At 67.3% G+C, this 54,610-nt stretch carries 57 protein-coding genes (1 of these 57 cut by a window edge); 21 read left to right on the top strand and 36 right to left on the bottom strand.

The window, feature by feature from the left end; all coding sequences use genetic code 11:
- Nucleotides 1–1,202 carry the start of a methyl-accepting chemotaxis protein gene (locus G5A07_RS13225; RefSeq protein ID WP_191863420.1) on the bottom strand. The gene continues 1,339 nt to the left of window position 1, outside the view, so 1,202 of the gene's 2,541 nt are visible here — the first part of the coding sequence; it begins with the start codon at nt 1,200–1,202; its stop codon lies beyond the left edge, outside the window.
- A gap of 203 nt (nt 1,203–1,405) precedes the next feature.
- Between G5A07_RS13225 and G5A07_RS13220 the strand changes: the two genes are divergently transcribed.
- Entirely contained in the window at nt 1,406–2,245 is an 840-nt protein-coding gene (locus G5A07_RS13220; protein WP_191863419.1) for an arylamine N-acetyltransferase, read from the top strand.
- A gap of 64 nt (nt 2,246–2,309) precedes the next feature.
- On the opposite strand, the gene G5A07_RS13215 is transcribed toward G5A07_RS13220, so the two are convergent.
- Genes G5A07_RS13215 through G5A07_RS13205 form a run of 3 tightly spaced genes read right to left on the bottom strand, consistent with a single transcriptional unit; the run spans nt 2,310 to nt 4,439 of the window.
- The gene (locus G5A07_RS13215; RefSeq protein ID WP_019338950.1) at nt 2,310–2,681 is read right to left on the bottom strand and encodes a VOC family protein; all 372 of its coding nucleotides are present in this window, start codon (nt 2,679–2,681) and stop codon (nt 2,310–2,312) included.
- A gap of 22 nt (nt 2,682–2,703) precedes the next feature.
- Complete coding sequence (locus G5A07_RS13210) at nt 2,704–3,342, bottom strand: response regulator transcription factor (RefSeq protein ID WP_029550907.1); 639 nt, start codon at nt 3,340–3,342, stop codon at nt 2,704–2,706.
- On the bottom strand, nt 3,339–4,439 hold the full coding sequence (locus G5A07_RS13205; RefSeq protein ID WP_010481109.1) for a histidine kinase: 1,101 nt from the start codon (nt 4,437–4,439) through the stop codon (nt 3,339–3,341). Before G5A07_RS13205 ends, G5A07_RS13210 begins: the two co-directional genes overlap by 4 nt.
- Before the next feature lie 156 nt (nt 4,440–4,595).
- Here G5A07_RS13205 and G5A07_RS13200 point away from each other — a divergent pair, with 156 nt between their 5' ends.
- The 3 genes from G5A07_RS13200 (at nt 4,596) to G5A07_RS13190 (ending at nt 7,346) form a co-directional block, all read left to right on the top strand.
- Nucleotides 4,596–5,018 carry a DUF2141 domain-containing protein gene (locus G5A07_RS13200; protein ID WP_019338953.1) on the top strand — a complete coding sequence of 141 codons (423 nt, stop codon included), beginning with the start codon at nt 4,596–4,598 and terminating at the stop codon, nt 5,016–5,018.
- A 25-nt stretch (nt 5,019–5,043) separates the two neighbouring features.
- Nucleotides 5,044–6,567, top strand: a complete 1,524-nt coding sequence (locus tag G5A07_RS13195) for a carotenoid oxygenase family protein (protein WP_191863418.1) — start codon at nt 5,044–5,046, stop codon at nt 6,565–6,567.
- A 62-nt stretch (nt 6,568–6,629) separates the two neighbouring features.
- Nucleotides 6,630–7,346, top strand: a complete 717-nt coding sequence (locus tag G5A07_RS13190; protein ID WP_019338955.1) for an ABC transporter substrate-binding protein — start codon at nt 6,630–6,632, stop codon at nt 7,344–7,346.
- A gap of 91 nt (nt 7,347–7,437) precedes the next feature.
- On the opposite strand, the gene G5A07_RS13185 is transcribed toward G5A07_RS13190, so the two are convergent.
- A complete protein-coding gene (locus G5A07_RS13185) occupies nt 7,438–8,337 on the bottom strand; it encodes a LysR substrate-binding domain-containing protein (protein WP_049480695.1) in 900 nt (299 codons plus the stop codon).
- A 98-nt stretch (nt 8,338–8,435) separates the two neighbouring features.
- Here G5A07_RS13185 and G5A07_RS13180 point away from each other — a divergent pair, with 98 nt between their 5' ends.
- Nucleotides 8,436–8,579: a hypothetical protein gene (locus G5A07_RS13180; protein WP_167345302.1), complete on the top strand. Its 144-nt coding sequence runs from the start codon at nt 8,436–8,438 to the stop codon at nt 8,577–8,579.
- 7 nt (nt 8,580–8,586) lie between these two features.
- Here G5A07_RS13180 and G5A07_RS13175 read toward each other — a convergent pair whose 3' ends face one another.
- Together G5A07_RS13175 and G5A07_RS13170 are read right to left on the bottom strand one after the other, a co-directional pair.
- Nucleotides 8,587–9,153: a GIY-YIG nuclease family protein gene (locus G5A07_RS13175; protein ID WP_191863417.1), complete on the bottom strand. Its 567-nt coding sequence runs from the start codon at nt 9,151–9,153 to the stop codon at nt 8,587–8,589.
- 42 nt (nt 9,154–9,195) lie between these two features.
- Nucleotides 9,196–10,749, bottom strand: coding sequence for an alkaline phosphatase (locus G5A07_RS13170; RefSeq protein ID WP_191863416.1), 1,554 nt, complete (start codon nt 10,747–10,749; stop codon nt 9,196–9,198).
- Nucleotides 10,750–10,870: 121 nt separating this feature from the next.
- Here G5A07_RS13170 and G5A07_RS13165 point away from each other — a divergent pair, with 121 nt between their 5' ends.
- The gene (locus G5A07_RS13165; RefSeq protein ID WP_019338958.1) at nt 10,871–11,665 is read left to right on the top strand and encodes a D-alanyl-D-alanine carboxypeptidase family protein; all 795 of its coding nucleotides are present in this window, start codon (nt 10,871–10,873) and stop codon (nt 11,663–11,665) included.
- A gap of 13 nt (nt 11,666–11,678) precedes the next feature.
- Here the strand turns inward: G5A07_RS13165 and G5A07_RS13160 are convergent, their stop codons facing one another.
- Both G5A07_RS13160 and G5A07_RS13155 read right to left on the bottom strand, forming a co-directional pair.
- A complete protein-coding gene (locus tag G5A07_RS13160) occupies nt 11,679–12,272 on the bottom strand; it encodes a TetR/AcrR family transcriptional regulator (protein ID WP_029379726.1) in 594 nt (197 codons plus the stop codon).
- 16 nt (nt 12,273–12,288) lie between these two features.
- Entirely contained in the window at nt 12,289–12,885 is a 597-nt protein-coding gene (locus tag G5A07_RS13155) for an NAD(P)H-dependent oxidoreductase (protein WP_057502407.1), read from the bottom strand.
- A gap of 127 nt (nt 12,886–13,012) precedes the next feature.
- On the opposite strand from G5A07_RS13155, the gene G5A07_RS13150 reads away from it, so the two are divergent.
- Nucleotides 13,013–13,546 carry a hypothetical protein gene (locus G5A07_RS13150; RefSeq protein ID WP_049480688.1) on the top strand — a complete coding sequence of 178 codons (534 nt, stop codon included), beginning with the start codon at nt 13,013–13,015 and terminating at the stop codon, nt 13,544–13,546.
- Nucleotides 13,547–13,615: 69 nt separating this feature from the next.
- Here the strand turns inward: G5A07_RS13150 and G5A07_RS13145 are convergent, their stop codons facing one another.
- Nucleotides 13,616–14,443 carry an isocitrate lyase/phosphoenolpyruvate mutase family protein gene (locus G5A07_RS13145; RefSeq protein ID WP_191863415.1) on the bottom strand — a complete coding sequence of 276 codons (828 nt, stop codon included), beginning with the start codon at nt 14,441–14,443 and terminating at the stop codon, nt 13,616–13,618.
- Between the two features lie 168 nt (nt 14,444–14,611).
- Here G5A07_RS13145 and G5A07_RS13140 point away from each other — a divergent pair, with 168 nt between their 5' ends.
- The 5 genes from G5A07_RS13140 (at nt 14,612) to accC (ending at nt 18,482) form a co-directional block, all read left to right on the top strand.
- Complete coding sequence (locus G5A07_RS13140; protein ID WP_191863414.1) at nt 14,612–15,340, top strand: DOPA 4,5-dioxygenase family protein; 729 nt, start codon at nt 14,612–14,614, stop codon at nt 15,338–15,340.
- A 359-nt stretch (nt 15,341–15,699) separates the two neighbouring features.
- Nucleotides 15,700–16,149: a type II 3-dehydroquinate dehydratase gene (gene aroQ / locus G5A07_RS13135; RefSeq protein ID WP_010481082.1), complete on the top strand. Its 450-nt coding sequence runs from the start codon at nt 15,700–15,702 to the stop codon at nt 16,147–16,149.
- Entirely contained in the window at nt 16,146–16,571 is a 426-nt protein-coding gene (locus tag G5A07_RS13130) for a lysozyme inhibitor LprI family protein (RefSeq protein WP_049452977.1), read from the top strand. The genes aroQ and G5A07_RS13130 overlap by 4 nt, the downstream gene beginning before the upstream one ends.
- Nucleotides 16,572–16,624: 53 nt before the next feature.
- Entirely contained in the window at nt 16,625–17,104 is a 480-nt protein-coding gene (gene accB / locus G5A07_RS13125) for an acetyl-CoA carboxylase biotin carboxyl carrier protein (RefSeq protein ID WP_010481080.1), read from the top strand.
- A gap of 10 nt (nt 17,105–17,114) precedes the next feature.
- Nucleotides 17,115–18,482, top strand: a complete 1,368-nt coding sequence (gene accC, locus G5A07_RS13120; RefSeq protein WP_010481079.1) for an acetyl-CoA carboxylase biotin carboxylase subunit — start codon at nt 17,115–17,117, stop codon at nt 18,480–18,482.
- A 140-nt stretch (nt 18,483–18,622) separates the two neighbouring features.
- Here the strand turns inward: accC and G5A07_RS13115 are convergent, their stop codons facing one another.
- Both G5A07_RS13115 and G5A07_RS13110 read right to left on the bottom strand, forming a co-directional pair.
- The gene (locus G5A07_RS13115; protein WP_010481078.1) at nt 18,623–18,997 is read right to left on the bottom strand and encodes a hypothetical protein; all 375 of its coding nucleotides are present in this window, start codon (nt 18,995–18,997) and stop codon (nt 18,623–18,625) included.
- Nucleotides 18,994–19,959 carry a hypothetical protein gene (locus G5A07_RS13110; protein ID WP_191863413.1) on the bottom strand — a complete coding sequence of 322 codons (966 nt, stop codon included), beginning with the start codon at nt 19,957–19,959 and terminating at the stop codon, nt 18,994–18,996. The genes G5A07_RS13115 and G5A07_RS13110 overlap by 4 nt, the downstream gene beginning before the upstream one ends.
- 163 nt (nt 19,960–20,122) lie before the next feature.
- Here G5A07_RS13110 and prmA point away from each other — a divergent pair, with 163 nt between their 5' ends.
- The 3 genes from prmA (at nt 20,123) to fis (ending at nt 22,246) form a co-directional block, all read left to right on the top strand.
- Nucleotides 20,123–21,043, top strand: coding sequence for a 50S ribosomal protein L11 methyltransferase (prmA, locus tag G5A07_RS13105; protein ID WP_191863422.1), 921 nt, complete (start codon nt 20,123–20,125; stop codon nt 21,041–21,043).
- A 42-nt stretch (nt 21,044–21,085) separates the two neighbouring features.
- Nucleotides 21,086–21,856, top strand: a complete 771-nt coding sequence (locus G5A07_RS13100) for a DUF3426 domain-containing protein (protein ID WP_191863412.1) — start codon at nt 21,086–21,088, stop codon at nt 21,854–21,856.
- A gap of 114 nt (nt 21,857–21,970) precedes the next feature.
- The gene (gene fis / locus G5A07_RS13095; RefSeq protein ID WP_005419706.1) at nt 21,971–22,246 is read left to right on the top strand and encodes a DNA-binding transcriptional regulator Fis; all 276 of its coding nucleotides are present in this window, start codon (nt 21,971–21,973) and stop codon (nt 22,244–22,246) included.
- 93 nt (nt 22,247–22,339) lie between these two features.
- Here the strand turns inward: fis and G5A07_RS13090 are convergent, their stop codons facing one another.
- From G5A07_RS13090 to G5A07_RS13065, 6 genes are read right to left on the bottom strand one after another with little or no spacing between them, the layout of a single operon-like run.
- Entirely contained in the window at nt 22,340–23,335 is a 996-nt protein-coding gene (locus G5A07_RS13090; RefSeq protein WP_010481069.1) for a phosphatidate cytidylyltransferase, read from the bottom strand.
- Entirely contained in the window at nt 23,332–23,961 is a 630-nt protein-coding gene (locus G5A07_RS13085; RefSeq protein WP_010481067.1) for a lysophospholipid acyltransferase family protein, read from the bottom strand. Before G5A07_RS13085 ends, G5A07_RS13090 begins: the two co-directional genes overlap by 4 nt.
- Before the next feature lie 13 nt (nt 23,962–23,974).
- Entirely contained in the window at nt 23,975–24,412 is a 438-nt protein-coding gene (locus G5A07_RS13080; protein ID WP_010481064.1) for a hypothetical protein, read from the bottom strand.
- Nucleotides 24,409–25,737 (bottom strand): phosphatase PAP2/dual specificity phosphatase family protein, encoded by a 1,329-nt coding sequence (locus tag G5A07_RS13075; protein WP_053443594.1) that lies wholly within the window; start codon nt 25,735–25,737, stop codon nt 24,409–24,411. Before G5A07_RS13075 ends, G5A07_RS13080 begins: the two co-directional genes overlap by 4 nt.
- A complete protein-coding gene (locus G5A07_RS13070) occupies nt 25,737–27,488 on the bottom strand; it encodes a bifunctional alpha/beta hydrolase/class I SAM-dependent methyltransferase (protein WP_191863411.1) in 1,752 nt (583 codons plus the stop codon). Before G5A07_RS13070 ends, G5A07_RS13075 begins: the two co-directional genes overlap by 1 nt.
- Before the next feature lie 34 nt (nt 27,489–27,522).
- On the bottom strand, nt 27,523–28,140 hold the full coding sequence (locus tag G5A07_RS13065) for a CDP-alcohol phosphatidyltransferase family protein (RefSeq protein WP_191863410.1): 618 nt from the start codon (nt 28,138–28,140) through the stop codon (nt 27,523–27,525).
- Nucleotides 28,141–28,363: 223 nt separating this feature from the next.
- Between G5A07_RS13065 and purH the strand changes: the two genes are divergently transcribed.
- Genes purH through purD form a run of 3 tightly spaced genes read left to right on the top strand, consistent with a single transcriptional unit; the run spans nt 28,364 to nt 32,184 of the window.
- Nucleotides 28,364–29,947 (top strand): bifunctional phosphoribosylaminoimidazolecarboxamide formyltransferase/IMP cyclohydrolase, encoded by a 1,584-nt coding sequence (purH, locus tag G5A07_RS13060; RefSeq protein ID WP_191863409.1) that lies wholly within the window; start codon nt 28,364–28,366, stop codon nt 29,945–29,947.
- 16 nt (nt 29,948–29,963) lie between these two features.
- Nucleotides 29,964–30,842 carry a hypothetical protein gene (locus G5A07_RS13055; RefSeq protein ID WP_191863408.1) on the top strand — a complete coding sequence of 293 codons (879 nt, stop codon included), beginning with the start codon at nt 29,964–29,966 and terminating at the stop codon, nt 30,840–30,842.
- A 58-nt stretch (nt 30,843–30,900) separates the two neighbouring features.
- Nucleotides 30,901–32,184 (top strand): phosphoribosylamine--glycine ligase, encoded by a 1,284-nt coding sequence (purD, locus tag G5A07_RS13050; protein ID WP_010481051.1) that lies wholly within the window; start codon nt 30,901–30,903, stop codon nt 32,182–32,184.
- A gap of 76 nt (nt 32,185–32,260) precedes the next feature.
- Here the strand turns inward: purD and G5A07_RS13045 are convergent, their stop codons facing one another.
- The 8 genes from G5A07_RS13045 to rhlB form a co-directional block, all read right to left on the bottom strand.
- Nucleotides 32,261–32,593, bottom strand: a complete 333-nt coding sequence (locus G5A07_RS13045; protein WP_019338970.1) for a DNA-binding transcriptional regulator — start codon at nt 32,591–32,593, stop codon at nt 32,261–32,263.
- Nucleotides 32,577–32,966 (bottom strand): type II toxin-antitoxin system RelE/ParE family toxin, encoded by a 390-nt coding sequence (locus tag G5A07_RS13040; RefSeq protein ID WP_100064745.1) that lies wholly within the window; start codon nt 32,964–32,966, stop codon nt 32,577–32,579. The genes G5A07_RS13045 and G5A07_RS13040 overlap by 17 nt, the downstream gene beginning before the upstream one ends.
- 169 nt (nt 32,967–33,135) lie before the next feature.
- Nucleotides 33,136–34,011, bottom strand: coding sequence for an RNA polymerase sigma factor RpoH (rpoH, locus tag G5A07_RS13035; RefSeq protein ID WP_006473441.1), 876 nt, complete (start codon nt 34,009–34,011; stop codon nt 33,136–33,138).
- A gap of 279 nt (nt 34,012–34,290) precedes the next feature.
- The gene (gene ung / locus G5A07_RS13030) at nt 34,291–35,004 is read right to left on the bottom strand and encodes a uracil-DNA glycosylase (RefSeq protein ID WP_019338973.1); all 714 of its coding nucleotides are present in this window, start codon (nt 35,002–35,004) and stop codon (nt 34,291–34,293) included.
- Nucleotides 35,001–35,843, bottom strand: coding sequence for a response regulator (locus tag G5A07_RS13025; protein ID WP_019338974.1), 843 nt, complete (start codon nt 35,841–35,843; stop codon nt 35,001–35,003). Before G5A07_RS13025 ends, ung begins: the two co-directional genes overlap by 4 nt.
- A 7-nt stretch (nt 35,844–35,850) precedes the next feature.
- Nucleotides 35,851–36,798, bottom strand: a complete 948-nt coding sequence (gene ftsX / locus G5A07_RS13020) for a permease-like cell division protein FtsX (protein ID WP_191863407.1) — start codon at nt 36,796–36,798, stop codon at nt 35,851–35,853.
- A 3-nt stretch (nt 36,799–36,801) separates the two neighbouring features.
- Nucleotides 36,802–37,488, bottom strand: a complete 687-nt coding sequence (ftsE, locus tag G5A07_RS13015; RefSeq protein ID WP_191863406.1) for a cell division ATP-binding protein FtsE — start codon at nt 37,486–37,488, stop codon at nt 36,802–36,804.
- A gap of 169 nt (nt 37,489–37,657) precedes the next feature.
- Nucleotides 37,658–39,379, bottom strand: coding sequence for an ATP-dependent RNA helicase RhlB (rhlB, locus tag G5A07_RS13010; RefSeq protein ID WP_010481045.1), 1,722 nt, complete (start codon nt 39,377–39,379; stop codon nt 37,658–37,660).
- A 510-nt stretch (nt 39,380–39,889) separates the two neighbouring features.
- Between rhlB and trxA the strand changes: the two genes are divergently transcribed.
- The 3 genes from trxA (at nt 39,890) to G5A07_RS12995 (ending at nt 43,973) form a co-directional block, all read left to right on the top strand.
- A complete protein-coding gene (trxA, locus tag G5A07_RS13005) occupies nt 39,890–40,219 on the top strand; it encodes a thioredoxin (protein ID WP_005411275.1) in 330 nt (109 codons plus the stop codon).
- A gap of 229 nt (nt 40,220–40,448) precedes the next feature.
- Nucleotides 40,449–42,191: a transcription termination factor Rho gene (gene rho / locus G5A07_RS13000; RefSeq protein ID WP_029379723.1), complete on the top strand. Its 1,743-nt coding sequence runs from the start codon at nt 40,449–40,451 to the stop codon at nt 42,189–42,191.
- Between the two features lie 207 nt (nt 42,192–42,398).
- Nucleotides 42,399–43,973 carry a sensor domain-containing diguanylate cyclase gene (locus G5A07_RS12995; protein ID WP_032130287.1) on the top strand — a complete coding sequence of 525 codons (1,575 nt, stop codon included), beginning with the start codon at nt 42,399–42,401 and terminating at the stop codon, nt 43,971–43,973.
- Nucleotides 43,974–44,007: 34 nt separating this feature from the next.
- Here the strand turns inward: G5A07_RS12995 and G5A07_RS12990 are convergent, their stop codons facing one another.
- From G5A07_RS12990 to queF, 10 genes are all read right to left on the bottom strand, one after another.
- Entirely contained in the window at nt 44,008–44,898 is an 891-nt protein-coding gene (locus G5A07_RS12990) for an energy transducer TonB (RefSeq protein ID WP_049436948.1), read from the bottom strand.
- Nucleotides 44,899–44,959: 61 nt separating this feature from the next.
- Nucleotides 44,960–46,690, bottom strand: a complete 1,731-nt coding sequence (gene aceK / locus G5A07_RS12985) for a bifunctional isocitrate dehydrogenase kinase/phosphatase (RefSeq protein ID WP_191863405.1) — start codon at nt 46,688–46,690, stop codon at nt 44,960–44,962.
- Nucleotides 46,691–46,854: 164 nt separating this feature from the next.
- Nucleotides 46,855–47,214, bottom strand: coding sequence for a hypothetical protein (locus G5A07_RS12980; protein WP_043397376.1), 360 nt, complete (start codon nt 47,212–47,214; stop codon nt 46,855–46,857).
- A gap of 53 nt (nt 47,215–47,267) precedes the next feature.
- On the bottom strand, nt 47,268–47,684 hold the full coding sequence (locus tag G5A07_RS12975) for a roadblock/LC7 domain-containing protein (RefSeq protein WP_019336717.1): 417 nt from the start codon (nt 47,682–47,684) through the stop codon (nt 47,268–47,270).
- Nucleotides 47,677–48,225 (bottom strand): ATP/GTP-binding protein, encoded by a 549-nt coding sequence (locus G5A07_RS12970; RefSeq protein ID WP_191863404.1) that lies wholly within the window; start codon nt 48,223–48,225, stop codon nt 47,677–47,679. Before G5A07_RS12970 ends, G5A07_RS12975 begins: the two co-directional genes overlap by 8 nt.
- Entirely contained in the window at nt 48,218–49,183 is a 966-nt protein-coding gene (locus tag G5A07_RS12965; protein ID WP_191863403.1) for a hypothetical protein, read from the bottom strand. The genes G5A07_RS12970 and G5A07_RS12965 overlap by 8 nt, the downstream gene beginning before the upstream one ends.
- Nucleotides 49,184–49,461: 278 nt before the next feature.
- Nucleotides 49,462–51,684 carry an NADP-dependent isocitrate dehydrogenase gene (locus tag G5A07_RS12960; RefSeq protein ID WP_191863402.1) on the bottom strand — a complete coding sequence of 741 codons (2,223 nt, stop codon included), beginning with the start codon at nt 51,682–51,684 and terminating at the stop codon, nt 49,462–49,464.
- Nucleotides 51,685–52,578: 894 nt separating this feature from the next.
- Nucleotides 52,579–53,091, bottom strand: a complete 513-nt coding sequence (locus G5A07_RS12955) for a hypothetical protein (protein ID WP_049436828.1) — start codon at nt 53,089–53,091, stop codon at nt 52,579–52,581.
- A gap of 45 nt (nt 53,092–53,136) precedes the next feature.
- Nucleotides 53,137–53,430, bottom strand: a complete 294-nt coding sequence (locus G5A07_RS12950) for a LysM peptidoglycan-binding domain-containing protein (RefSeq protein ID WP_005419771.1) — start codon at nt 53,428–53,430, stop codon at nt 53,137–53,139.
- A gap of 212 nt (nt 53,431–53,642) precedes the next feature.
- A complete protein-coding gene (gene queF / locus G5A07_RS12945) occupies nt 53,643–54,461 on the bottom strand; it encodes an NADPH-dependent 7-cyano-7-deazaguanine reductase QueF (protein ID WP_054172636.1) in 819 nt (272 codons plus the stop codon).
- Nucleotides 54,462–54,610: the final 149 nt, after the last annotated feature.

Genomic DNA, 54,610 nt, shown 5'->3' with positions numbered 1-54,610 from the left:
TGCGCGCTGTCCAAGGCCTGGCGCACCCGGGTATTGCCGCGCGCCACGGCACGCTCGGTCTCGATGCGCGCACGCAGGCGCTGCTGCATGTCGACCAGGCGCTGGGCCAGCTGGCCGATCTCATCATTGGCGTTGTAGACGCGCAGGGTGGTGTCGAGGCGGTCGTCAGCGATATCGCTGGCGAAACGCAGGGTGTCCTGGATCGGCTGGCGCACCGCACGCAGCACCAGCATCAGGCTGGTGATCAGCACGCCGGCCACCAGCAGCAGGGTCAGTGCGAACAGCACGCTCATCGTGCGTGCGCCGGCCTGCTGGCGCGCCTGCGCCGTGGCCAGCGCCGCCACCTGCGCCTGCTGGAAGGCGGCCAGCGCCGGTGCTACGCCCGCGGCGGTATCCAGCAGCGACTGCGCTTCCACATCCAGGCCGACGCGGGCAGCGGTATACCCCAGCAATGCGGCCTGATACGCCTCCATCCCGGTGCGCAGGGTGTCCTGCGCATCTGCGGGAAGGCCCGCCAGCGCGAGGTCGAACGGCAGCTTTTCCTCGCTGGCGCGGTCGGCGTGAGTGGAGTCACCGTCGAGCAGCAGCAGTGCCTCCTGCCTTCGCATCTTCTGCAGTGACAACGCCAACGACGGCCGCTGCAGCGCATCCACCTGTACCTGCAGGGTATCGGCGGCCTGCTGCAGCTGCGCGGCGAGGCCGGCATCACCACGACCCATCTCGTCGACACGTTCGAACAGGGCGGCCACACCCTGCGAGAACGCGTCGGCGGCTTCGGTCAGCGCCTGCAGGGCCTTGCGCCGGCCAGCATCCATCGGCGTCGCGCGCAGCGCCTGCAGATCGGCCTGCAATGCCTTCTGCGTGGCCAACAGCTGCGCGCGGTCGGCATCATCGAAACTGCGTGCATACTGGGTCTGCAGGCGACGCGCTTCGGCCACCCGCGTGGACAGGCTGGCGGCCAGATCGCTGCCGCGCTGGTAACTGGCCTGGCTGCGCGCAGCCAGTGCGTTGGCATGGCCAGTCCAGGCGTAGACAGCGGCGATCGCGACCAGGCCCAGGCCACAGACCCACAGGGTCGCCTTGAGCTTGTTGGCCACGCTGAGCCGATGCGGCTGCAGCCAGCGCAGCAGGCCGGGGGACGCCGAGTGCAACGCGGCAAGGCGCGTGCGCAGGGACCGGAGGTGGGGGACAACGGCCGACATGACAGACTCCAGGCGGAAGGACGCACCTGTATCGACCGGATTCAGGGCAACTTTAGCGCTTTCTTCGTCCGGGTCCCCCCGTCGCGGGTGGACGCGGCCTTTGTACCGGGTGCAAGCGACGGGGGCATGACACGGGCGCCGCGCTTGACCTCAACCCCGGTTGGGGGAGCACAGTGGACGTCCCTCCCCCGCCCGGTGCCTCCATGACGACGCTCGATGTCCCCCGCTACCTGCAACGCCTGCAGCTGGATGCGCCGCCACCGCGGACCCTGGCCGGCCTGACCCTGCTGCAGCAGCGCCACAACGCACTGCTGCCCTTCGAGACCCTCAGCTGCCTGCTGCGCGACGCGGTGCCGATCGACCTGGAAAGCGTGCAACGCAAGCTGCTTGACGACCGCCGCGGCGGCTATTGCTTCGAACTCAATGGCGGGTTGCTGGCGCTGCTGCAGGCATTGGGCTTTGATGCGCAGCCGCTGAGTGCGCGCGTGCTGCTGGCAGCGCATGACGGCGAACTGACCGCGCGTACCCATCTGCTGCTGCGCGTGCATGTGGATGGGGACGACTGGCTGGTGGATGCCGGATTCGGCAGCCTGACCCCGACCGTACCGCTGCGCCTGCACGATGCGCAGCCGCAGGCCACGCCGCATGAGCGCTATCTGCTGCAGCGTCTGCCTGACGAGGGCGACTTCGTGCTGTCAGCCGAATCCAGCGACGGCTGGCGGGCGATGTACCGCTTCGATCTGCAGGCGCCTGCACCGATCGACAACGTGGTGGGCAACTGGTACGTATGCACCCACCCCGATTCCAGCTTCCCGGGCCAGCTACGCGTGTCGCTGACCGGACCGGACTGGCGCCGCACCATCGGCAGCGGCAACTACACCGAGTACCGCCCCGGGCAGGCGCCGGACAAGCGCCCGCTGCATGATGTGGGTGATGTGCGTGACGTGCTGCAGCAGCGCTTCGGCATGCAGCTGCCGGACGACCCGCGACTGGACCCGGCCATCAATGACTGGCTGCAGCGCTCGCGCGCCGCGACCTTGTAGGGCCGAGCCCATGCTCGGCTGAGCTGGAGCGGCTGGGCCAACAGCAGCCGAGCGTGGGCGGGCTCTACAGAGCTGCGCGTGCCTGCAGCGCAATGCGGTTGCCTTCGCTGTCGCGGATCTCGGCCACACGCCAGTCACCCGCGTCGGCCGGGCCGAAGCGCAGCTCAGCTCCCGATTGCAGTGCACGGTCGAGGCTCGCATCCAGGTCATCGACGCCGATGTAGATGCGGGCGCCCTGCTCGGAGGGCCGGTAGTCCGCGCCGTGCACCAGCGCAATGCTGGCACCGGCGGCGTCATCGGAGAACGGCAGGTAAGCCATCCGGCAGTCGTGCAGCACGATAGGTTCGTCCACCGCGACCTGCAGCCACCGCTGGTAGAACGTGATGGCCCGGTCCAGGTCACTGGCCGGGATTTCCACATGCAGGATCGGGTTCACTGGCACGCCTTGCTCGGTCCACTCAGATGATGCGCAGGGTAATCGCCTTCAGCACTGCACGGGTGCGATCGCGGGTGCCCAGCTTGTCGAGTATGGCCGACACGTAGTTCTTCACCGTGCCTTCGGCCAGGAACAGGCTGCGCGCGATTTCCTTGTTGCTGTATCCACCAGCCAGCAGGCGCAGGATCGCCACTTCGCGTTCCCCGAAGGTATCGGTGGGCGGTGCTTCGTCGTGGAAGCGGTAACGGGCGCGCACCGGCTCGGTGCTGACCGGCAACAGCAGGGTTTCACCCGCGGCGACGCGCTCGATCGCTTCACGCAGGTCTGCGGGCACGGCGTCCTTGAGCAGGAAGCCCTGTGCGCCGGCCTCGCTGGCACGCAGCAGCAGATCACTTTCATCGAAGGTGGTCAGCAGCAGGCACGGCGTGGCATCACCGCGCGCGCGCAGCTGGCGCAGTGCCTCGATGCCGTCCATCCCGGGCATGCGGATGTCACTGAGCACCACATCCACGCGCTGGGCAGCCAACGCGTCCAGCAGCGCCTGGCCCTCTTCGGCCTCCAGCACCACGTCTACCCCCAGGCCCTGCAGCAGCGCGCGCAGACCCGCACGCACCAGCGCCTGGTCATCGGCCAGGGCAACGCGGATCGCGGCGCCACTCATGCCGGCAACCATGCGGTCAGGTGCATGCCGCCCTGTGCGGTTCGCGCCAGCTCCAAACGCCCCTGTACAGCCGCCAGGCGCTCGCGCATGCCGGCGATGCCATTGCCCTCGCGGATGCGTTCGGCGCGCTGGCCGTCATCGCGGATATCGATACGCAACCGGGAATCCTCTTCACTGATCGTCAGCCAGACGGTGTCTGCATTGCCGTGGCGGGCGGCGTTGGTCAGGGCTTCCTGCACCAGCCGCAGCACGGTCTCGGCCATCAACGGGTCAGCCACGCGCACCCCGTCGCCGATCTGCAGCTGCAGCTTTGGTCGTGGGAAGGGTGCGGCCAGCGCATGCAGTGCGGTGGCCAGATCGAGGCCGCGATCATCGCGCATCGATTGCACCACCTGGCGGATGTCGGCCAGCAACTCGCCGGACAACCGTTCCACCAGCACCAGTCCCTCGCGGCCGGCCAGTGCTGGGTCAGCGGCCAGGGCGCGCAGGTTGAGCCGCATCGCGGTGAGCTTGTGCCCAGCCACATCGTGCAGCTCACGCGCCAGGCGCAGGCGCTCGGCATCGCGTGCGCTGTCGGCCAGCAGCGCGCGGGTAGCCAGCAGGTCGGCGTTGACCCGGGCCAGGTCATCGCGGGCCAGCGCCGTGCTGCGGGCATAGTGGGCGGTCAGTGCGGCGAAGGCCTGGAAGCCGCCATAGAGCAGCACGACCAGCAGCGGCTGGCTGAAGCCGCTGTGGCGCAGCGCGGCATACACCGCCAGGTTGGCCAGCAGCGCAACGCCCAGCACGAAGCGCGGCGGCCAGTGCTCGGCCAGCTGTGCGACCAGCACCACCAGCAGCACCGGAGCAGTTCCGGTACGCGGCTGCAGCGCAACCAGCGCAACCGCCAGCAGCGCCTGCAACACCGCAGCGACGGCGCGCACGCGGGATGGCATCGACGCCCAGCCGTGCACCACGAACAGCAACAGGAACACGGCAAGCAGCAGCAGGCTCAGCCCGGCACCGTTGCGCTGTACAGCGAACGACAGGCCCACCGCCAGCACGGTAACCAGGCCGGCAAGGCTGAGAGGACGCAAGAGATGGCGGAACAGGCTGGGCATGGCCAGATGCTGACCGCCGCACACGCCGGCGGCAATGGGTCCAGCGCAGAAAGTGACTTCTGGCACGTCGAATCGATGACCACTGGCCCTGAACCCCGTGCACCGCGCCCCCCAGACTGGCGCCACACCGCCACACACACTTCCGGAGCCACTGCCATGATCCGCACCGCCCTGCTCAGCACCGCCCTGACTGCACTGGCCCTGGCCGCCAGTGCCCACGCCGCCGACCTGGCCGTGACCGTGCACGACGTCCACGCGCAGAGCGGCACCCTGCGCGTTGCGCTGGTCGACAGCGCTGCCGCCTGGGACGGCAAGACCAAGCCCGTGCAGGCCCAGCAGGCGGCGCCCAGCGGCGACAGCGCTCACTTCACGTTCAAGGGTATACCGGCCGGCAGCTATGCCGTGCTGCTCACCCACGACGAGAACGACAACGGCAAGCTCGACACCAACCTGGTCGGCATGCCGGTGGAAGGCTACGGCTTCAGCAACAACCCGCAGGTGATGCGCAAGCCGACCTTCGACGAAGCACGCGTCAACGTGCCAGCCGCTGGCGCCGCCATCGACATCACCCTGCGCTGATTCCGCATCCAGACCCGAGGCCACCATGGACCGTCGCCGCTTCCTTCGTACCTTGCTCAGCAGCAGTGCCTGCCTGGCCCTGGGCGCCACCGCGCTGCGCAGCGCTCCCGCCTTCGCCGGCGACCCGGCGCGGTTCGCGCAGGGTATGCAGGAACACCCCTGGCTGCTCGGCTGGCGCAGCGTCGGCAGCGAAAGCCTCGGCCCGGCCACCGTGCCGCTGCAGGGAAAGCTGCCGTCAGGCCTGGCCGGTACGCTGTACCGCAACGGCCCGGCGTGGACCGAGCGCGATGGCTTCCGCTACGACCACTGGTTCGACGGCGACGGCATGGTGCATGGCTGGCGTTTCAATGGTGATGGCAGCCTGACCCATCACGGGCGCATGGTCGCCACGCCGAAATTCACCCGTGAACAGAAGGCCGGCCGCTTCCAGTATCCGGCTGCCGGCACCAGCGTTCCCGGTGCGCTGGCGGTACGCAACAACGATGATGCCAACGTGGCCAACACCTCGGTGACGATGATCAATGGCCGCCTGTTCGCGCTGTGCGAATCCGGTTCTGCGTTCGAAGTGGCCCCCGATTCGCTGCAGACGCTCGGCCCGGTCACCTGGCGCCCGGACCTGGCCGCGCTGCCGTTCTCGGCGCACCCGCTGACCGATCGCGACGGCAGCCTCTGGAACTTCGGCTCGATCAGCCTGATGGGGGGCCATGGCCTGCTGGTCTGGCACATCGGTGCGGACGGCCAGCTGCGCAGCGCCAATGTGATCGAAACACCCGAGCATGGCTACCTGCATGCCTTCGCGATGACCGACCAGCACCTGGTGTTCGTGATGATGCCGTTCGATTTCACCGGCGCAGGTGGCAGCTTCTTCGAGCGCATGCAGTTCGCACCGCAGCGTCCTGTGCGTATCGCGGTGGTCGCCAAGGATGCGCCGGACAAGGCGCAATGGTTCGAGGCCCCGTTCGCGGCGATCTATCACTTCGGCGACGCGTTCACCCGCGATGGCGGCATCGTGCTGCGCGCAGTACGCCATGACGACATCAACGAGGCGCGCTCGCCGATGAAGGAAGCGATGGCCGGTGACGGTGCACATGCGGCCAACAGTGGCGCCAGCCTGGTCGAGCTGCATCTGGACCTGCGTCGTGGACAGGCCCGCTGGGAGACGTTGGGCATCAGCGCGGTGGAGTTCCCGTTGTTCGACCCGCGCTCGACGAACACACGTGGCGCACGGCTGTATGCGCCGACCATCGACGGCCCGGCCACCGCACCGTACTTCAACGCCGTGGCTGCGTTCGACATCGATCGCGGGCGCCGCCAGCGGTGGAACTACGGGCCGGACATCATGGCCGAAGAGCATGTGTTCGTACCGCGCCCGGGCAGCCGCGAAGCTGACGATGGCTGGCTGATCGGCACCCTGCTTGACCCGGTCAACAAGCGCAGTGGCCTGGCGGTGCTGGATGCGCGCCATGTGGATGACGGCCCGCTGGCACAGGCCTGGCTGCCGTATGCGGTGCCACTGGGCTTCCACGGCACTTTCGCCGCGCACGGCTGAGTCCACGCTACGCGGACACCGTTGTTGGCATGCTGGGTCTCCCCTGCCCCGTGGAGTCCTGCATGTCCTTGGCCGACCATCGAAGTACGCTGGCACCGCACGGTTTCCTGCGCGTGGCGATCAACCTGGGCAACCCGGTGCTGGCACAGGGCGATGCGCGCTCACCGCGCGGCCCCTCGCTGGAACTGGCTACCGCATTGGCGCAACGGATGGGGGTGCAGGCACGCTTCACCTGCCACGATGCCGCAGCCTCGGTGGTTGCCGCAGCGGGCGAAGACGGCTGGGACCTGGCTTTCCTGGCCATCGATCCGGCACGCACCGACCGCATCGCCTTCAGTGCCCCGTACGTGGAGATCGAAGGCACCTATCTGGTTCGCGAGGACAGCCCTGCGCAGCAGGTGGCCGACCTCGACCGCGAAGGGCTGCGCATCGCGGTGGGGCGTGGCGCGGCCTATGACCTGTTCCTGAGCCGTGAACTGCGCAACGCCACGATCGAGCGGGCGGAGACCTCGGCGGCGGCCATCACCCTGTTCGATCAGCAGCGTCTGGATGCCGCCGCCGGCGTGCGCCAGCCGCTGGTGGCCTGGGCACAGGCGCATCCCGGCCATCGCGTGCTGGCCGACCGTTTCACCGCGATCCAGCAGGCCGTGGCGGCGCCAGCGTCGCGCCCGGCCGAGGCACTGCAGACGCTGTTCGACGAGGTGGAAGCGATCAAGACCGGTCCCTTGCTGGGCGAAGCGTTCGCCCGTGCCGGGCAGGCAGTCACGCTGGTGCGGTGACTGTAGAGTCGGGCCATGCTCGACTGCTTCTTCGAAAGACCAGTCGAGCATGGTTCGACTCTACAGATGCAAGATCGAGCACCGCGCCACGCTACAGATGCGCGTCTGCCATGTGCCGCACGTGCTCGGCGGCCTGCGCATGCAGCCAGTCGCGGAACGCGAGGAAGCCACGATGGCTGGCCGAGCGCTGCGGGTACACCAGCCAATGTGGCCAGTCGGTCTTCAGGCGCTGGCTGGACAGCGCGACCAACTGGCCCGAATCCAGCAGCAGCCGCGCCCGCGTCACCCGCCCGAGGGCCACGCCCACGCCATCCAGAGCGGCGCGATGGTGCGCCTCCGAATCATCCAGCACCGCCACGAAGCGCGACGGCGGGCTCTGCCCGCTCAACGCGAACCAGGCGCCCCATGCCCCGTCCGGATCACCCAGCAGCGGCCACTGGGTCAACGGCACACGGTCGACGCCTCCCATGCGTTCGATCAGCGCCGGGCTCGCCATTGGCAGCAGCCATTCGTCGAACAGCGGCTCCACCACCAGACCTGACCATTGCCCGCTGCCCAGCCGCAGCGCGGCGTCGAACTGGCGCTGCCGCTCGAAATCAATCAGGCGTTCACTCGACTGCAGGTTGATCTCGATCTGTGGGTGCTCTGCCACGAAGTGACCCAGGCGCGGCACCAGCCAGGCCGACGCCATCGACGGTACTGCGCTGATCGTCAGCACGTGCTCGGCACGTGCGGCATAGGGCTGGAAGGCTTCGTTGATCGCATCCAGATGCGGACCCACCTGGTCGAGCAGGCGCTGGCCCTCCAGGGTGAGGGTGACACCACGCGGCTGGCGGATCAGCAGCGGCTGCCCGAGCCGTTCTTCCAGCTGCCGCATCTGATGGCTGAGCGCGCTGACGGTCAGGTTCATCGACGCCGCCGCGCGCGACAGGTTGCCGAGCCGGGCGGCGGCCACGAAACCCTGCAGGGCATGGAGCGGTGGGCGGGACATCAGGCTTGAATTCCTCTCAAGGCACGCTTGCGGAAATGTCGCTTTTTCCCCGTCCATGCTGCCCGTATCGTGCAATCCACTCAAGTGGAGGCACGCTCATGAACATCTTCGGCGGCTTGTTGTTCCTGCAGGGCCACGTGGCCAGCACCGAGCTGGCACGCCAGCTGGCCAGCCCTACCACACCTGCCCCGCAGTGCGCGCAGCAACCGGCTGCGCCTGTTCAGCCGCCGAGAACCCGTTGAACGCTCCTCACCCTGCGTACCAGCGTTGGACGTGTTCAGGCAGCCACGGGATCGGATCGATATCCAATGCCCGACAACCGTCGAGGGTGTCACGCAGCGCGCGCTCGCCGGGGCCACTGGGCAGCCGCAGGCCTTCCTCCTCCGGAAGTTGCGCCGCAGCCCAGTCGTGCAGCTGGTCCATGCGCAGGCACAGGGCGGCCCGCAGCCACGCCTTCAGTGGATAGCAGCGATAGCCTTGTTCGCCCAACGCGATAATTGCACGCGACAAGGCCTGGTTGGCACCACGTACCCATTCGGTGCGACCTCCAGCCTTGTCCTGGACCGTCATCGGCGCCGGCGCGCGGTGCGCCTTGAACGGCGAACGCAGCTGCAGCTCCAGATCTCGCGCATCGCGCTCGCTTTCCGCTTCCACCAGTGCACCGGCGTCGAGGTCGAAGAACTCGAACCAACGCCGGTGCAATGCGCTGATGCGTCCGAGCGGATCACGTGAGAAACCGATCTTCGCGTAGTCTTCCCACGCACAGGGGAAGACGTAGGTGAAGACACGACCGTCGATGCGGATATCCGACTGCATGTGCGCAGGCTGCCTCGACAACAGCCCGGGTGCAACCGGGCGTTACCGTGGACGCTGCAGCGCCTCCTGCACCGCCGCAGCCACGTCGGTGTTGTCGATGTAACTGCCGTCGTTCCAGCGCACGTGCTGACGGTAGCCGGCATCAACGCCGCGCACGCGCTTGCCCAGCAGTTCCGACCCCGCGCCCTTGGCCCACAATGGCACCAGTGCATTGGAATGGTTGCCGGTGGGACGGAAACTGATCCCGGGCATGCGGCCGCGGCCGTTGTTGCGTACCGGAGAGAAGGCAACGTTTTGTGCATCCGGGCCCATCGGCATGCTGTTGTCGTGGTCGGTGGTAACGATCAGCAGGTTGCGCTCCCAGCCACCGTTACGCTCGATCCAGTCGACCACCGCCGTCACCGCGTTATTGAACTCCATGGTCTCTTCGATCAACCGGCCATACTGCGGCTGATCGCTGCACTGGCCGTAATGCCATTCGGTGCCGCAGGCACTGGTGTGTGCGGCCCAGTCGGTGGCGCCACCTTCCACCATCAGGTACAGCCCCTTGGACGAGCGCTGCTGCAGGAACTGCAGCGCGCCGCGGGTCATGGTCGCCAGATCGGGGACGCTGTCGATCTTCCTCACTCCCGAAGGCGTGGCTGCATCCTTGCCCAGCACCTGCAGGCGGCGCGCCTGCTGCAGGGTGTTGGCCACGCGCGGTACACCGATCAGCGGCCTGTCGGCCGGCAACCGTCCCTGCGCCAGCGCGGCGAACGCTTCCTTGCTGCGGATCAGGCGCCACGGTCCCGCCGGATTGCCGGCGATGGTGCTGCCCGCTTCCAGCTGCTGCCAATCCTGCTGCGACACCCACTCCCATGGATTCGCGCAGCCCTCTGCGTTTGCGGCGTCCGTGCCTTCGTTGCAGGCGCGGCCGTCGACGCTGTAGCCCGGGCCTCCGGTGCCCATCACCAGGTCCATGTGGCCCTGCGCCAGCATCTGGTGCGCAATGGCGTGATAGCTGCTACGCGATTCGTTCTGCGCTGCGAATGCGGCCGGTGTGGCGTGCGCGAACGGTACCGAAGTCACTACACCGGTCGCCATGCCCAGGCGCTTGGCGCGCAGCGTATTGAACTCGACCGGCTGGCCATCGTTGTTGTAGTTGATGGCGTTGTTGTAGGTCTTGATGCCCGAGGACAACGCGGTGCCCGCCGCCGCACTGTCGGTAGCCACCGCGGCCAGGTACTGGTAGCCGGCAAACGGCAGGTCCTGCGCAGGAACCGGCGTGTCATCCCAGGCCTTGCCCGGGTCGTAGCCAAGCGTCTGTGCGTTGTCGCGGGTCGGCTGGCTGCTGGCATTCAACGGGAAGGTGGTTACCGCCAGGCGCAGCGGGAAATCCGCATAGGGTGCGTCTTCGCGGCGGCCATACTGCCAGTAGGCCGCCGCGTCCCAGGTACCCCAGCCGGCACCGTCGTTGATCATCACGATCACATTGAGCGGACCGGCTTCGGCGGAGGAAACAGCCTCGGTGCGCAGGTTGGGCTGGCAGCCGCCAAGTGCGGCCAGCGCGAGCAGCAACGAAGAATGAAGCCAGTGGCGTGGAATGCGTGCAGTCATCGGATGTCCCGTCGGGCCATCGGCGGCCCGCATTGATGCTACGTTATATCGTTGCAATATTTCAGCTTCGTGCAGCCGCCGCACACTATCCTCCAGGGCCCCCACTGTCATCGTCGTTTCCATGCCGCCTCCTGCTCCTGCGCGTGCACCGCTGTCGTCCATCACCCTCGATGCGGCAACCTTCGCAGTGATTCACCAGCACAACGCGGACATCGCCAGGCAACCGGCCTCGCTGACCAAGCTGATGACCGCCTACGCGGCTTACGAGTGTGTCGAGGAGCGCGGGCGCTCGTGGGAGGACGAAGTCACCATCGCCGCCGACGACGTGCATGCGGTCGCCGACGATGAAACGCGCATGGGCCTGGTGCCCGGCGAAACGGTCACCCTCGCGCGCCTGCTGGAAGGCTTGATGATCGTCTCCGGCAATGACGCGGCGCTGGCGGTCGCGCGCCACCTGGACGGATCGCAGCCTGCGTTCCTGGAGCGCATGAACCGGCACGCGCGCCAGCTCGGCCTGCGCAGCACCTGGTTCGCCAGCGTCTCCGGCATCACCACGCCGCACCATGCGTCCAGCGCGCGCGACATGGCGGTGCTGGCCGCGTGCCTGTTGAACGATCATCCGCAGATCCTGGCGGTCACCGCGCAGCGCGCGTTCGCGCACGGCAGCTTCAGCCGCAACAACCAGAACGCCCTGCTTGGCGATGACGGCGTGGATGGCTTGAAGACCGGCTACACCCAGGCCGCAGGCTTCTGCCTGGCCGCCACCGCATGCCGGGTGGTACACGGGCGGGACGAGCCTATACGCCTGATCACCGTGGTATTGGGTTCTGAGAGCCGCGACGCGCGCGACGCATGGGTGCGCGATCAGCTGGCGGCAGGATTCGCCACGCTGGCCGGCAGTACCGCCGGGGCCTGACCTTCGAAGCGGCTCAGCGACGCTTGACCGTCGCCACGATCAGCCGCTGCAGCTCGGCTTCGGCGTCGGTCTTGTCCAGCGCGCCCGCGGCCACACCCTCGGACAGGGTTTCAGCCGCACCCAGGATCGCCCAGCGTCCCGCCAGCGGCACCGAGCCGTCGCTGGCGAACGGGCCCAGCCAGGCGTCGCAGTTGTCGATGAAGTCCTGCTGGTAACGCCGCCGCACCTCGTGCAGTTCCGGCGCACCCACCAATGCGGCGAGGATGCCCTGCACTTCACTGCCCTGGCTGAGGATGCAGTCGATGTAGCCGGAGGCGATGGCTGCCGCACGGTCGGCCAGCTGCGCCCGGGCGCGGCCGATACGCTCGTGGAAGACCACCGTCTGCCGCCCGTCATAGTCATCGTAGAGCGCGGCCAGCAGGCCGTTGCGGGTCACGAAGTGATCGTAGGCCACCGGCTTGGTCACGCCCGCCGCCTCGGCCAGCCGTCCCAGCGTCAACGCGTCGGTGCCTTCTTCGCCAACCAGCGCCCAGGCCACGTCCAGCAACTGGCGGGCGCGTTGCTCGCGGGTCAATCGGCGGCGCGTGGGAGCGGCGTTGGCAGGCATCGGCGGAACACGGTGATCAACTCATCGGAGTACCGATTTTACGGCCGATTTCCATGGCGGTCTGCAGATGCGCCTGCGCGGCGCCGCTGTCGGCGTCGAGCAGCAGTTCGGACGACAGCACGCGCGCGCCACAGTAGTCGAAGATGCCCATGTCGATCTGGGTCTTCATCGCCGTGCCATAGCCGCGCCGTTCGATCATTTCCGCGCCCGCACCGCCAACGCCGACCAGATGCACGCGCAGGCGCTGCAGCTTCTTCTGCACCTTGCCATCGGCACCGTCCTGGTACGCCCAGCCCTGGGTGAACACGCGATCGATCCATCCCTTCAGCAAGGCAGGGAACGACCACCAGTACAGCGGGTAGACCAGCACCAGCGTATCGATGGCGTCCAGCCGCGCATGCTCGGCCGCCACATCGGGCGGAACCGGGCCGGTCCCGCGGAACAGAGCCTGGTCATCGCGGTTGAAGCGCGGATCGAAGCCTTCGGCGACCAGGTCGGCGTGGGTTACGGTGTTGCCGGCGCCGATGGCCCGGATGGCGTCGCCTATGCGCTGGGCGATGGCATGGGTGAGCGATCCGGTTTCCGGGTGGGTGGTGACGATGAGACTGTGCATGGGTGAATCTCCAGGAATCATTACCTACTAATGGTAAGTAATGATTCCTGGATCACCAGCGCCACCGATGGGACGCTGTTTTTGCGTTCACCGTATAGTGCGCCGCATCCCGTGGAGGTCCCCGACGATGCACCGACGCCTGCTTGCTCCCCTGCTGTTCCTGCTGCTGGCCACGATGGCGCCGACGGCCGTAGCCGGCGAGCTCACCCCATCCGAATCGGCTGCCCTGCGCCAGGACGTGCAGGGGATGCTGGCCGCGTTCGCCCGCGGCGATGCCGAGCTGATCATCGCCCGCACGCATCCCAGCCTGAAACGCCTGGCCGGCGGTGATGAGGTATACGCCCGATCAACCCGCGACACGGTCAAGGCGCTGCACGAGGCCGGCGTCACCATCATCAGCGACGAAGCTGGGGTACCGACCCGTACCTATGCCGCCGGCGACGAGGAGGTCTGCTTCGTCCCGCGCTACTCGTTGCTGCGCGTACGTGAATCCCCGATCCGCAGCACCTCGTTCATGGTCGCCGTGCGCCGCGTCGGCGCCGCGCAATGGAGCTATCTGGATGGCGCCGGGTTGCTCGACAACCCTGAGCTGCTCTGGCAACTGCTGCCAGCGCTGGAGCCTGGCGTGACGCTGCCCAAGGGTGGAGTGGAAACGCTGTAGCGCGATTGCTGGGCGTCGGTACGCTCCGGCGCATCCATCTACGCATGGCATGGATCTACCGGCTGTCCGTTAGCGGAACAACGCGTTCAACGCGGCCCCGGAAGCCGCCTGCTGCAGCCCATCGAAACGCCCCTCCTGCACGATCGGCTGTGTGGCCTGTATCAGCCCACCCCATGCCGCACGCGCAAGCGCACCGCCCAGGCTGACCCGGCGAACACCAAGTGCTGCGATGTCCTGCAGGTTCAGCGGTGTCGGTCCACCAACCAGCAGGTTCACCGGTTTTGACCCTGCAGTGGCAACCACCGCGCTGATCTGCTCGCGCGTGCTGATGCCAGGCGCATACAGCACATCGGCACCGGCCTCGGCATAGGCCCGCAGGCGCTGCAGGGTGTCCTGCAGATCCGGCACGCCGACGAAGAAATTCTCCGCACGCCCGACCAGCAGCACGTCACCGCCTGCGCGGTCGATGGCTGCACGGGCAGCGCGCAGGCGCTCGACCGCCTGGTCGATCGAACGCAGCGGTGCATCGGCGACGCCGCTGGCATCCTCGATCGACAACGCCGCGATGCCGGTGTCGATCGCTGCAGCCACCGCCTCCTCCACCGCCTGCGGCGTCGCGCCGAAGCCATCACCGAAGTCGGCATTCAACGGCAACGGGGTCGCCGCCGCCATCAGGCGCAGATGCGCCAGCGTGGCCGGCAACGAAACCGCGCCATCCGGCCGCCCTTCGCTCCAGGCGCAGCCGGCACTGGTGGTGGCCAACGCCAGGAAGCCTTGCCGCTGCAGGTAGCGCGCACTGCCCACGTCCCACGGGTTGGGCAGCACGAAGCACCCCTGCGCGTGCAGTTGGCGGAAAGACGCGCGCTTAAGCTGTGTGTCGGCATCGGGCGAGGTCATGGCAGGGCTCCGGGGCGGCAGACCTGCACCCTAGCCCGCCGTGCGGTCGCGCTCAATGGCATCGAAGCCGGCCATGCATGAAGTGATGCCCCCTGCTTATTGGACGCCACCGGCAGCCCTGCCCGAGCGTAGGTGGTTGTCCACACCAGTGCCGCCACGGAGCCCTTCATGCCGCCTGACCCGCAGCCCCTCATCGACGTCGGCGATGATGACGCCCACTGGGCCGACCTGCTCTCGCCGGCACGGCGCCGCCTGATCGCTTCGGCGGGTCTGGCCGCCGGTGGCCTGGCCAGTGCGTCGACCGGCACCGCAGCACCGCGCGGCAACGACGCGGTGAATACCACCGAGCCTGGCCGCCCCGGCTTCCGTGCCATCGTGCCGCCAGCGCCGGAAGGGCGCAGCCCCTGGGGCCAGGCCACAGCCAGCGAACCGACCCTGCGCCCGGCCAGCGTGCGTCCCGGCGAAGCCACCCTGCCCGCGACCCCACGCGCCTACACCGACATCAAGAGCTATCACGCGCATATCTACTTCGACGAGGACAGCTTCGAGAAGGCTGCGCTGCTGCGGCGCTGGGCGGCCGAGCGCTTCCCGGTGGAGCTGGGCAACTGGAACCTGGAACCACGCGGACCACACGTCACCCCGTCGTTCTATTTCGGCTTCACCAACGACCTGCTGCCGGTGCTGGTGCCCTGGCTGCAGCTCAACAGCCTGGGCCTGACCATCCTGATCCACCCCAATACCGGTGATGGCCGTGCCGACCACCTGTATTACGCCTTGTGGGTGAACCGCGCGCAGCCGGTGAACGCCTACAACTGGCCGGCACCGAAGCCGGGGGAACGGGAGCCGCTGGAGGAGGTGTTCCCGAACGTGGTGCCGACGGTGCCGCTGGAGACCTGACCCGCCTTTCCGGTGGGTGCGTAGCTTGCTGCGCATCTTGGGACGCCCTTCGGTGGGTGCGTAGCTTGCTGCGCACCTTGAGCCCCCCTCCGGTGGGTGCGTAGCTTGCTGCGCACCGAGCTTCCTTCTTCCACGCGTGGCGCGGCTCCCCCGGCAAGGCTCTTGCCGCCATCGTCGCCCTACGTGCACGCATCCCCCGCCCGCACGGCGTTCAGCGCGCCTTGATCCGCCGCCCCGCGTAGGGCCGCAAGCGCTTCGGCCGGTTTCAAACAAACGATTGAAACGCAGCAAACTTCGCCGAACTGGACAGCATCCGCCGGTTCCGCCAGACTGCCGCCCTTTCCCGTCTTCCGGATCCCATGGCGAAGCTGCTGGTCCTGCACGGCCCCAACCTCAACCTGCTCGGCACCCGCGAGCCGGAGGTCTACGGCCACACCACGCTGGCCGACATCGACCAGGCGCTGGCGGCCCAGGCCTCGGCCGCCGGGCACGCGATGGAGAGCCTGCAGTCCAATGCCGAGCACGTACTGGTGGACCGCGTGCAGGCCGCGCGCGACGACGGAACCGCTTTCATCCTGATCAACCCCGCCGCCTTCACCCATACCTCGGTGGCCCTGCGCGATGCGCTGGCGGCGGTGGCGGTGCCGTTCATCGAGATCCACCTGTCCAATCCGCATACCCGCGAACCGTTCCGCCAGCACAGCTACTTCAGTGACAAGGCCGTGGGCGTGGTCTGCGGCTTCGGCGCCGACAGCTACCGCTACGCGATGGACGCGGCGCTGCTGCGCGTGCAGGCGGCCCGCGCGTGAACGTGCTGCCGCGCGTGCTTGCCGGCGTTCTGGCGTGGGCCGGTCTCTGCGGTGCGGCCACGGCGTTCGACCGCAAGGACGAAGGCATCGACTGCGCACGTCCGACCACCACGATGGAGAGCGACCTGTGCGCCTCGGACGTGGCCGCAGCCGCTGATGTCGAACTCAATGCGGTGTATGCACAAGCCCGGCGCCAGCTGCGCACACCCGCCAACGGTGGCGGCTGCAGCTATTGCGGCGATGCCGAGCAGCAGCTGGTCCTGGCCCAGCGTGCCTGGATGCAGCTGCGCGACCACGACTGCAACGCCGTCTATGCCCTCAATTCCGATGGCACGGCGCGCAACGGCGCACAGATGCGCTGCCTGATCACCCTCGCGCGCGACCGCACACGGCAGCTGCGCGAGTTCTACGAACTGCTTTGACCCGAGCGCGATGCGCTTCCCACCACACTGACATCAAGAGCAAAGAGGCCACCATGGATCTCCGCAAAATCAAGAAGCTGATCGACCTGCTGGAAGAGTCGAACCTGGCTGAAATCGAAATCAAGGAAGGCGAAGAGTCGGTGCGCCTGTCGCGCGCCCCGGTGGCCGGCTATGCCGCCCCGGTCGCCGCCCCGGTGTATGCCGCTCCGGCTGCTCCGGCGCCGCAGGCGATGCCGATGCAGTCGCCGACCGAAGCTTCCACCGGCGGCACCGCCAAGCCGGGCCCGGCACTGCCGGAAGGCCACGTGCTGCGCTCGCCGATGGTCGGCACCTTCTACGCCTCGTCCGCTCCGGACAAGCCGGCCTTCGTCACCGTGGGCCAGCAGGTCAAGGAAGGCGAGACCCTGGCCATCATCGAAGCGATGAAGATGTTCAACCCGATCGAAGCCGACAAGTCCGGCACCATCGTCGCCATCCTCGGCGAGAACGGCCAGCCGGTGGAATTCGACCAGCCGCTGTTCGTGATCGGCTGAGGGGCACGCCATGCTCGACAAAGTCGTCATCGCCAACCGAGGGGAAATCGCGCTGCGCATCCTGCGCGCGTGCCACACCCTCGGCATCCGCACGGTGGCCGTGCACTCCACGGTCGACCGCAACCTCAAGCACGTGGCCATGGCCGACGAGTCGGTCTGCATCGGCCCGGCGCCGTCGCCGCAGAGCTACCTCAACATCCCGGCACTGATCGCCGCAGCGGAAGTCACCGACGCCCAGGCCATCCACCCGGGCTACGGCTTCCTGTCGGAGAACGCCGACTTCGCCGAGCGGGTGGAAGAGTCCGGCTTCATCTTCATCGGCCCCAAGGCCGACACCATCCGCATGATGGGTGACAAGGTCGAAGCCATCCGCGCGATGAAGTCCGCCGGCGTGCCGTGCGTGCCCGGCTCGGGCGGTCCGCTGGGCGAGGACATCGTCGCCAACACCAAGATCGCCCGTGAGATCGGCTACCCGGTCATCATCAAGGCAGCCGGTGGCGGCGGTGGCCGCGGCATGCGCGTGGTGCACGCCGAAGCCTCGCTGAAGACCTCGATCGAAACCACCAAGAGCGAGGCCAAGGCCGCGTTCGGCAATGGCGAGGTCTACATGGAGAAGTTCCTGGAGAATCCGCGCCACGTGGAGATCCAGGTGCTGGCCGACGGCCAGGGCAACGCCATCCACCTGGGTGAGCGCGACTGCTCGATGCAGCGCCGCCACCAGAAGGTGGTGGAAGAAGCGCCGGCGCCGGGCATCACCGCCGAGCAGCGCGAGCAGATCGGCAAGGTGTGCGTGGAAGCCTGCATCCGCATTGGTTATCGCGGCGCCGGCACCTTCGAGTTCCTGTACGAGGACGGCCGCTTCTACTTCATCGAAATGAACACCCGCATCCAGGTGGAACATCCGGTCACCGAAATGGTCACCGGCATCGACCTGGTGGCCGAGCAGCTGAAGATCGCCGCCGGCCAGAAGCTGTCGATCAAGCAGAGTGACGTGGTGCTGACCGGCCATGCCATCGAATGCCGCATCAACGCCGAAGATGCAGAAACGTTCGTGCCGAGCCCGGGCACCATCACCGGCTTCCATCCGCCGGGAGGCCCCGGCGTGCGCGTGGACACCCACATCTACAGTGGCTACCGCGTGCCGTCGAACTACGACTCGATGATCGGCAAGCTGATCGTGCACGGCCCGGACCGCGAAACCGCCATTGCCCGCATGCGCGTGGCACTGAGCGAAATGGTGGTCGATGGCATCAAGACCAACGTCGCCCTGCAGCAGCGGATCATGCGCGACAAGGGCTTCCAGGCCGGTGGCCAGAACATCCACTACCTGGAAAAGCGTTTGGCCGAACGCAAGAACAAGCCGATCGCGCTGACCTGATCGGTGCCCGGTGCTGGACATGAAAAGGGCGGGGATATTCCGGCCTTTTCGCGTTCTTGCGGTAGCGCCGGGCCATGCCCGGCGGCTTTCCATTGCGACCGTCCACCCGCCGGGCATGGCCCGGCGCTACCGGTGTGGCATCAGCGCTTGTCGGCCGCTTCGGCCGGAATCTGCGAGTTCGCCAGCGGACGCACGCCATTGGGCGAGGTCGGGTCGACGATCACCATGGTCTCGGTCGAACCATCCGGCCACACCACCTGGAAGGTGCTGCCCGCCGGCAGCGACGCGAACGGCATGCCGCTCTGCGCGCGATAGACCGCGGCCACCTGGCTGGCACCGGCACGGCGCACGTCTTCCTGCGCCTTCACCGTGGTCAGTTCCACCTTCGACAGATGCCGGTAGCGATCTTCATAGGTATCGATCATCAACAGGCCAACCGCGCCAGCCGAGTAGGCCACGAACAGGGCCACCCAGAACCAGAACTTGGCCCCGTGCAGGAATCGGCGGTAGTTCATTGCTCGTTCCTCTTTCCAACCAATCGCTTGATCCATTCCTTCATCTTCCCAGCGCCCTGCCGCGATACCGCAGCGTCATACACGAAATCCCGGAAATCCTGCGTACCATCCTGCGAACAGATCCCTCCGTTCGCACAAAAACTGTTGACCAGCACACTGTCTGCCCCACACGGTAGACCGAGTTCGCAGGCCGCAAGCCGCCAAGCGAGTTCACTGAGCTGCTCGCCCGCCACCAGGCCGTTGAGCGCACGGTCACCCGAGGCGCGCACGCCCATGCCCGGTGCGATCGCCATGAAGGCCTCCGGGTCGCGCGAGGTGCGCACCCGTTCAACCAGGTCACGGCGGTACTCGGGGCTGTCCTGCAGCGGCTCTCCCTCGGCGAACAACGCAGCCTCTGCAGCCAGATTGCCTTGCGCGGCCGCCTTGCGACGTTCGGACAGCACCAGGGCCGTGCCCAGCTTGTCGCCCGGCACGAAACCACCACAACGCTGCGCGACGCGTTCGCGCGCCTGCACCATCGCCGGCGCGGCGGTCAGGCCCAGCCCAGCCAGCACGTTGTTGTCCAGGCGGTAGCCACCCGGATCGATCGCGTACTGCGCGCAATAGTCATAGACACGGCTGAGCATCCAACGCGCCTCGTGGTTGCCTTCGTCCGCCTGCACACGCAACCGCTGTGCATAGGCATACAGGTCGGTGGCGTCTTCGATATCGGCGCGGAGATCCAGGGGCAGCCCGGACGGCAATGCATTGCCACGCTCGAAGGGTGCCAGGCGGCGCGCGAGCGCCTCCGGCATCACCGGCAGCGGCGCCGCACTGTCAGTGGCTGCCAACCCACCTGCCAGATCCGCCGACGCCAGCGAAGAGGTCGCGGCATGGCCGCTGGCCCGATAACCGGCCACGCCCAGCACGGCCACGGCCGGCAGTACGAGCAACCAGGTTTTCAGGGTCGGAGCGAAGGCCATCGGCGGCGGTGAGCGATGCGGCAGACAGGAAAGCACGAAGTTTAGCAAGGCCCGACGGGCCTGTCTGAACGGGCTTCGTTCATCTCGGAGCGGCATCTCAGGCGATACGGAGACGCCCCGATGGTCTAGCATGGCCCCCTTTCCTGCGATTGCCCCCACCGCCATGCCGTTTCTGGAACTGACCCTGCGTTGCACCGAAGCTACCCAGCCCCGCTATGAGAATGCGCTGGAGGACGTCGGCGCACTGGCCGTCACGCTGCTTGATGCCGAGGCCGATACCAGCAACGAACAGGCCATCCTCGAGCCGGGCGTGGGCGAGACCCCGCTGTGGGACACGCTGGTGCTGAGCGCGCTGTTCCCCGCCGACAGCAACGCGCTGTTGCTGCTGGCCGCACTGGAATCCTTCGATCCGGAACTGGACTGGAGCAGCGGCAGCTTCCGCGCGGTCGAGGATGAAGACTGGGAACGCGCCTGGATCGACCAGTTCCAGCCGATGGACTTCGGCAGCCGTACCTGGATCGTGCCGTGGAACCATGAACTGCCCGATGCCGCACAGGCCGCCGATGCCGCCGTGGTGCGGCTGGACCCGGGCCTGGCGTTCGGTTCGGGCACCCACCCGACCACCGCACTGTGCCTGCGCTGGCTGGACCAGTTGGCAGTCGATGGCCTGCTGCAGGGCCAGCGCGTGCTCGACTTCGGTTGCGGCTCGGGCATTCTCGCACTGGCCGCGCTGAAGCTGGGCGCCGCTGAAGCCATCGGCGTGGACAACGATCCGCAGGCCCTGGTCGCCACCGCCGACAATGCCGAACGCAACGGCGAACAGGCCCGCATGCACGTGTACCTGCCGCAGGACGAACCGGCCGCGACCTATCCGATCGTGGTCGCCAACATCCTCGCCTCGGCGCTGGATGCGCTGGCCGAACTGCTGGCCGCGCGCGTCGCTGCCGGTGGCCGCATCGCCCTGTCCGGCATCCTGCATGGCCAGGAAGGTGAACTGCTGCAGCGCTATGCGGCCTGGTTCGACGATCTGCAGGCCACCCAGGATGGCGACTGGATGCGCATCACCGGCGTGCGCCGCGCCTGATCGTGGTTGAATGACCGCTGGATCCGAGCCCGCGCCCTGAGCATGTCCGAGCCGAACCCACCGCGCCGTCCCCTGGCCACCTTCCTGCGCACCGCGCCGGAAGGTGAGCCCGCGCCTGCGACCGATGCGCGCATGCAGGATGAAGCCGGGCACACAGCGCCTGTGGAGCAGATTCCCGTCGAGCCCATCGACCTGGCAGGCCCACCGGCGACAGAAAGGCGACACGACGATGACGTTGTCATCGTTGATGAAGCAGCGGCCATCGAACCGGCGCCGCTCGCGGTGCAAGCAGCAGCGGCCGCCAGTGATGCCCCCAGCTTCCTGGGCAGCACGCGCGCACGCACGCTGCCAGCACCCCGCTGGCACTGGCTGCTGGTCGCCGGGCTGGCATTGCTGCTGGTACTGCAGAGCGTGCTGGCCGACCGCGCGCGGTTGGCCGCCGACGCCGGCAACCGCGCGTGGCTGGGCACGCTGTGCGGCGTCCTGCACTGCAGCCTGCCGGCCTGGCACGAACCCACGGCGTTCACCATGACCAGCCGCGAGATCCGGCCGCTGCCCGGGCAGGCCGGTGTGCTGCAGGTGCAGGCCAGCATCCGCAACGACGCACGTTGGGCACAGGCGTGGCCAGACCTGCGCCTCTCACTGTCCGATGCCGATGGCCGGGTGATCGGCAGCGGCGTGTTCACGCCCGCGCAGTACCTGGGTGAGAACCCCGGCACAGCCCTGCTGGAACCGGGCCAGAGCGCGCGCGTCGCGTTCCGGGTACAGGAGCCTGCTGCATCCACCGTCGCATTCACCTTCGACTTCCTCTGACCGGGGTGAGGCGACCAGCCGTGGCAGGCCGGGCACGCTCGCGCTAGACTGGCCGCCACCACCTCGTCCGGCCGCGCGCTCCGCGCGCACGGGCCAACCGAATCGGGAACCCCCTTGAACGCTGTCCTTTCTCGTCCTGACAACAGTCGTGGCGCTCCCCGGCCACCGCTGCGTGAACACGTCGCCCAGTCCGTGCGCCGCTACCTGCGTGACCTTGATGGCTGCGATGCGGACGATGTCTACGAGATCGTGCTGCGCGAGATGGAGATCCCGCTGTTCGTGGAAGTGCTCAACCACTGCGAAGGCAACCAGAGCCGCGCCGCGGCGATGCTGGGCATCCACCGTGCCACCCTGCGCAAGAAGCTGAAGGAATACGGCATCAGCGCGTAAGCGCAGCCCGCCGGGCATGGCCCGGCGCTACCGATGCCCGAACCACCCGGCTCCAGTAGATCCACGCCATGCGTGGATGGAGACCCGGCGGGATCAGCCGCCCCCGCCCGCCTTCCAGTAGTACCGCACCACATGGAAGAACACCGGCGCGGCGAAGCACACCGAATCCAGCCGGTCGAGCATGCCGCCATGGCCCTCGATCATGTGGCCCCAGTCCTTGATGCCACGATCACGCTTGATCGCCGACATCACCAGGCCGCCCCAGAACCCCATCAGGTTGATCAGCAGCGACAGGCCGAACGCCTGCAGCGGCGTGAACGGGGTGATCCACCACAGCGCCGCACCCAGCGCGCTGGCACTCAGCACGCCGCCCACGAAGCCCTCCACCGTCTTCGACGGCGACAGCTTCGGCGCGATCAGGTGCTTGCCCAGCAGCTTGCCCCAGATGTACTGCAGCACGTCCGAGGACTGCACCACGATCACCAGGAAGGCGAACAGCAACACGTTGCGCGACGGATCATGGCCGGGCACGTGCAGGTTCAGCAGCAGCGGCACATGCGAGATGCAGAACACGCAGATCATCAGCCCCCACTGGACCTTCGCGGTCCTCTCCAGGTAATGCGTGGTATCACCACCGATGGTCGACAGGATCGGCAGGAACAGGAACGCATAGACCGGAATCAGCAGCGTGTACATGCCGTACCAGTCGATCCACACCAGGTAGTACTGCCACGGCAGGACGATGTAGAACGCGGCCAGCAGCGCGTAGTAGTCGCCCGAGCGGGTCGGCGCCAGGGTGATGAACTCGCGCAACGCGAACAGGGAGATGATCGCGAACAGCACGATCACCCCGGCACGTCCGAAGAACAGCGCCAGCCCGACCACGATCGCCATCACCCACCAGGCGCGGATGCGTGACACCAGGTTGGCGATGACTGCACTGGGCTGGCCGCGCTGGCGCCAGCGCAGGGTCTCGGCCACCAGCGTGGCCAGCACCAGCACCGCGCCGACACCAGCAAACAGCAGGCCGGTCTGCTGGCCGACACTCTGCGTTGCCAGATCGCCAGATACATCCAACACGAAACTCATGCACGACCTCCATTCGGCGCCAGGTCCAGCAGCGCCTGCCGGCTGCGGGCCAGGAAGGCGGCCTTGTCCTCGTCGGCCTGCAGTCGCAGCGGCGTACCGAAGGTAGCCGTGCACAACAAGGGCAGCGGCAGGAAGCGGCCCTTGGGCATCACCCGCTTCAGGTTGTCGATCCACACCGGCACGAACTCCAGTTCCGGCCGCTGCCGCGCCAGATGGTAGATGCCGCTCTTGAACGGCAGCAGCGGCTCGTCGCCGACATTGCGCGTGCCTTCCGGGAACAGGATCAGCGAACAGCCTTCATCGACCGCTTCGCGCAGCACCTGCAACGGGTCCTGCTGGCGATGCCCGGCCTCGCGCTCGACCAGCACGCCGTTGAACACCGCGTCGATCAGGTAGCGGCGCAGGCCGTCGCGCTGCCAGTACTCCGCCGCCGCCACCGGACGCACCTGGCGGCGCAGGGCCAGTGGCATCGACGACCAGATCAGCACGAAGTCACCGTGGCTGGCGTGGTTGCCGTAGTAGACGCGGTGCTCGCTGGACGGCGCGCAGCCGATCCACAGCGCGCGCGCGCCGGTCACCACATGGATCGCGCCACTGCAGGCGCGGGCAATCAGTTCGGCGAACATCCATCCCTCCCGTTCACGTCTGCGGCCACAGCACGGCCAGCAGCACCAGCACCAGCTGCACCGCCGTCAGCAGGTACTGACGCAGCAGCAGGCGGCGCATGCCGGCCCATCGCAGATCCCATCCCCGCGACGGTTCCGCGCCCGGTGTGCGGCGCAGGCCACTGTCATGCAGCAGCCGGTCGATGCGTTGCGCCGCGGCCTCATCATTCAAGCCTTCATCGCGCAGCAGCTGCAGCAGGCTGGCATCGAGTGCCACCCGCCACGCGTGATAGGCCTGGGCGACGCCTGCCACCACGCTGAGCAGCATCAGTCCGGCGGCAAGCATCGCCAGCCCGGGCTCGATGCCGAGCAGCAGCAACGCCACCAGCAGCAGCCCCAGCGACAGGCCTGCCGGCCAACGCCCCTGCCGCAGCAGCAGCTGCATGGTCGAAATATCAGGCGTGGTGCTCATGCAGGGTCTCCGGCGGCAACGGTGATCGCACGCAGGTGCGCCTTGCCCAGCACGATGCCCGGACGCGCGGCACGCACGATCGCCACCGCCGCATCGGCACCCGCCGCACGACCGCTGCGCAGCAGCCAGGTCGCCACGCTGGCCGCACTGCGCGAATAACCCAGCGCGCAGCACACCAGCACCGGCCCGTGCGTGCGAAGGCGCTCGATGGCCTCGGCTGCCTCGCGCAGCTGCTCCGGTTCTGGCACCACCAGGTCCAGCATCGGCACACCGGCGTACGCCGCACCCGGCGCGCAGCAGGACAGCTCGGCACAGGCATCGACCACGCCCACCAAAGGTGTCGGCAATGCCGTGCAGGGAATCCGGCCCAGCCACACGCCGTCCAGCACCGGCAACGGCTGCGGCACGCGTCGCGTCCACAACCGCGAATTGATCCAGGCCGCGCCCAGGTACGGCGCCAGCAGCCAGCGTGCCGCCATGGTCAGGCGACCATCGGCACGCTTCTGGAACACCGCCGTACCCAGCCCGGCATAGGCCAGCGCCACCAGCAGCAACGACACCCCCGGCCACAGCAGCCACAACGCCGCGCCACGCAGAAGCACCACCGGCACCAGCAATACGGCGGCCGCCAGCAGGTACAGCGCGGCCAATCGCCAACGTTTGGCATCACGCGCAGTACGCCAGGCGCGCAGCGGCGGCGTGCCCTGCTCCGGCCACAGCCATACGCACAGCCAGCCGGCCAGCAGCCCGGTCGGGATGTCGATGAAATGGTGCTGGAACGTGGTCAGCACCGAGACACCGATCAGCAGTGCCCACACATGCAGCACCCAACGCCACACGCCGTGCAGGTACTGCGCGAACTTCACCCACAGCACGATCAGCAGCACGATGTGCAGCGATGGCGCCTGGTTGAACGGCTTGTCGAAGCCCAGCAGCACATCGAACAGCCAACCGAACACGCCGCCGATCTCCGGCCGCTCGAAACTGAAGCGCAGCGGCCACAGCAGGAAGCAAGTGACCGCGATCAGCTGTGCACTGAACAGCCGCAGCGCATGCCGGTCCAGTTCCAGACGTTGCCGGCACAGGAAGAAGGAGACCGCGTAGAACAGATCGATCGACCAGTACGGCACGATCGTCCACGGCACGAAGGGAATGCGCGTCTCCCAGGCGAACGCCATCACCGGCAGTTCGGGATGGCGACCAGCCATCCAGTTGGCGAAGCCGTAGCTGGCGAAGAAGAACGGACCCAGCAGAGCCAGCCACAGCAGGGCGCGCCGCCAGGGGCGCCCTTCCGCGGCCAGTGGGGTTGCGGCCAGCGTCGCCATCACGCGGTCCGGCGCGCCAGCGACACGGTGAAGATGCCGAAGTCATCGATGCGCTGCGCCACCTTCTCGAACCCGGCCAGGCGCACCAGCTCATCCATCTCCTGCTGGGTACGGCGGCGCATCACCCACGCGGCGCCGCCTCGATGGCTGGTCAGCGCGCGGGCGATGAATTCCAGCTGCGGGTGCCAGGGCTGGCCGGTGTAGGCCAGGTAGCCGCCCACCGGTACGGTTGCGGCGATGCCCTGCAGCGAGCGCAGCACGGCGTCGTTGTCGGGGAATAGTTCGTACAGGCCCGATACCACCGCCAGCGTAGGCGCCGGGTCCACCGCTGCCAGTTGCGCCGGATCGAACGCATCGCCCTGCTCGAAGTGGGCGATGTCGGCTGCACCGAGGCGCTCGATCAAGGCCTGGCCCTGGGTCACGTTCAGATCGCTGAAATCACGCAGCACGATGCGGTCGGCGCGCTGTTCGCCCTGGCCCAGCGCTTCCAGCACATAGCGGCCATGGCCGGCGGCCACGTCCAGCACGCGCACCGGCGTGCCCCGCCCGCGCAGTCGCTGCGCAGCATCGCGCAGCAGTTCCTGCAGGTGCTGGCCGCGCACACGGATGCCGCGCCAGCCGATTGCATCCAGATAGTTGCGGTCGACCATGCGGCCCAGCGGGCCCTTGCCACGCGCTTGGTCGCGATAGATGTAGTCCAGCGTGCTGCCGGAATCGAAACCGGTCTGCAGGCCCAGCGCGATGCCTTCGGACAACGTGCCACCGAAACGCAGGCCGCCACGCACCACGCGCCAGCGCAGGTCGGCCAGGCTGTTGCGTTCCAGTGGCCAGGCCAGGATCTCCGATTCCTCGAAGGTCGGACCATGCCGGTGTGCGTCACGACGCGACAACTCGCGCAGGGGTTCGGCGAAGCGCGTCTGGATGAAACTGCGGATGCGCGCCAGTGCCGGCGCGCGATCACGTTCGCCCAGCGTGTCGTGGAAGAAGCCCGGCAGGTGCACGCGCTCCTTGATCGGGCTGGACAGGCGCTCGTAGAAGCGGTCCTGCGGGCCACGATGCACGACGAAGTCCGAGCCGGACACCAACAGCTGCACCGGCACGCTGATCGCCTGCGCATCGGCGACGATGCGGTCGGCCGCTTCGTACAGGCCCAGCAGCACGCGCACCGAGATCGGGCGGGTGATCAGCGGATCGGTACGATAGCTTTCCACCCGTGCCGGGTCGTGGGTCAGCCACTGCGGCTTGACGTAGCTGTTGACGAAGAAATTGCCGCGCAGCTTCTGCATCAGCGCCAACCCAGCGCGTGCGAACGGCACGTACAGCTTCACCTTGAAGGCGGGCGAAGCCATCACCAGCGCACGCAGGCGCGGCGCGTAATCGTGCACCCAGGTCGCGGCGACCACCGCCCCCACGCTCTGCGCGATCACCACGATGTCTTCCACCGCGATACCGTGCTCGGCGCCGATGTGGGCAATGAAGCTGTCCAGGTCACGCACCAGCGCCGGGAAGCCCGGTGCATCGCCACGTGCGCCCGGCGAACGGCCATTGCCGCGCGCATCCCAGGCGAAGAAGGCGGTGTCGGGCAGGTCCAGCTCATCGACCAGGTGGGTGACCCGGCCGGAGTGCTCGTGGCCGCGGTGCAGCAGCACGATGGCCCTGGTGGCCGGGGTTGCGGTGGTGCCCGCCCAGTACCGGTAGAACAGCGGTACCTGGTCGAAGCTGTGGAATTCCCGTTCCTGCGCCTGACGCATGCAATCTCCTGATTGTCTTTTTGTATCTGCTTGATTAATTCGGCGAAACCGCCGCTTCCCGCAGTCCGCGACGGACGCGGTTGATCATCGTCAGCACGCACAACACTGCCATGGCTGCAGCCACGCCGCTGACCGTCAGTGCACCGCCCCAGCCGAAGGCCAGCAGCAAGCCCAGCGCACCGATCACGAAGGCGCGGTCGCTCTTGCCCATCGGGCCGTCATAGCGGCGGCTGGCACCGACCATCAGCCCCAGCACGCCGGCGTACTCGCTCAGCGCCGCCGTCCAGGCCAGCAGCCACAGCGCCTCCGGGCGCACGCCGGGTACGCTGAGCAGGCTCAGGTACAGCGCCGCATCGGCGATCACATCGCACACTTCGTTCAGATAGGCGCCCAGCCGCGATTGCTGGCCGAATTCGCGCGCCAGCATGCCGTCCACGGCGTTGAGCGCCATGCGCAGCAGCATCCACAACGGCAGCAGCAGGTACAGCAGAGGCTGGGTCGGCGCGCAGCACCACACGGCCGCGGCCACCAGCAGCGAGGCCACGGCGGCGGCCACGGTCACCGTATTGGCAGTGATCCCCATGCGGAACAGACCGCGTACGGCTGGACGCAACAGGTCCTGGAAACGTCCCTTCAATGCATAGATCGACATGATCCGTACCCGCTGATCCTTGGCAGTGCGGGCACAGCCTACCCCATCGTTGGCAGATTCCGACAACCCGGCTCTGGTCCGCAGCCCAGACTCCGGATCGGGCCGGATCGGTGTGCCCGACCCGGCCTTACACCGATTGCCACGGCAAATTACCCCTTCCAGCGCCCGCCACGGGCCCCCACCGCCTACAATATCGGCCCCGCTCCGCTGCCGATTCTGTCCCATGACTGCTGATCTGTTGCCCGTCCGCCGGGCCCTCCTCTCCGTTTCCGACAAGACCGGTCTGGTCGAGCTGGCCACTGCGCTGGCGGCACGCGGCGTGGAGCTGCTGTCCACCGGCGGCACCGCCAAGGCAATCCGCGATGCGGGCCTGGCCGTGAAGGACGTGGCCGACGTCACCGGTTTCCCGGAAATGATGGACGGCCGCGTCAAGACCCTGCACCCGATGGTGCACGGCGGCCTGCTGGGCCGTTCGGGCCTGGATGATGCGGTGATGGCCGAGCACGGCATCGGCGCCATCGACCTGCTGGTGCTGAACCTGTACCCGTTTGAATCGGTCACCGCCAAGGCCGACTGCACCCTGGCCGATGCGGTCGAGAACATCGACATCGGCGGCCCGGCCATGCTGCGTTCGGCGGCCAAGAACTTCGCCCGCGTGGCAGTGGCCACCGACCCGTCGCAGTACGCCGAACTGCTGGCCTCGCTGGACGCCCACGACGGCCAGCTGTCGGCCGCCACCCGCTTTGCGTTCTCGGTGGCCGCGTTCAACCGCGTCGCCCAGTACGACGCGGCGATCAGCAACTACCTGTCGGCGGTCACCGCCACCGACGCCGCCGTGCCGGCCCGTGCCGAGTACCCGGCGCAGATGAACTCCACCTTCGTGAAGGTGATGGACCTGCGCTACGGCGAGAACCCGCACCAGAGCGGCGCCTTCTACCGCGACCTGTACCCGGTGCCGGGCACGCTGGCCACGTTCCAGCAGCTGCAGGGCAAGGAACTGAGCTACAACAACCTGGCCGACGCCGATGCGGCGTGGGAATGCGTGCGACAGTTCGAGGCGCCGGCCTGCGTGATCGTCAAGCACGCCAACCCGTGCGGCGTGGCCGTCGGTGCCGGCAACGGCGATGCCTACGAGCTGGCCTACGCCACCGACCCGACCAGCGCCTTCGGCGGCATCATCGCCTTCAACACGCCGCTGGACGCCGCCACCGCCAAGGTGATCCTGGACCGCCAGTTCGTCGAAGTGCTGATCGCCCCGGACTACGAGCCGGCCGCGCTGGAGTACGCGCAGAAGAAGGCCAATGTGCGCGTGCTGCGCATCCCGCACGGCGACGGCCTGAACAACTTCGACAGCAAGCGCGTCGGCTCGGGCCTGCTGCTGCAGTCGTCGGACAACCGCGGCATGACCCGCGATGAGCTGAAGGTGGTGAGCAAGCTGGCACCGACCGACAAGCAGTTCACCGACCTGCTGTTCGCCTGGAAGGTGGCCAAGTTCGTGAAGTCCAACGCGATCGTCTATGCCAAGGACAACCGCACCATCGGTGTCGGCGCCGGCCAGATGAGCCGCGTCTATTCGGCGCGCATCGCCGGCATCAAGGCCGCCGATGCGAACCTGGTGGTCGAGGGTTCGGTGATGGCCTCCGACGCGTTCTTCCCGTTCCGCGACGGCATCGACGCCGCTGCTGCCGCCGGCATCAAGGCGGTGATCCAGCCGGGCGGTTCGATGCGCGATGCCGAAGTGATCGCCGCCGCCGACGAACACGGCCTGGCCATGGTGTTCACCGGCGTGCGCCACTTCCGCCACTGATCCTGGAGCGACACGGATGTCCGCAGTTTCGATGAAACCGCTGGCCGTGCTCGCCCTCACGGGCGCGGCCGTGCTGGCCGGGTGCAAGCCTGCAGCGGCTCCCGCGCCTGCGCCGTGGCCGCAGGCCGCCCCCGCGGCCCCTGCCGAGCCAACGGCGCAGGTCAGCCGCACCGCGCGGCTGCAGGCCTTCCTGGTCCAGCGCTACGGCAAGAACGCCAGGCTCTCGGGGCAATGGCACGGCAGCTGGAACGACGACGGCGAAACCCGCCCGATGGACTGGCACGTCTGCGCCGAGCAACCGGTGGTGAGCGGTGACAGCTGGCAGCAGTTGCTGGCGGTCTGCGGTGCTTTGTCCGAAGGCGCGCACATCGACGCAGGCATGATCGACTTCTTCGTGCTGCATCCGAAGGGCGAGGGCTTCGACGTGACCAGTGAACTGACTGGCGAACGCTTTGGCAGCGGCGGCCAGCCCGGCACCGCCAGCATCATCCGCGCAGGCAGCGACTTCTATGGTTTCCGCGTCGAGGACGGCTGGTTCGGGCAGGGCTTCTCGCTGCTCTCGCAGTCGCTGATCCTGCCAGGCCCGAACGGCCTGGTGTCCAGTGGCAGCGTGCGCAGCCATATCGACAATGACGCCCAGTACGAGTGCGACAACCTGGGCGCCAGCAGCGACCCGGAGACTGTCGAGGACTGCCGTACCCGTCGCTTCAGCATCGATTTCGCCCTGCGTTTCGACGACAGCGATCGCAGCGCGCGCATCTGGCCGCTGCTGATCGAGGAAACCGGCACCACCTGCGGTGGCAAGCAGGTCCGGCAGGAACACCGCTTTACCCTGGACCCGAAGACCTGGGCCTATTCCTTCCCCGAATCACTGCGACGCGAAGGCTGCGAGTGAGCCACGCGCGCCGCCGGGGATATCGATCTTCCCTTCCCACGCAATCTGGAATCTCGTGATGAACGTACTTGTCATCGGCTCTGGCGGCCGCGAACACGCCCTGGCATGGAAGCTGGCCCAGTCCTCCCGTGTCACCGAAGTGATCGTGGCGCCCGGCAACGCCGGCACCGCCAGCGAAGACAAGTGCCGCAACGTGGCGGTGAAAGTGACCGACATCGACGGCCTGCTGGCGCTGGCCCAGGCCGAAGGCGTGGCGCTGACCGTGGTCGGCCCGGAAGTACCGCTGGTGGCCGGCGTGGTCGACCGCTTCCGCGCCGCCGGCCTGCGCATCTTCGGGCCGACTGCCGCCGCCGCGCAGCTGGAAGGCAGCAAGGCCTACGCCAAGGACTTCCTGGCCCGCCACAACATCCCCACCGCGTTCTATGCCGTGCACACCGAGGTGGATGCCGCCCTGGCCTACATCCGCGAGAAGGGCGCGCCGATCGTGGTCAAGGCCGATGGTCTGGCTGCCGGCAAGGGCGTGATCGTGGCGATGACCCTGGCCGAAGCCGAAGATGCCGTGCGTGACATGCTGTCGGGCAACGCGTTCGGCGATGCCGGTGCGCGCGTGGTGATCGAAGAGTTCCTCGATGGTGAGGAAGCCAGCTTCATTTCGATGGTGGACGGCGTGCATGCGCTGCCGATGGCCACCTCGCAGGACCACAAGCGCGTCGGCGACGGCGACACCGGCCCGAACACCGGTGGCATGGGCGCCTATTCGCCCGCGCCGGTAGTGACGCCGGAGGTGCATGCACGCGTGATGCGCGAGGTGGTGAACCCGACCGTGCAGGGCATGATTGCCGACGGTATCCCGTTCACCGGTTTCCTCTACGCGGGCCTGATGATCGACGCCAGCGGCGCGCCGAAGGTGATCGAATTCAACGTGCGCTTCGGCGACCCGGAAACCCAGCCGGTGATGTTGCGCCTGCAGTCGGATCTGGTCGAGCTGGTGGAAGCCGCCATCGATGGCCGCCTGGACCAGGTGCAGGCGCAGTGGGACGCACGCCCGTCGCTGGGCGTGGTGCTGGCCGCGAAGCCCTACCCGGAAGCGCCGATCACCGGTGACGTGATTTCCGGCCTGGACGACGTGCCGGCCAGTGCCAAGGTGTTCCATGCGGGGACTGCATTGGACGCGCAGGGCCAGGTGGTCAGCGCCGGCGGCCGCGTGCTGTGCGTGGCGGCGCTGGGTGACAGCGTGCGCGACGCGCAGGCCAACGCCTATGCCGGCGTGGCCAAGGTGACCTGGGCCAACGAATTCCACCGCAACGACATTGGTTGGCGCGCGATCGCACGCGAGGGGTGAGGCTCCCCCGCTCCCATGCATGGCGCGGATTGAATACCACGGTAAAGCAAAGGCCCGGCATTGCCGGGCCTTTGCTTTACAGGACTGCTTCGAGACCCTTCCGATCAATCAGGTTAAGCAACTTCAGTGACGGTCCGCTGGGTTTCTTTTCGCCCTGCTCCCAGCTGCGTACGGTGGAAACGCTGGTATTGAGAACCCCCGCAAAGACCGGCTGACTGAGCTGCAGTGACGTACGCAGGGCACGGATCTGGGCACTGCTGTACTCAGGGACCGGCTCAAGGCAAAGTGCTTCGTAGCTGCTCAACCGACGTTTGTCGATGAAGCCATGCGCGTGCAGACTCACAGCAGCATCATGCACCGCTTCAAGAAGCGCACTTTTCGCGCGCCGTCGCTCAGGGGTCTTCGTCATGGCCGATCTCCTGTAGATCCCCGTACTCCACGGCGCGATTCAGCTGCGCCGTACTCATTCTCAGGAACTCCGATGCGTACAACTGCAGCGCATCCCGTTCCGCATTCGTGATCGCAGCACGTTCATTCTTCTCGTAGCCGAAAAGGAAGAACCAATGCCCGCCTCGCTGTGTGGCGACGATGATTCGAACGCTCCCACGCTTTCCTCGCCCCGGCAACGGAACGCGCTTCTTGAAGATTCCGCCGCCAAGATCAGCATCCACCAGACCCGCTTCCATTTCACGTACCGACCGGTACAGCGCAGCGTCGGACAGGGTGGTCCTACGCATACTGCGATTGAAACTTCGTGTGCGGAAGACGCGTGGCATGATCATACCGTGCCACTGCGTGGTACGGCGTGAACATCAGCATCCAGCACATGACCCGGTCGGCACAATCACCGCTCTGGCGTCAGAGTAGAGCCACGCCATGCGTGGCTAAGCCCCACAAACGAAAAAGGCCCGGCAGTGCCGGGCCTTTTCATTGCTTCAACGCCATCCCGCCTTACGCGGTGAACAGCGCCTTCATCTTCTTCAGCGCGTTCGCCTCGACCTGGCGGATGCGCTCAGCCGACACGCCGTACTCGTCGGCCAGTTCCTGCAGCGTCACCTTGCTGTCGGCATCCAGCCAGCGGCGGCGGATGATGTCGCGCGAACGCGCATCCAGCTCGGCCAGGCCTTCGCGCAGCAGCTGCATCTGGTTGTCTTCGCTGTCGGCACGTTCGTAGGCCATCGACGGATCTTCGTCGTTGGCAACCAGGAACGCGGCCGGCGACGGCGGCGCGTGTTCGTTGTCCTCGTCGGTCGGCGCATCGAAACCGATATCGCGACCGGACAGGCGCGATTCCATTTCCATGACCTCGCGCTCGGACACGTTCAGGTCCTTGGCGACGGCGCTGACTTCCGCCGCGTTCATCCAGCCCAGGCGCGTCTTCGACTTGCGCAGGTTGAAGAACAGCTTGCGCTGCGCCTTGGTGGTGGCGACCTTCACGATGCGCCAGTTCTTCAGGATGAACTCGTGCATCTCGGCACGGATCCAGTGCACGGCGAAGGAGACCAGGCGCACGCCCATGTCCGGGTCGAAGCGCTTGACCGCCTTCATCAGGCCGATGTTGCCTTCCTGGATCAGGTCGCCCAGTGCAAGACCGTAGCCGTTGTAGCCGCGGGCTACGTGCACCACGAAGCGCAGGTGCGAATGCACCAGCTCGCGGGCGGCGTCCAGATCGTTGCCGTCGCGGAAGCGACGGGCCAGGTCCTGTTCGTCATCGACCGACAGCACCGGGATCTGGTGCACGGCACCGATGTAGGCGTCCAGCGAACCGAGCGCACTGGGAATCGGGAGATTGTTTGCCACAAGGGCAGTAGAGGTGTTCTGGCTCATAGGCACCCATCTTAGCAGTCCGGGATTTGGACTGCTAAAGGAGGAAAAAGTTCCAGCATCCTATTGATGCAACACTGGTCCCAAACAGAGCCCTACCGTAGCGCGATTTGATGACAGTGGCGAGCGCGCTTTTCGGGATTCACAATCCCTTGGAATTCAAGCAATTACCTGCCGGAAACCGGCCGATTCCGGTCAAGGTTAGCTGAACAGGCCGTCCCCGGACGCCCATTCAGGGCCGGAAACGTTGCCCGGCGTTCAGCCCCGGACCGGCACCGCCGCTCAGAGCGCCGAACGCGGCGGCAGCGACCAGTCGACCGGGGCCTGGCCGCGACGCTGCAGGTACTCGTTGGCCATCGAGAAATGCCGGCAACCCAGGAAGCCACGGTGGGCCGACAACGGCGACGGGTGCGGCGACTTCAGCACGCGATGGCGACGGGTATCGATGACCTTGCCCTTCTGCTGCGCATAGGCGCCCCAGAGCATGAACACCAGGCCTTCGCGCTCGCGGTTGAGCACGTCCACCACGTGGTCGGTGAAGCCCTCCCAGCCACGGCCCTGGTGCGCACCGGCCTTGCCCTCTTCCACGGTCAGCACGGCATTGAGCAGCAGCACGCCGCGCTGCGCCCACGGGATCAGGCAGCCGTGGTCCGGGCGCGGGATACCGAGATCGCTCTCGATTTCCTTGTAGATGTTCAGCAGCGACGGCGGCACCGGCACGCCCGGCGGCACCGAGAAACTCAGGCCATGCGCCTGGCCACGGCCGTGGTACGGGTCCTGGCCGAGGATCACCACCTTCACCTGCTCGAATGGCGTGGCATCGAACGCGGCGAAGATCTGCGGACCGGGCGGGAACACCGCCGCACCACTGGCCTTGCGCTGGCGCAGGAAGCTGGACAGCTCACGCATCTGCGGCTGCATCAGGTAATCGCCGACATGCTGTTTCCAGCTCGGTTCCAGCTGGATCGTCGGGGTGCCGGCTACTTCATCCATCATCGAATCAGGGGTCCATCGTTCAATCGGGCCAGGCGCAGCTGGAACAGCACCTTGGTGACCAGCAGCCGTTCTTCAATCGGCTTGAGCACCAGGTCGTTGGCGCCGGACTGCAGCAGCCCGGTCTGGTTGTGCGGGTTGCCATCGCCGGTCATCACCAGCACCGGCAGGCGGCGCTTGCCGTAGCCGAAGTCCACGCGCACGCGCTGCACCACGTCGCGGCCGCTCAGCTCGCCCTTCAGGGTGACGTCGGTCAGCACCAGGTCGATGCGGTGGCGGCTGCGGCCCAGCGACTCGGCGGTGAGCAGGGTGAACGCCTCTTCGGCGCTGACCACGTGCAGCACGTTCAACTGCTGTCGCTCAAGCATGCGCTTGGTGGCCTCGGCGACCACGCGGCTGTCCTCGATATAGAGGATGGTGGCGCCGGGAATGGTCTGCGGCTGCACATAACCACGGACGAAGGTCGCCAGTGCCTCGTGGCCCAGCGCCTTGTCGAAATAGTCGGTGACGTACTCGGTGAAGCGGCGCTGCTCCAGGTGCTGCTGGGCATCGCCGGAGACCACGATCACCGGCACATAGGCCTGGCCCGCCGCTTCGCGCACCATCCGCGCCAGCGCCAGGCCGTCGCCATCGCGCAGGGTCAGCGAGGTCGTCACCAGGTCGACCGGGCCCTGCGCCAGCGCCTGCTGCGCGTCTTCGATGCTGTCGCAGCCGATCACCTCCACGCCAGGCAGGTCACGCTGCAGGACGTCGGCGATCAGCTTGCGGACCAGCTTCGACCCGTCGACCACCATCACCCGCGTCGCGGGCCCTTCAAGGTGCTTCAGCGCTTGCGGTTGCATGCCGGTCTCAGGTGTCGGTCGGGCGGGTCTGGCGCAGGAAATGGCCGGTCACCAGCCACGCGCCCAGCCAACCCAGCAGCAGCGTGCCGAGCAGGACCAGGCTGCCATGCAGCAGGTCCAGGCCATGCAGCACGAACGGGCTGCCGTAGCTGCGCGAGAGTTCGGCCAGCGGCACGCGCAGGGCGGCGCCGGCCGCAGCAATCAGGGCCAGCGCCACCGCGCCGGCACCCAGTCCATACCACGCGCCCAGGTACAGGAACGGGCGGCGAATGAAGCCATCACTGGCGCCGAGCAGCTGCAGCACGCCGATCTCTTCGCGACGCGCCTGGATATCCAGGCGCACGGTGTTGCCGACCACCAGCGCGGCGCCCACGCCGAGCAGTACCGACAGCACCTGCACCAGCCGTGCGCCGAACGCCAGCCAGGCATCCAGACGCTGGCGCCACAGTGCGTCGTGCTGCACCAGGTCGGCCTCGGGCAGGCTCTCCAGCGCGCGCGCCAGGCGTGCGTCGTCCTTGCCCTGGCCCGGGGTGATCACCAGCAGCGAGGGCAATGGATTGTCGTTGAGTGCGTCGATCGCCTCACCGAGGCCGGCATCGCGCAGTTCCTGCAGGCCCTGCTCGGGCGTGCGCACCTTCACTTCGGCCACGTCGTCGCGGTCGCGCAGCCGGCCGGCCAGGCGCAGTGCGCCGGGACCATCGACGTTGCCCTTCAGGAACACGTTGATGTCGCGCGACTGCTGCACGCTGCCGGCGAACTGCTTGAGGTTGTCCAGCGCGATCGACAGTCCAAGCGGCAGGGCCAGTGCCAGCGCCATGACCATCACCGTCAGCAGGGTCGCCCACGGCTTGCGGCAGGCGCGGCCAAGGCTGAACACCACGCTGTGCACGTGGTGCTGGAACCAGACGCCCACGCGCGAGGGCGCGGCGGCTTCGCTGTTTTCGTTCTTCGCCATGCGTTACTCCGCCAGGTCCTGCGGCGAGATGTCATCCACCAGCCGGCCGTGGTCAAGGATCAGCACGCGCTTGCGCATGCGACGCAGCAGCGGCAGATCGTGGCTGACCACCAGCACGCTGGTGCCGCGCGAGGGCAGCTCGGCGAACAGGGCCATGATCTCCGCGGCCAGGGTCGGGTCGAGGTTGCCGGTCGGCTCATCGGCCACCAGCAGCTTGGGTTCGCCGACGATGGCGCGGGCGATGCCGACGCGCTGCTGCTCGCCGGCCGACAGCTGCGAGGGCAGCGCCTTCTCGCGATGGCCCAGCCCCATCCGCTCGAGTACCGAGCGCACGCGCTTGTTGATGTCACTACGGCGGGTACCGCGCAGGATCAGCGGCAGTGCAACGTTCTCGGCGATCGAGCGGTCCATCAGCAGGCGGTGGTCCTGATAGACCGCCCCCACCGCGCGTCGGTGGCGCGGCACGTCGCCGCCGCGCACCTTCAGCAGGTTGCGCTCGTCGAACACCACCGCGCCGCGGCTGGGCCGCTCGTCGAGGTGGATCAACTTGAGCAGCGTACTTTTACCCGCACCGGAATGGCCGGTGACGAACAGCATCTCGCCCGGCGCGACCTCGAAGCTGACATCGGTCAGTGCCTCGTGGCCACCGGCGTACTGTTTGCTGACATTGTCGAAGCGCAGGACACTCATGCCCCGATTATGCAGGACCGGCGCGACGTCGTGGAGATGGTGGCGCGATTGGTGATAGCCGCGGGAGCAGCCGAGCGTAGGCTCGGCTCTACAGGGCGGCATGGGGGCTGTAGAGCCGAGCCCATGCTCGGCTCAGTGCGGACCAAGGTCCGCACCCACCATCGGCGGCTTAGTTGCCCGACAGCATCCGGCGGATCTTGCGGCCGATGCGGGTCAGGAACGAATCACCGGTATCAGCGGCGGTACGCACCGGCTTGGCCACCACCTGCACCGGGGTGACCGGGCTGGCGCCATTGCCGGCAGCGCTCTGCACGCCCTCGGCACCTTCGACCGGACGGCCGTGGCGACGACGACGGCGCTTGCGCGGCTTGTGCTCGCCGTCCACCGCACCTTCCGGTGCGCCTTCGGCGCGCGGCGGGCGCGGCGGACGCGGGGCCTGGGCAACGGCGCCTTCGGCACCGGCGGCCGGGGCGGCAGCGCCCTGTTCGCCCTCCACGCGCGGCTTGCGCGGGCCACGCGAACGGCGCTCGCCGCTGCGCTCACCGTCGCGACCACCACGGCCACCACCGCCTGAACGGCCGCCACTACGGCCACCGCCCCGACGCTCTTCCTCGGCGGCGCGGGCTTCGCGCGCTTCGCGGAAGATCTGGCCGACGCTTTCGTTGTCCTCGCCTTCCTCGCCTGCTGCGGGGGCCGGGCGTTCCGGGCGCGGCAGCGGGGTCAACAGTTCCTTGGTCACCGGCTCGGACGGAATCTTCTGCTCGATATAGGCCTCGATGTCCGGCAGGCCCATTGCATAGCGCTCACAGGCGAAGCTGATCGCGTCTCCCTCTTCACCCAGGCGCGCGGTACGACCGATGCGGTGCACGTAGTCTTCGGCATCGAACGGCAGGTCGTAGTTGTAGACGTACTTGATGCCGTCGATGTGCAGGCCGCGCGCAGCCACGTCGGTGGCCACCAGGATTTCCAGCTGGCCCTTCTGGAAGCGGTTGAGCAGGCTCTCACGCTTCTTCTGCGGCACGTCGCCGGACAGCACGCCCACGCGGTAGCCGGCCTTTTCCAGCGAACGCGCCACACGCTCGACGAACACCTTGGTGTTGACGAAGACCATGGTGCGCGCGCCTTCGCTGCGCGACAGCAGGCCCAGCAGCAGCGGGATCTTCTCGTCGTCGGCCGGGAAGTAGATGCGCTGGCGCACGCGCGCGGCGGTGATGGTCTCGGCTTCGACCACCAGCTTCTGCGGCTCGTTCATGTGCTCGTAGGCCAGCTCCAGCACGCGATGGCTGAGGGTGGCACTGAACAGCAGGGTCTGGCGGGTGGTGCGCTCGGGCATGCGGCGCAGCAGGAAGCGGATGTCCTTGATGAAGCCCAGGTCGAACATGCGGTCGGCTTCGTCCAGCACGCAGATCTCGCAGGCGTGCAGCGACACCACCTTGTGCTGTTTCACGTAGTCGATCAGGCGGCCCGGGGTGGCGATGATCACGTCCACGCCCTGCTGCAGCAGTTCGCGCTGCTTGTCGTAATCCACGCCGCCGTAGACCAGCGCGAAACGCAGGCCCAGATCGGAACCGAACTTGACCGCATCCTTGTGGATCTGGATGGCCAGTTCGCGGGTCGGGGCGAGGATCAGCGCGCGCGGATCTTCCGGCTTGCGGTCGGCCAGGGCCGGACGCGTCAGCAGGCGATTCACGACAGCGACCAGGAAGGCCAGGGTCTTGCCGGTGCCGGTCTGAGCCTGGCCGGCAACATCACCACCGGGCAGCGCGACGGGCAGGGTCAGCGCCTGGATCGGGGTGCAACGGGTGAATCCGGCTCCTTCAAGACCGGCCTGCAGGGCCGGGTGCAGCTCGAAGGAGGAAAAGGTCAAATCGGTCAGCGGTTTGTCGCTCATGAGTCCGTCTTGGTATGGCCGCCGGCCCGTGGGGCGGCTGGCACTTCAGCGTCTAGGGGCACCGTCGCAAACTGCGGCCCCTGCGGCGGGTTGGCAGGCTGGGACCACCCGGTCCGCGCGCCGCACAATGCCCCAGTTTAACGCACTCGGGCCAGCAAACCGGAATGACCTGTCTCATAAAGTCAAGAGACGGCGCCCTTCACCCAGCCACACCGGACTTGAACGGCCCTGCCAGGCCCGCTGGTGTCGCCCACTGCCAGCCCCATGTACAGGAAGACAGTGAAATCCGACACATACCAGGCATCGAAGCGATCACGATACGCTGGGTTCCAGCCGGCGCCTGTCCCTGCCCTGCGATAGGGGTACACTGCCGGCCGTGAGCGTCCAGGCATCCCGCCGAACGCACCGCGGCAGTGCGCCGCGAGGCAACGACGAGGGTCGCGCCACCGGGCATGGCCCAGTTCACCCACCTCCGGCATGGCCGGGTGCAATCCAAGACGAGAAACCAAGATGAGCGACAAGGTTGTACATGTCGGCGACGCCGACTTTGATAGTGCAGTGCTGAATTCCAAGGAACCGGTGCTGGTCGATTTCTGGGCCGAGTGGTGTGGCCCGTGCAAGATGATCGCCCCGGCGCTGGACGAGCTGGCCGATGCCTACCAGGGCCGCGCCAAGATCGCCAAGGTCAACGTCGACCACAACCGTGCGCTGGCCGCCAAGTACCACGTGCGTTCGATTCCGTACCTGGTCGTGTTCAAGGACGGCGAGAAGGTTGGCGAGCAGATCGGTGCGGTGGGCAAGGCCCAGCTGGCCGGCCTGCTGGACAAGGCCCTGGCCTGATTGCTGCTGTTCTCCGGCAGCCGCCGACCGCGGCTGCCGGCGGGCGCCCCGCGCCCATGATGAATGCTGTTCCCGGCAGCCCTTGCACGGCGCCGCAGGCCGATGATAGTGTCGGCATATCCGGCCGCGTTCGCGTGCCGCACCCTCTGGACGCAGTTTCCTCCAGACCCATTCCCAACGTTCGCCGCCCCAGCCGGGCGCTCGCACCTTCAAGCGAGGAATAACGCTCTTGTCCGATAACACTTCCGAAACCGGCAGCGCCGATGCGCCCGCCGAAAAGCGCGTGCGCAAGCCCCGCGTGAGCAAGGCCGCCGCCCCGGCAGCCGCCGAAACCAGCGCCGCTCCGGCGCAGCCGACCCTGCCGCTGGCCGCCGCGCCCGAGGCACCGGCTGCTGCCCCCGCACCGAGCGCGCCCGCCGCCGAGGCCCCTGCCAGCAGTGGCGGCGGCGAAGGCGGTGAGGGTCGCGAATCCGGCCAGCCGCGCCAGCAGAACCACCAGGGGGGCGGCCAGAACCAGGGCCAGAACCCGTACAACCAGAACGGCCAGCAGGGCCAGGGGCAAGGCCAGGGCAACCGCCGCGACCGCTTCCGCAACCGCCGCGACCGTGACCGCAACAACCGCTTCCGCGACGATGGCCTGCCCAACGACGGCGGCGAGCAGCAGCCGTTCGTGCCGCGCCCGCACGCCAACGTGCCCGAGGGCTTCCCGGTCTACTCGCTGAGCGACCTCAAGCGCATGCCGGCACAGAAGCTGCTGGAAATCGCCGAGCAGCTGCAGATCTCCGAAGGCGTGGCCCGCGCCCGCAAGCAGGATGTGATCTTCGCCCTGCTGAAGGTGCTGACCCGCCACGGTGACGGCGTCGCCGCCGACGGCGTGCTGGAAATCCTGCCGGACGGCTTCGGCTTCCTGCGCGCGGCCGAAGCCAGCTACCTGGCCGGCCCGGACGACACCTACATCTCGCCCAGCCAGATCCGCCGCTTCAACCTGCGCACCGGCGACCACATCTCCGGCCGCATCCGCTTCCCGAAGGACGGCGAGCGCTACTTCGCGCTGAACATCGTCGACACCATCAACGGTGAGCCGATCGAAGCGTCGAAGAACAAGGTGCTGTTCGAGAACCTGACCGCCCTGTTCCCGCGCCGCCGCTTCACCCTGGAGCGTGGCAACGGTTCGTCGGAAGACATCACCGGCCGCATCCTCGACCTGATGGCGCCGCAGGGCAAGGGCCAGCGCTCGCTCATCGTGTCGCAGCCGAAGGCCGGCAAGACCATGATGATGCAGCAGGTCGCTACTGCCATCACCACCAACCACCCGGACGTGCACCTGATCGTGCTGCTGATCGACGAGCGCCCGGAAGAAGTGACCGAAATGCAGCGCACCGTGCGCGGCGAGGTCATCAGCTCGACCTTCGACGAGCCGGCCGCGCGCCACGTGCAGGTGGCCGAAATGGTCATCGAGCGCGCCAAGCGCCTGGTCGAGCACAAGAAGGACGTGGTGATCCTGCTCGACTCGATCACCCGCCTGGCCCGTGCCTACAACAACGTGGTGCCGAGCTCGGGCAAGGTGCTGACCGGTGGCGTGGACGCCAACGCCCTGCACCGCCCGAAGCGCTTCTTCGGTGCCGCGCGCAACGTGGAAGAAGGCGGCAGCCTGACCATCATCGCCACCGCGCTGGTCGACACCGGCTCGAAGATGGACGAGGTGATCTACGAAGAGTTCAAGGGCACCGGCAACAGCGAAGTGCACCTGAGCCGCCGTATCGCTGAAAAGCGCGTGTTCCCGGCCATCGACATCAACCGTTCGGGCACCCGCCGCGAAGACCTGCTGATCGAGCCGGAACTGCTGCAGAAGATCTGGATCCTGCGCAAGCTGCTGCATCCGATGGATGAAATGGCTGCGATGGAGTTCCTGCTCGACAAGATGAAGAACACCAAGTCCAACGACGAGTTCTTCGGTTCGATGAAGCGCTGATCCACGGCGCTGCATCGGAAGAAACCTGCCGCTCGCTGCGGCAGGTTTTTTTTTGCCTGCAGGGCGACGCACTTCACTTCGCCGCCGCCCACTTTTGGCGATAATCCGCCGGCCCCTGCCCGGCCCTGACGGCCTGGCCACCGATTCCCGCTGTCGCCCCTTCCGGAGAACCGGTCGGGTCCAGCCTCCTGCCGGATCCGTCGACGCATGCGAACGCTGTCTCCCCGCCTCAACCTGGGCAAGCTGATCCTCGCCCTGGCCCTGCTCAGTGCCATCATCGCCCTGGCCAACACCCTGCTGGCCAGCTATCGGGTGCAGCGCGACCAGCTGGTCGGCAACACCCTGGAAGCCAACCGCGTCTATGCCACCAAGCTGGCCGAGACCACCCAGAACTTCCTGCTGGCCGCGCAGCAGCAGCTGGCCTATGCCGCGACCCGCCTGGGCGAGGACGACCTCGATCCGAAGCAGGCCCAGGATGAAGCCAGCCGCCTGCAGCTGCAGTCCAGCAGCTTCAACTCCTCGCTGGTGGTGGACGCCGACGGCCTGGTGATCGCCACCTCGCCGCAGACCCTGCAGCTGCAGGGTGAGGTGCTGCACAGTGTCGGCAACAACGCGGCGCTGGCGGCGCGCCAGCCGATGATCAGCGATCCCTACCAGTCGGCCACGGGCAAGCTGCTGGTGTCGCTGTCGCACCCGATCTTCGACCGCCAGGGTCGCTATCGCGGCTATGTAAGCGGCACCCTGTACCTGCGCCAGCGCAGCGCACTGCACACGCTGCTGGGCAAGCACTACTACCGCGACGGTTCCTACCTGTACGTGGTGGACCGCAATGGCCGCCTGCTGTACCACGCCGATGGCAAGCGGGTGGGTGACTACGTGGTCGGCAACCCGGCGGTGAAGGCCGTGGTGCGCGGGGAGCGTGGCGCACAGCAGGTACGCAACAACCGTGGTGTGTCGATGCTGGCCGGCTATGCGCCGGTGGCGGCCACTGGCTGGGGCATCATTGCCCAGCGCCCGACCGAGGCCACCCTGCAGCCGCTGTCACGGTTGATGACCGCAGTGATCTGGAATGCGATTCCGCTCGGCCTGCTGTCGCTGCTGGTCACCTGGTGGTTCGCGCGCCGCATTTCGATGCCGCTGTGGCAGCTGGCGCGCAATGTGCAGGGCGGCGAGGACACCGGCAATGCGATCAACCATGTCAGCGGCATCCGCGCCTGGTACTTCGAGGTCGCCCAGCTCAAGCAGGCCGTGCTGCACAGCTTCAATGCCCTGCAGGATCGTATCGGCACGCTCAACCGTGCCAGCCGCACCGACCCGCTGACCGGCCTGCTCAACCGCCGCGGGCTGCAGCAGGCGCTGGACGCGCTGCAGGTGCAGGGCATTCCGTTTGCGATCCTGGCGCTGGACATCGATCGCTTCAAGTCGATCAACGACAGTTACGGGCATGACGTCGGCGACAACGCCATCGTCCACATCGCCGACCAGATGCGCCGCTACTCGCGCGACAGCGACATCCTCTGCCGCGCTGGTGGCGAGGAATTCCTGCTGCTGCTGCCGGGCATCAGTACTGAATCGGCCCGTCAGGCCGGTGAACGCCTGCGCCAGCACATCGCCGACCATCCGTTCGAACCGGTCGGCACCATCACCGTATCGCTGGGCGTGGCCCACTTCCCCAGCTTCCATGTCGACGCCGAGCAGGCATTGCGGCTGGCCGACAAGGCGCTGTACATGGCCAAGGAACAGGGCCGCAACCGGGTGGTGGTCTACCCGTACGCCGATTGACGCGGAGCCGGGCTGCCCGGCTCCGCAGCGGGTCTCAGCTCTGTTGCAGCGGGGTCAACAGGCGCAGGCCGCGCTTGGCGGCGTCCACCATGTAGACGCCGCCTTCCGGCAGCAGATCGCTGCCGGCCTGCTCGACCGGGTCCGCCTCGTGCCACGGCACGCTCTGCCGCGGCCCCGGAATGAAAGCGCGCCAGCGGCCATAACGTTCCGCCTCTGCATTGGAATCATGGTTCAGGGCGAAGTTCACCGGGATGCGAACCGTCCAGCTGTCCCGGGTGCTGTCCTCGCCGGTGGTCGGCGGCTTGAAGGTCCACGTGCGGGCGGTGCTGACGCTGGCTCTGGCCAGGATGTCGCGCATCTTGGCCAGGGTCCGCTCGGATGCGACCACGGCCATGTTCACCTGCTCGGCGGCCACGTCGGCCACTGTTCCGTCGCGCGCCACCTTGACCAGCAGCAGCACCTCACCCTGGCCACCGTTTCGGTAGGCCGCCTCCGGGTAGCGCGGCGGTGTCATGTGCAGCTGGGTCACCGAATCAGTGGCCTTCGGATCGTACTCGCTGAAGTCGACACTGGTCATGCTGATTTCATAACCGCCGTCGGCCGCAGCCTTGCCGCGCAGGCGAACGCGCAAAGGGGCCCTCGTGGCCACCGCCTGGCCATCGCGCAGCGTGGGCTCGAAGCGCCAGCCACCGATGGTGCCTTCCACGAAGGAGGCAATGCTCGGGGCGACCATGGCTTTCTGGTCCAGCACCAGCGAACTGACCGCGCCCTCCGGCGTGACCTCGATATGACCGGACAGCACCATGCTCATTTCCGCAGTCGCACGTACAGCACGTGCGGTCTGCGCAGTGGCATCGCCTGCAAGCAGGGGGGCGCCGGCACCGACGGCCAGCGCGAGGGCGAGAAACAGTGGGGAACGCATCATTGCCGGATCCTTGGTGATGAACAGCGAGCGTACCTCAGTCCCAATACCCATGACAGCCGGCTCAGGCCAGCCGGTGTGCGCCCGCATAGGGCGGCGTATCCGGATAGTCACCACGGGCAAAACGTTCCTGCAGACCCTGCCACCAGGCCGGGTCGAACAGGTGCCGGTAGTGCTCGCGCACCGCCGCCAGTTCGCCGGCAGGCAGGCCCATGAACGGGCCGAAGCGTTCGGGGAACACATCGCGTGGCCCCACATGGAACCAGGGCTCGTCGGCCATCGCCTCCTCCGGTGTGCGCGGCTGCGGCCAGGCACGGAACACGCAGTCGCTGACCAGGCACAGCTCGTCATAGTCGTAGAACACGGCGCGACCGTGCCGCGATACGCCGAAGTTCTTCGGCAGCATGTCGCCGGGGAAGATGTTGTTGCGCGCCATGTCGGTGATCGCCTGCGCGTAGTCGAGTACCGCCGCGCGCACCGCCTCACCGCCCTGCTCGCGCAGGTACAGGTTCAATGGACGGAAGCGGCGCTGCACATAGCACAGCGCGATCTCCACCTCATCGCCATCGACGCGCACGCTCTGCGCGCATTGCTGCAGCAGTTCGTCCAGCAGCGCTGGCGCGAAGCGCTCACGCGGGAAACGCAGGTGGCGATAGGGCTGTGCATCGAGCAGGCGGCCGACGCGGTCGAGGTTGAACACCAGCGCGTACTTCTCTTCCACCTGCTGCCGCGACATCGCCTTGGGCCATACGAAACGGTCTCGGATCAGCTTGAACACCAGCGGATAGCTGGGCAGGGTGAACACCGCCATGACCATGCCCGGCGTGCCTTCGGCATGCACCAGCCGCTCCTGCGGGTGCTCGTTGAAGTGGCGGAAGAAGGTGCGGTAGCGCTCGGTCTTGCCCTGCTTGGCGCGGCCCAGCACGGTGTAGATCTCATCGATGGGCTTGCCCGGCAGCAGACTGCGCAGGAACACCACGGCATCGCCCACCGTACCCAGATCGGCCTGGAAGTAGCTGCGCGACACGCCAAACAGATGGGCAACATCACGGCGCCGGGTCAGCACCGCATCGGCACGCAGGCCGCGCGCGTCGTTGACCAGGGCAATCACGCAGGGCGAGAAGCGGTGCTCGCCGAACACGCGGCCGACCAGGTAGGCGCGGCGCTCGCGGTAGAACACGGTGTCGAGTAGTTCGATGCTGCGTACCGGCGTGTCACCCCAATGGGCGAGGTCGTCCTGCAGACGCACGGCGATGGCCGCCGCGCAGCGCAGCTGGTGCGCGTAAGGAATGTCGAAGCGATAGTCGGCCAACACGCGTTGCAGGGCCTCCACCGGCCGCGTCGGCGAGACGGCATAGGTATGCCGCGCGACGGGATGGGTGATGGCATCGGAGGGCTCGACGTCGAAAGCAATGAATTCCAGCGCCGGGTCCACGCCGCGGGTAGCGAACAGGCGCCGCGACAGCGTGTTGTAGAAGGTCTTGTACAGCTCGGCGTCGATCAGGCCCTGCAGCAGCGCGCTGTAGCCGGCGTGCACCTGCAACCACAACGCGCGCTCGCCGATCGCGTCACCGGCGAGGCGGCGCAACGCATCCATCTGCTCGGCGATGCACAGGTCGTAGAGGGCGATGCGCTCAACCGCATCCTGTCGCGCACCGGCCCAGTCGCGCTGCTCGAAGCGCTGCCGCGCACGGGCGGTGATCGCCGCGAAGCGGGCGTGGTACTGCTCGAAACCATCGCGGATGACGCCGGCAATGCGCGGCGCCAGCTCGGCAGCGATGTCAGGCTCGGACATGCATGGCTCACCCGGGAGGACCGGCTTCACCATACGCTGGCGTGGGGTGGCTTGTGTAGAGCCGAGCCATGCTCGGCTGATCCAGGCAGAAGCAGCCGAGCATGGCTCGGCTCTACAGTTGCAAAGAGCAGTCGGGCGGGCTCGACTCTACCGAAGCCAATGGCTCAGATCGCCAGTTCGGACTCCACGTCCTGCACCTTGCGCCGGGCCAGCGCCAGGTTGGACTTGGTACGGTCCAGCACGATGTAGAAGAACAAGCCCTTCTTCTTCGCCACCGGGCGCATGATGTGGTACGCCTTGCCCAGCGAGATCAGGATGTCCTCGATGCTGTCGTTGAGGTTCAGCGACGCGGCGGTCTTCATCTTGGCGCGGATCACTTCGGTGTTGCCGGCGGCGGCCACTTCCATGTCCATGCCGGCACCGGCCTCGCCCAGCAGCATGCCGCTTTCGTAGTCGACCAGCGCCACTGCCTGCGCGCCGTCGATGCCCATCAGTGCGTTCAACGATTCATTCAATCCAGCCACGTCGCACCCCTTGTCGATGTTGGTTCGAGCCCCTCGTTCCCCTGCGGCCGGGCTCACGATCCGCCGAGTTCGGCCAGGATCGCCTGGCCACATTCCCTGCTCTGCCACAGCACCTGGCCGATCACGCTGCGCTGGTCGCAGGCCGCCATCAGCAGCAGCGGTGCACGTCCCTCGGCCTGGATCGCCAGCATCAGCACCTTGCCGCCTGCGGCCTCCAGCATCAGCGTCTGCAGATCCCCAAGCACCAGTTCGCGCCCGACCGCCGCGGCCAGCGCCAGCATCGCGCTGGTCATCGCCGCCAGCCGTTCGCCGCGCCCTTCGGCACCAGCGCTGACCAGGGCGAAGCCATCGACACTGGCCAGCACTACCGTGCGCACGCCTTCCACCCGCTGCTGCAGGTCCTGCAGCAGGGGCTGCAGGCGCTCACGCTGGCCGGCATCGGGCAGCACCGCCATCTGCCCGTCAGCCATGCGCGGCCACCAGTGCGTGCGCTTCCATTTCGCTCATCAGTACATCCATCAGCAGCAATCCCTGTTCGCGGTCGCGGGCATCCACCGCCAGCAAAGGCAGCGGTTGATCATCCAGGCTGGCGCGTGCAGCCCAGTCGTCCAGCGTAGCGTGCGGCGCCTGGTCGAGATGGGTGACCGCCACCACCAGCGCCAATGACGCTGCGAACGGCTGCAGCACCTGCAGGTAGTCCTCCAGCTCGCTGGCCAACCCGGCACGGCGCGCGTCCAGCAGCAGCACCGCACCGCGCGCCCCCTGCAGCAGGATCGGCCACAGGAAATCAAAGCGCTGCTGGCCGGGTGTTCCGTAGAGACGCAGGCGTTCGCCGTTGGGCAGGTCGATGTCTGCATAGTCCAGCGCGACGGTGGTGGAGGCCTTGTCGGCGCCGAGGCGATCACTGTTGGCCACATCGGTGTCGATCACCGCCCCGGCCGCGATGCTGCGCACGAGTGTCGACTTGCCGCTGCCCATGCCACCGAGCACGACCACCTTGTGCTCACGCATTGCGCTCGCTCCCACGCAGGTGGCGCCACAGGCGGGCAAGCAGGCCGTCGTCGGTGCCATTGCCGCGTAGTGCCGTCATCGGTGCCGCCGGGGCGCTCTGCAACTGCGCGTAACCGCAGAGATAGGCGGCATGGATGAAATCGCGCACCGCCGCAGCCGGCAACTCGAGCAGCATCGCGCATTCTTCAACCGTGCACGCGCGCTTGAGCAGCAGCGAACACAGGCGGAAGCCATCGTGGTCGTGACCCAGCACGCGGAAATCCGGCCAGCGCAGCAGCTTCACCGAGGCGCCACGCAGGCGTTCGTCCAGTGCCTGCCAATGGCGGCTGCGTTGCGCCCACTGCCACAGCAGCGGCCGCAGTGGCTGGCGTGGCCGCTCGCCGGCCAGGGCCTGCAGGCGAGCCGGCGTGAGCGCATCCAGCTGCAGGCGTTCGAAGGCATCGGCCAAACGCTCCACCAGCGCGCTAGCGTGTTCCTGCAGCAGCACGGCCTGGTCATGCTCGAGGTCCATCAGCAGGACGGGATCACCCGCGTCACTCAGCAGTGCCTGCCCCTGGCGCAGGGGCAGCCGCTCGCGCAGCAGGCGGGTGATGGCGTGTGCACCATCGGCAAGACGGATCGGTGCGGGTGCGTGCATGGCCAGGGGCTCCACTGCCAACTGCATCCTGCGCAGGGCGCGGCCGATGGCACCGTCATCAAGTATGTCCTGATGGCCATCGCCGTCGCGCAGCTGGCCCCCCAGATCCTCGATCCAGCACTGCAGTCGCGGGCGTTGCTGGCGCATGCGCAGGGCTGCATTGCGCAGCGCCGGCGTATCGCGGATGACCAGCAGGTCGCAGTCGTCCAGGTCCTGGCTGCGACGGATCTGGCCATCAGGTAGGGCCGAGGCCAGGCGCAGACGCTGCAGCAGGGCCTGTTCGCCCTGGATGTCGGTTCCCACCACCAGCACGCGTGCCATCCGTGTTCCCCGTGCGGCCACCTCCCCGGTGGCCTCGCGTCGCCAAGGCTAGGACATCGCCAGCGGCAGCCGTCGTGATCGACTGCTCAGATCGGGAGCGGTTGCAGACGGTGTCCGATCGGTTCTGCGACGGACATCGTGGGCAAGTTTCATGCCTCGTTGACGGCATTCCGACAGCCGACGGGTGTCACGGTTCTGGACGCGGGTCGAATAGGGCCGCCCAAAAAGAAACCCGCGCCGAAGCGCGGGTTCCGGGGTCACGACCGAACGGCGATGGATCAGCCGCGCAGCTGCTCCAGCGCGGCGTTGAAGGTCGCGCTCGGGCGCATCGCCTTGCTGGCCTTGGCCACGTCCGGGCGGTAGTAGCCGCCGATGTCCACGGCCTTGCCCTGCACCGCGATCAGCTCTTCAACGATCTTCTGCTCGTTGTCGGTCAGTGCCTTGGCCAGCGGAGCGAAGCGCGCCTTCAGGGCAGCATCTTCGTCCTGCGCGGCCAGGGCCTGGGCCCAGTACAGCGCGATATAGAAGTGGCTGCCACGGTTGTCGATGCCACCCAGCTTGCGCGACGGCGACTTGTCGTTGTCCAGGAACTGGCCGTTGGCTTCGTCCAGCGCCTTGGCCAGCACGCGGGCGGCGGCGTTGTCGTAGCGGTTGCCCAGGTGTTCCAGCGAGGCGGCCAAGGCCAGGAACTCACCCAGCGAATCCCAGCGCAGGTAGTCTTCTTCGACGAACTGCTGCACGTGCTTCGGGGCCGAACCACCGGCACCGGTCTCGAACAGGCCGCCACCGGCCATCAGCGGCACGATCGACAGCATCTTGGCGCTGGTGCCCAGTTCCATGATCGGGAACAGGTCGGTGAGGTAGTCGCGCAGCACGTTGCCGGTCACCGAGATGGTGTCCTCGCCCTTGCGGATGCGGTCGAGCGAGAACGCGGTCGCTTCCACCGGCGGCAGGATGCGGATGTCCAGGCCGCTGGTGTCGTGGTTCTTCAGGTAGGTCTCGACCTTGGCGATGACCTGCGCGTCGTGGGCGCGGGCGGCATCCAGCCAGAACACGGCCGGGGTGCTGCTCAGGCGGGCACGTTCGACGGCCAGCTTCACCCAGTCCTGGATTGGCGCGTCCTTGGTCTGGCACATGCGCCAGATGTCACCGGCTTCCACGGCGTGCTCGAACACCACGGTGCCGGCCTCGTCGGTGACCTTGACAACGCCATCGGCAGCGATCTGGAAGGTCTTGTCGTGCGAGCCGTACTCTTCGGCCTTCTGCGCCATCAGGCCGACGTTCGGCACCGAGCCCATGGTGGCCGGGTCGAAGGCACCGTGCGCCTTGCAGTCGTCGATGACGGCCTGGTACACGCCGGCGTAGCAGCGGTCCGGAATGACCGCCTTGGTGTCCTGCAGCTTGCCTTCGGCATTCCACATCTTGCCGGAGTCGCGGATCATCGCCGGCATCGAGGCGTCGACGATCACGTCGCTCGGCACGTGCAGGTTGGTGATGCCCTTGTCCGAATTGACCATGGCCACGCCCGGACGCTGTGCGTACTCGGCAGCCAGGTCGGCTTCGATGGCGGCGCGGGTGGCTTCCGGCAGCGACGGCAGGCGCGCGGCTAGGTCACCGATGCCGTTGTTGGCATCGAAACCGGCCTGCTTCAGCACGTCGGCATGCTTGGCCAGCACGTCCTTGTAGAACTCGTTGACCGCCACGCCGAACATGATCGGGTCGGAGACCTTCATCATGGTCGCCTTCAGGTGCAGCGAGAACAGCACGCCCTGGGCCTTGGCATCGGCGATCTGCTCAGCGATGAACGCGGCCAGCGCCTTGCGGCTCATCACCGCGGCATCAACGATCTCGCCGGCCTTGACCGCGGTCTTTTCCTTCAGCACGACGGTGCTGCCGTCGTTGCCGTGGAAGGTGATCTTCAGCGCACCGGCGTTGGCCAGGGTGGCCGACTTCTCGCTGCCGTAGAAATCACCGGCGGCCATGTGCGCGACGTGCGACTTCGAATCCGACGCCCAAGCGCCCATGCGGTGCGGGTGCTTGCGCGCGTAGTTCTTCACCGACAGCGGTGCGCGGCGGTCCGAATTGCCTTCGCGCAGCACCGGGTTCACCGCACTGCCCTTGACCTTGTCGTAGCGCGCCTTGTAGTCGCGCTGCTGGTCGTCAGCCGGGGTTTCCGGGTAATCCGGCAGCGGGTAACCCTGGTCCTGCAGTTCCTTGATGGCCGCCTTCAGCTGCGGCACCGAGGCGGAGATGTTCGGCAGCTTGATGATGTTGGCGTCCGGGGTGGTCGCCAGCTGGCCCAGCTCGGCCAGGTCGTCGCTGACCTTCTGCGCGTCACTGAGCAGTTCCGGGAACAGCGACAGGATGCGGCCGGACAGCGAGATGTCACGGGTTTCCACCACGATGCCGGCGGTGGCGGTGTAGGCGCCGACGATCGGCAGCAGCGACTGGGTGGCCAGGAACGGGGCTTCGTCGGTCAGCGTGTAGAGGATCTTGGACATGGGGGACTTGGACTCTGTAGCAATGCTCAGGGGAAGGCCGGCGCCAGCGCCGGGCCACGTGCAACCGTGTCGCTTTCCCCCGTCGCCGTCAGGGTGGGCGCGCGGCGGGGAAACCCCTGCATTGTCGCGTTTTCAGCCGCGCGGGGCAAAGCCGCGCCATACGCGGCGGTACTGGACCGCTGTGTTTCGTCGTTGGCTCGCTTCCGGTCTGGAAGCTGAGGCTTGATGGCTAGTTCGACTTCCCGCTCGTGGAGGCACGCATGACCCACTCCGACAATCGCTGCCCCCACTCGGCACGCCTCGGACAGGTCAACGTCTGCGCCCGCTTGCTTTGCTGGAAGTTGCAGACACGGAATCCCCCAACGACGGCGGCCAGGCTGGCGAGTTCATCAGCCGTCGCTGCAGCACCTCGGATGTGCAGCGAACCGGCGCCAGACGATCCGGGCCGAACGTAGACATCGTACCGGGTGGAACGTCCTTCCGACCTTACGTATCCCGACACGGCATATCCGCCGTCCGTGAAACGCAGATCCGGCGTGCTTCCTGACGCAGGCTTTTCGGGGGCGTCGCCCTCGTAGATCAGGGCGACTTCCCTACTATCATGCCTGATGCGGTGCAGACCAAAGTCAACAGGTGCCTCGTAGGTCACGGACATGCCTGTCGGCACGCGCACACAGGCGCCGTATAGGAAGTGGTCGCAACTGTAGCTCCAGAGATTCGCAGGTCCCATTGCGAGCGTGAGCGCAATCCAGCTGAGCATCCTGTCCCCCGACCTGTCCGTGTTCCGTTCAGCGTATCCCGCTAGCCCCCCAAAGCGGGCATCGCCCAATAAAAAAGGACGCAGCCTCGCGGCTGCGTCCATCGTGAGCCCTGCCGGGAGAGAGTCGGCAGGACTTACTTGACCTCGAACTCCTGCGGCGTTCCGGCCGCCTTGCCATCGACGGTGACCTCGGCGCGGTACTTGCCGGCCGGCCAGCCCTTTGCATTCTTGAACGTGACGTTGGTGGTTTCCGCACCGCTGGTGTTCAGGGTGGCGTTCTGTTCGCCGGCCACCTGGCCGTCCTGGTAGGTCAGCTTCGCGCCAACAGTGACATTGTTGGCGGCACCGTCGGTCTTGACCGAGACGATGACGTCGTCCTTCGGTGCGAACAATGCCGTGGTCGCAACCGACTTGTCGGCGGCTGCGGTCTTGCCGACGGTGACCGCCGAGACGCTCACTGCAGCAGCTTCGGCCATCGGCGGCGGTGCGCCGGTCATCGGTGCAGGTGCAGCCGGTTCGGCCGGGGCGGTCGCTGCCGGAGCGGCGTTGGTGTCGGTCGACTCTTCTTTCTTCTTGCAACCGACCAAGGCGACGCTGCCCAGCAGGGCGGCGATCAGGGCGGTCTGGAGCGGGGTGGTCTTGATCATTCGGGGTTCCTCCCAGGGATTGTCGGACGGCGTTCGATGGCCGGCTTACTTCGGCGGCAGCTTCAGGGTCTGGCCCGGGAAGATCTTGTCCGGGTCATCAAGCACATCGCGGTTGGCTTCGAAGATCTTTTTCCAGGCGTTGGCGTCGCCCAGATGCTGCTTGGCGATCTTCGACAGCGAGTCACCCTTCTGCACGGTATAGGTGCCGCCGCTGACAACGTCTGCGGTGCTGTCCACCGAGGCGCTGACGCCGGAGAAGTCCGCCTTCGGCACCTGCTCGGCGGTACTGTCGACACTGCCACTGACACCGGAGAAATCGGCTTTCTTCTCGGTACTCATCCACAACTCCCGTCTGCATGACTACGTGGTTCGCACGGTGCCATGGAGGTTGTTAAATGGGGATGGTGCAGATGTGAAGCCGCCCCCGGGGGCGGCTGAACAATCGGGAGAGAAGGTGTCCGGTCGTGCCGGCCGCTGGCCGGCTTGCCCTGGACACCGGTTCCACGTGGTTGCCGGCCAGCGGCCGGCACGACCGGTAACCGCCTGCTGGGTTACTGCCGCAGTTCGCGGTAGGTCGCAGCCGGGGCGGTGATGCCGGCGCTGGCACGCCAGGGATTGATATCCAGGCCACCACGGCGGGTATAGCGGGCCTCCACCTCCAGCCACTGCGGCTGGCAGCGCGAAGTCACCTCGCTGAAGATCCGCTCAACGCACTGCTCGTGGAACTCGGCGTGCTCGCGGTAGCTGACCAGATAGCGCAGCAGGCCGGCACGGTCGATCTTCGGCCCACGGTAACGCAGGCTGACCGTGGCCCAGTCCGGCTGGCCGGTGACCGGGCAGTTGGACTTCAGCAGCGACGAGACCAGGGTCTCTTCCACCACCTCGCCCGCATCGGCGGCCAGGAAGTCCGCCTGCGGCGGACCGTAGCAGTCGATCTCCACGTCCAGCCCGTCGATGGATTCACCGAGCGGCGTCTCACGCAGGCCCGGCAGGCCGAACTCGACCTGGACCGGCGCACCGGCGCAGGCCGACAGGTCGGCCACCAGGCGCTCGCGCAGTGCCTCGGCGCTGTCGATGCGGGTGCTGTTGAGGGAGTTGAGGTACAGCTTGAACGACTTCGATTCGATCAACCGCGGCGAAGTGCATGGCACCTGCACGGTGGCGACGGCGACCTGCGGCTTGCCACGCGGGTCGAGCCAGCTCAGCTCGAAGGCGTGCCAGCGGTCGTGGCCGACGAACGGCAGCGCGGCATCGTCGAGGCCGATCTCGGCGCGGGCGCCGCTGCGGGGGATGGGGAACAGCAGGCCGGGATCGTACTGCGACGGGTAACTGACCTCGCGACCGAGGCTGGAGTCCTGGGGGGTGTTCATGGTGCGCATTGTATCGCGCGGAGGGCGGGCCTTCGGCCGGACCGGCCAACGGCGGAGCCCCTCCGTGGTGGTTCAGGGCAGGATCTCGGGGTCGGCCGGGAGGGTGGGTTGGCTGGGGGCCGCTGCAAGTACGTCCATGTAAGCTCGGT

This window comes from Stenotrophomonas sp. AS012628, from assembly GCF_010608305.1.
Lineage (GTDB): Bacteria > Pseudomonadota > Gammaproteobacteria > Xanthomonadales > Xanthomonadaceae > Stenotrophomonas > Stenotrophomonas geniculata.
Note: the sequence above shows the minus strand (reverse complement) of the source record. Positions and strands in the feature narration are given on the sequence as shown.

Bases quoted from the DNA above. Each gene is read 5' to 3' on its own strand.
- G5A07_RS12970 (WP_191863404.1), bottom strand. From the start codon at position 48,225: ATGCGTGAGCACAAGGTGGTCGTGCTCGGTGGCATGGGCAGCGGCAAG.
- G5A07_RS13210 (WP_029550907.1), bottom strand. From the start codon at position 3,342: ATGAGTGGCGCCGCGATCCGCGTTGCCCTGGCCGATGACCAGGCGCTG.
- purH (WP_191863409.1), top strand. From the start codon at position 28,364: ATGACTGCTGATCTGTTGCCCGTCCGCCGGGCCCTCCTCTCCGTTTCC.
- ftsE (WP_191863406.1), bottom strand. From the start codon at position 37,488: ATGAGTGTCCTGCGCTTCGACAATGTCAGCAAACAGTACGCCGGTGGC.
- G5A07_RS13200 (WP_019338953.1), top strand. From the start codon at position 4,596: ATGATCCGCACCGCCCTGCTCAGCACCGCCCTGACTGCACTGGCCCTG.
- G5A07_RS13145 (WP_191863415.1), bottom strand. From the start codon at position 14,443: ATGACCTCGCCCGATGCCGACACACAGCTTAAGCGCGCGTCTTTCCGC.
- G5A07_RS13115 (WP_010481078.1), bottom strand. From the start codon at position 18,997: ATGAACTACCGCCGATTCCTGCACGGGGCCAAGTTCTGGTTCTGGGTG.
- accB (WP_010481080.1), top strand. From the start codon at position 16,625: ATGGATCTCCGCAAAATCAAGAAGCTGATCGACCTGCTGGAAGAGTCG.
- G5A07_RS13180 (WP_167345302.1), top strand. From the start codon at position 8,436: ATGAACATCTTCGGCGGCTTGTTGTTCCTGCAGGGCCACGTGGCCAGC.
- G5A07_RS13170 (WP_191863416.1), bottom strand. From the start codon at position 10,749: ATGACTGCACGCATTCCACGCCACTGGCTTCATTCTTCGTTGCTGCTC.
- G5A07_RS13040 (WP_100064745.1), bottom strand. From the start codon at position 32,966: ATGATCATGCCACGCGTCTTCCGCACACGAAGTTTCAATCGCAGTATG.
- rpoH (WP_006473441.1), bottom strand. From the start codon at position 34,011: ATGAGCCAGAACACCTCTACTGCCCTTGTGGCAAACAATCTCCCGATT.
- ung (WP_019338973.1), bottom strand. From the start codon at position 35,004: ATGATGGATGAAGTAGCCGGCACCCCGACGATCCAGCTGGAACCGAGC.
- rhlB (WP_010481045.1), bottom strand. From the start codon at position 39,379: ATGAGCGACAAACCGCTGACCGATTTGACCTTTTCCTCCTTCGAGCTG.
- G5A07_RS13090 (WP_010481069.1), bottom strand. From the start codon at position 23,335: ATGAGTTTCGTGTTGGATGTATCTGGCGATCTGGCAACGCAGAGTGTC.
- G5A07_RS12990 (WP_049436948.1), bottom strand. From the start codon at position 44,898: ATGATGCGTTCCCCACTGTTTCTCGCCCTCGCGCTGGCCGTCGGTGCC.
- accC (WP_010481079.1), top strand. From the start codon at position 17,115: ATGCTCGACAAAGTCGTCATCGCCAACCGAGGGGAAATCGCGCTGCGC.
- G5A07_RS13150 (WP_049480688.1), top strand. From the start codon at position 13,013: ATGCACCGACGCCTGCTTGCTCCCCTGCTGTTCCTGCTGCTGGCCACG.
- G5A07_RS13185 (WP_049480695.1), bottom strand. From the start codon at position 8,337: ATGTCCCGCCCACCGCTCCATGCCCTGCAGGGTTTCGTGGCCGCCGCC.
- G5A07_RS13110 (WP_191863413.1), bottom strand. From the start codon at position 19,959: ATGGCCTTCGCTCCGACCCTGAAAACCTGGTTGCTCGTACTGCCGGCC.
- G5A07_RS13175 (WP_191863417.1), bottom strand. From the start codon at position 9,153: ATGCAGTCGGATATCCGCATCGACGGTCGTGTCTTCACCTACGTCTTC.
- queF (WP_054172636.1), bottom strand. From the start codon at position 54,461: ATGAACACCCCCCAGGACTCCAGCCTCGGTCGCGAGGTCAGTTACCCG.
- G5A07_RS13160 (WP_029379726.1), bottom strand. From the start codon at position 12,272: ATGCCTGCCAACGCCGCTCCCACGCGCCGCCGATTGACCCGCGAGCAA.
- G5A07_RS13075 (WP_053443594.1), bottom strand. From the start codon at position 25,737: ATGGCGACGCTGGCCGCAACCCCACTGGCCGCGGAAGGGCGCCCCTGG.
- G5A07_RS12955 (WP_049436828.1), bottom strand. From the start codon at position 53,091: ATGATCAAGACCACCCCGCTCCAGACCGCCCTGATCGCCGCCCTGCTG.
- aceK (WP_191863405.1), bottom strand. From the start codon at position 46,690: ATGTCCGAGCCTGACATCGCTGCCGAGCTGGCGCCGCGCATTGCCGGC.
- trxA (WP_005411275.1), top strand. From the start codon at position 39,890: ATGAGCGACAAGGTTGTACATGTCGGCGACGCCGACTTTGATAGTGCA.
- G5A07_RS13205 (WP_010481109.1), bottom strand. From the start codon at position 4,439: ATGCCCAGCCTGTTCCGCCATCTCTTGCGTCCTCTCAGCCTTGCCGGC.
- G5A07_RS13165 (WP_019338958.1), top strand. From the start codon at position 10,871: ATGCCGCCTCCTGCTCCTGCGCGTGCACCGCTGTCGTCCATCACCCTC.
- G5A07_RS13195 (WP_191863418.1), top strand. From the start codon at position 5,044: ATGGACCGTCGCCGCTTCCTTCGTACCTTGCTCAGCAGCAGTGCCTGC.
- G5A07_RS13190 (WP_019338955.1), top strand. From the start codon at position 6,630: ATGTCCTTGGCCGACCATCGAAGTACGCTGGCACCGCACGGTTTCCTG.
- purD (WP_010481051.1), top strand. From the start codon at position 30,901: ATGAACGTACTTGTCATCGGCTCTGGCGGCCGCGAACACGCCCTGGCA.
- G5A07_RS12975 (WP_019336717.1), bottom strand. From the start codon at position 47,684: ATGGCTGACGGGCAGATGGCGGTGCTGCCCGATGCCGGCCAGCGTGAG.
- G5A07_RS13045 (WP_019338970.1), bottom strand. From the start codon at position 32,593: ATGACGAAGACCCCTGAGCGACGGCGCGCGAAAAGTGCGCTTCTTGAA.
- G5A07_RS13085 (WP_010481067.1), bottom strand. From the start codon at position 23,961: ATGTTCGCCGAACTGATTGCCCGCGCCTGCAGTGGCGCGATCCATGTG.
- prmA (WP_191863422.1), top strand. From the start codon at position 20,123: ATGCCGTTTCTGGAACTGACCCTGCGTTGCACCGAAGCTACCCAGCCC.
- G5A07_RS12950 (WP_005419771.1), bottom strand. From the start codon at position 53,430: ATGAGTACCGAGAAGAAAGCCGATTTCTCCGGTGTCAGTGGCAGTGTC.
- G5A07_RS12965 (WP_191863403.1), bottom strand. From the start codon at position 49,183: ATGGCACGCGTGCTGGTGGTGGGAACCGACATCCAGGGCGAACAGGCC.
- G5A07_RS13070 (WP_191863411.1), bottom strand. From the start codon at position 27,488: ATGCGTCAGGCGCAGGAACGGGAATTCCACAGCTTCGACCAGGTACCG.
- G5A07_RS13100 (WP_191863412.1), top strand. From the start codon at position 21,086: ATGTCCGAGCCGAACCCACCGCGCCGTCCCCTGGCCACCTTCCTGCGC.
- G5A07_RS13065 (WP_191863410.1), bottom strand. From the start codon at position 28,140: ATGTCGATCTATGCATTGAAGGGACGTTTCCAGGACCTGTTGCGTCCA.
- ftsX (WP_191863407.1), bottom strand. From the start codon at position 36,798: ATGGCGAAGAACGAAAACAGCGAAGCCGCCGCGCCCTCGCGCGTGGGC.
- G5A07_RS13220 (WP_191863419.1), top strand. From the start codon at position 1,406: ATGACGACGCTCGATGTCCCCCGCTACCTGCAACGCCTGCAGCTGGAT.
- aroQ (WP_010481082.1), top strand. From the start codon at position 15,700: ATGGCGAAGCTGCTGGTCCTGCACGGCCCCAACCTCAACCTGCTCGGC.
- G5A07_RS13080 (WP_010481064.1), bottom strand. From the start codon at position 24,412: ATGAGCACCACGCCTGATATTTCGACCATGCAGCTGCTGCTGCGGCAG.
- G5A07_RS13055 (WP_191863408.1), top strand. From the start codon at position 29,964: ATGTCCGCAGTTTCGATGAAACCGCTGGCCGTGCTCGCCCTCACGGGC.
- G5A07_RS13155 (WP_057502407.1), bottom strand. From the start codon at position 12,885: ATGCACAGTCTCATCGTCACCACCCACCCGGAAACCGGATCGCTCACC.
- G5A07_RS12995 (WP_032130287.1), top strand. From the start codon at position 42,399: ATGCGAACGCTGTCTCCCCGCCTCAACCTGGGCAAGCTGATCCTCGCC.
- G5A07_RS13025 (WP_019338974.1), bottom strand. From the start codon at position 35,843: ATGCAACCGCAAGCGCTGAAGCACCTTGAAGGGCCCGCGACGCGGGTG.
- G5A07_RS12960 (WP_191863402.1), bottom strand. From the start codon at position 51,684: ATGTCCAAGATCCTCTACACGCTGACCGACGAAGCCCCGTTCCTGGCC.
- G5A07_RS13140 (WP_191863414.1), top strand. From the start codon at position 14,612: ATGCCGCCTGACCCGCAGCCCCTCATCGACGTCGGCGATGATGACGCC.